Source organism: Pedobacter sp. A2324 (genome assembly GCF_059693705.1).
In genome coordinates this window covers 288357-346027 of record NZ_JCASSK010000006.1, presented here as the reverse complement: position 1 = coordinate 346027, position 57671 = coordinate 288357, and the positions used below count along the sequence as shown (strand labels likewise).

At 39.9% G+C, this 57671-nt stretch carries 45 protein-coding genes (2 of these 45 cut by a window edge); 25 read left to right on the top strand and 20 right to left on the bottom strand.

The window, feature by feature from the left end:
• Window positions 1-1056, top strand: partial view of a BaiN/RdsA family NAD(P)/FAD-dependent oxidoreductase gene (locus tag AC570I_RS18635; RefSeq protein ID WP_497406761.1) — the 3' portion only. It extends 135 nt beyond the left edge of the window; only the last 1056 of its 1191 coding nucleotides appear in the window; the start codon falls outside the window, past its left edge; its stop codon occupies window positions 1054-1056.
• A 31-nt stretch (window positions 1057-1087) separates the two neighbouring features.
• Here the strand turns inward: AC570I_RS18635 and AC570I_RS18630 are convergent, their stop codons facing one another.
• On the bottom strand, window positions 1088-1804 hold the full coding sequence (locus AC570I_RS18630) for a hypothetical protein (RefSeq protein WP_497406679.1): 717 nt from the start codon (window positions 1802-1804) through the stop codon (window positions 1088-1090).
• 155 nt (window positions 1805-1959) lie between these two features.
• On the opposite strand from AC570I_RS18630, the gene AC570I_RS18625 reads away from it, so the two are divergent.
• A complete protein-coding gene (locus tag AC570I_RS18625; protein WP_497406678.1) occupies window positions 1960-4164 on the top strand; it encodes a B12-binding domain-containing radical SAM protein in 2205 nt (734 codons plus the stop codon).
• Here the strand turns inward: AC570I_RS18625 and AC570I_RS18620 are convergent.
• Window positions 4150-5037, bottom strand: a complete 888-nt coding sequence (locus AC570I_RS18620; protein WP_497406677.1) for a hypothetical protein — start codon at window positions 5035-5037, stop codon at window positions 4150-4152. The genes AC570I_RS18625 and AC570I_RS18620 overlap by 15 nt on opposite strands.
• 359 nt (window positions 5038-5396) lie before the next feature.
• On the opposite strand from AC570I_RS18620, the gene mnmE reads away from it, so the two are divergent.
• A complete protein-coding gene (gene mnmE, locus AC570I_RS18615; protein WP_497406676.1) occupies window positions 5397-6755 on the top strand; it encodes a tRNA uridine-5-carboxymethylaminomethyl(34) synthesis GTPase MnmE in 1359 nt (452 codons plus the stop codon).
• 286 nt (window positions 6756-7041) lie between these two features.
• Here mnmE and AC570I_RS18610 read toward each other — a convergent pair whose 3' ends face one another.
• The 3 genes from AC570I_RS18610 to AC570I_RS18600 form a co-directional block, all read right to left on the bottom strand.
• Entirely contained in the window at window positions 7042-8115 is a 1074-nt protein-coding gene (locus AC570I_RS18610; RefSeq protein WP_497406675.1) for a sensor histidine kinase, read from the bottom strand.
• 131 nt (window positions 8116-8246) lie between these two features.
• Window positions 8247-8639, bottom strand: coding sequence for a LytR/AlgR family response regulator transcription factor (locus AC570I_RS18605; RefSeq protein WP_497406674.1), 393 nt, complete (start codon window positions 8637-8639; stop codon window positions 8247-8249).
• Window positions 8640-8895: 256 nt separating this feature from the next.
• Window positions 8896-9990: an AI-2E family transporter gene (locus tag AC570I_RS18600; protein WP_497406673.1), complete on the bottom strand. Its 1095-nt coding sequence runs from the start codon at window positions 9988-9990 to the stop codon at window positions 8896-8898.
• Window positions 9991-10160: 170 nt separating this feature from the next.
• Between AC570I_RS18600 and AC570I_RS18595 the strand changes: the two genes are divergently transcribed.
• The 3 genes from AC570I_RS18595 (at window position 10161) to AC570I_RS18585 (ending at window position 14926) form a co-directional block, all read left to right on the top strand.
• On the top strand, window positions 10161-11960 hold the full coding sequence (locus AC570I_RS18595) for a GAF domain-containing sensor histidine kinase (protein ID WP_497406672.1): 1800 nt from the start codon (window positions 10161-10163) through the stop codon (window positions 11958-11960).
• Between the two features lie 130 nt (window positions 11961-12090).
• Window positions 12091-14547 carry an MASE3 domain-containing protein gene (locus tag AC570I_RS18590; RefSeq protein ID WP_497406671.1) on the top strand — a complete coding sequence of 819 codons (2457 nt, stop codon included), beginning with the start codon at window positions 12091-12093 and terminating at the stop codon, window positions 14545-14547.
• A 136-nt stretch (window positions 14548-14683) separates the two neighbouring features.
• Window positions 14684-14926: a hypothetical protein gene (locus tag AC570I_RS18585; RefSeq protein ID WP_497406670.1), complete on the top strand. Its 243-nt coding sequence runs from the start codon at window positions 14684-14686 to the stop codon at window positions 14924-14926.
• A gap of 584 nt (window positions 14927-15510) precedes the next feature.
• Here AC570I_RS18585 and AC570I_RS18580 read toward each other — a convergent pair.
• The 3 genes from AC570I_RS18580 to AC570I_RS18570 form a co-directional block, all read right to left on the bottom strand.
• Window positions 15511-16338, bottom strand: coding sequence for a helix-turn-helix domain-containing protein (locus AC570I_RS18580; protein ID WP_497406669.1), 828 nt, complete (start codon window positions 16336-16338; stop codon window positions 15511-15513).
• The gene (locus tag AC570I_RS18575; RefSeq protein WP_497406668.1) at window positions 16339-17310 is read right to left on the bottom strand and encodes an aldo/keto reductase; all 972 of its coding nucleotides are present in this window, start codon (window positions 17308-17310) and stop codon (window positions 16339-16341) included.
• A 119-nt stretch (window positions 17311-17429) separates the two neighbouring features.
• Complete coding sequence (locus tag AC570I_RS18570; protein ID WP_497406667.1) at window positions 17430-18599, bottom strand: tetratricopeptide repeat protein; 1170 nt, start codon at window positions 18597-18599, stop codon at window positions 17430-17432.
• 168 nt (window positions 18600-18767) lie between these two features.
• On the opposite strand from AC570I_RS18570, the gene AC570I_RS18565 reads away from it, so the two are divergent.
• Window positions 18768-19655 (top strand): VOC family protein, encoded by an 888-nt coding sequence (locus AC570I_RS18565; RefSeq protein ID WP_497406666.1) that lies wholly within the window; start codon window positions 18768-18770, stop codon window positions 19653-19655.
• Window positions 19656-19818: 163 nt separating this feature from the next.
• Here AC570I_RS18565 and AC570I_RS18560 read toward each other — a convergent pair whose 3' ends face one another.
• From AC570I_RS18560 to AC570I_RS18530, 7 genes are all read right to left on the bottom strand, one after another.
• Window positions 19819-20934 carry a redoxin domain-containing protein gene (locus tag AC570I_RS18560; RefSeq protein WP_497406665.1) on the bottom strand — a complete coding sequence of 372 codons (1116 nt, stop codon included), beginning with the start codon at window positions 20932-20934 and terminating at the stop codon, window positions 19819-19821.
• A 39-nt stretch (window positions 20935-20973) separates the two neighbouring features.
• On the bottom strand, window positions 20974-22101 hold the full coding sequence (locus AC570I_RS18555; RefSeq protein WP_497406664.1) for a redoxin domain-containing protein: 1128 nt from the start codon (window positions 22099-22101) through the stop codon (window positions 20974-20976).
• Between the two features lie 44 nt (window positions 22102-22145).
• Complete coding sequence (locus AC570I_RS18550) at window positions 22146-23099, bottom strand: BT_3987 domain-containing protein (protein ID WP_497406663.1); 954 nt, start codon at window positions 23097-23099, stop codon at window positions 22146-22148.
• Between the two features lie 7 nt (window positions 23100-23106).
• Window positions 23107-24480, bottom strand: coding sequence for a RagB/SusD family nutrient uptake outer membrane protein (locus tag AC570I_RS18545; RefSeq protein WP_497406662.1), 1374 nt, complete (start codon window positions 24478-24480; stop codon window positions 23107-23109).
• Window positions 24481-24490: 10 nt separating this feature from the next.
• The gene (locus AC570I_RS18540; RefSeq protein ID WP_497406661.1) at window positions 24491-28090 is read right to left on the bottom strand and encodes a SusC/RagA family TonB-linked outer membrane protein; all 3600 of its coding nucleotides are present in this window, start codon (window positions 28088-28090) and stop codon (window positions 24491-24493) included.
• 306 nt (window positions 28091-28396) lie between these two features.
• Window positions 28397-29581 carry a FecR family protein gene (locus AC570I_RS18535; RefSeq protein WP_497406660.1) on the bottom strand — a complete coding sequence of 395 codons (1185 nt, stop codon included), beginning with the start codon at window positions 29579-29581 and terminating at the stop codon, window positions 28397-28399.
• 111 nt (window positions 29582-29692) lie between these two features.
• Entirely contained in the window at window positions 29693-30286 is a 594-nt protein-coding gene (locus tag AC570I_RS18530; protein WP_497406659.1) for an RNA polymerase sigma factor, read from the bottom strand.
• Window positions 30287-30575: 289 nt separating this feature from the next.
• Here AC570I_RS18530 and AC570I_RS18525 point away from each other — a divergent pair, with 289 nt between their 5' ends.
• The 4 genes from AC570I_RS18525 to AC570I_RS18510 all read left to right on the top strand — a co-directional run bounded on the left by AC570I_RS18525 (window position 30576) and on the right by AC570I_RS18510 (window position 37478).
• Window positions 30576-31394, top strand: a complete 819-nt coding sequence (locus AC570I_RS18525) for a hypothetical protein (protein ID WP_497406658.1) — start codon at window positions 30576-30578, stop codon at window positions 31392-31394.
• Between the two features lie 510 nt (window positions 31395-31904).
• Complete coding sequence (locus tag AC570I_RS18520) at window positions 31905-33218, top strand: hypothetical protein (protein ID WP_497406657.1); 1314 nt, start codon at window positions 31905-31907, stop codon at window positions 33216-33218.
• Between the two features lie 48 nt (window positions 33219-33266).
• Complete coding sequence (locus tag AC570I_RS18515; protein ID WP_497406656.1) at window positions 33267-35162, top strand: DUF262 domain-containing protein; 1896 nt, start codon at window positions 33267-33269, stop codon at window positions 35160-35162.
• A gap of 9 nt (window positions 35163-35171) precedes the next feature.
• Window positions 35172-37478: a GmrSD restriction endonuclease domain-containing protein gene (locus AC570I_RS18510; protein ID WP_497406655.1), complete on the top strand. Its 2307-nt coding sequence runs from the start codon at window positions 35172-35174 to the stop codon at window positions 37476-37478.
• 111 nt (window positions 37479-37589) lie between these two features.
• Here AC570I_RS18510 and AC570I_RS18505 read toward each other — a convergent pair whose 3' ends face one another.
• The gene (locus AC570I_RS18505) at window positions 37590-38279 is read right to left on the bottom strand and encodes a uracil-DNA glycosylase family protein (RefSeq protein ID WP_497406654.1); all 690 of its coding nucleotides are present in this window, start codon (window positions 38277-38279) and stop codon (window positions 37590-37592) included.
• Between the two features lie 123 nt (window positions 38280-38402).
• Window positions 38403-38624, bottom strand: a complete 222-nt coding sequence (locus tag AC570I_RS18500; RefSeq protein WP_497406653.1) for a hypothetical protein — start codon at window positions 38622-38624, stop codon at window positions 38403-38405.
• 298 nt (window positions 38625-38922) lie between these two features.
• On the opposite strand from AC570I_RS18500, the gene AC570I_RS18495 reads away from it, so the two are divergent.
• The 8 genes from AC570I_RS18495 to AC570I_RS18460 all read left to right on the top strand — a co-directional run bounded on the left by AC570I_RS18495 (window position 38923) and on the right by AC570I_RS18460 (window position 43098).
• A complete protein-coding gene (locus tag AC570I_RS18495) occupies window positions 38923-39678 on the top strand; it encodes a hypothetical protein (RefSeq protein ID WP_497406652.1) in 756 nt (251 codons plus the stop codon).
• Window positions 39678-40076 carry a DUF5675 family protein gene (locus tag AC570I_RS18490; RefSeq protein ID WP_497406651.1) on the top strand — a complete coding sequence of 133 codons (399 nt, stop codon included), beginning with the start codon at window positions 39678-39680 and terminating at the stop codon, window positions 40074-40076. The genes AC570I_RS18495 and AC570I_RS18490 overlap by 1 nt, the downstream gene beginning before the upstream one ends.
• A 98-nt stretch (window positions 40077-40174) precedes the next feature.
• Window positions 40175-40327: a hypothetical protein gene (locus AC570I_RS18485; RefSeq protein ID WP_497406650.1), complete on the top strand. Its 153-nt coding sequence runs from the start codon at window positions 40175-40177 to the stop codon at window positions 40325-40327.
• On the top strand, window positions 40320-40487 hold the full coding sequence (locus AC570I_RS18480; RefSeq protein WP_497406649.1) for a hypothetical protein: 168 nt from the start codon (window positions 40320-40322) through the stop codon (window positions 40485-40487). Before AC570I_RS18485 ends, AC570I_RS18480 begins: the two co-directional genes overlap by 8 nt.
• Window positions 40488-40849: 362 nt before the next feature.
• Window positions 40850-41635 (top strand): hypothetical protein, encoded by a 786-nt coding sequence (locus AC570I_RS18475; RefSeq protein ID WP_497406648.1) that lies wholly within the window; start codon window positions 40850-40852, stop codon window positions 41633-41635.
• A 197-nt stretch (window positions 41636-41832) separates the two neighbouring features.
• The gene (locus tag AC570I_RS18470) at window positions 41833-42372 is read left to right on the top strand and encodes a hypothetical protein (RefSeq protein ID WP_497406647.1); all 540 of its coding nucleotides are present in this window, start codon (window positions 41833-41835) and stop codon (window positions 42370-42372) included.
• Between the two features lie 24 nt (window positions 42373-42396).
• A complete protein-coding gene (locus AC570I_RS18465; protein ID WP_497406646.1) occupies window positions 42397-42585 on the top strand; it encodes a hypothetical protein in 189 nt (62 codons plus the stop codon).
• 63 nt (window positions 42586-42648) lie between these two features.
• Complete coding sequence (locus AC570I_RS18460; protein WP_497406645.1) at window positions 42649-43098, top strand: DUF3037 domain-containing protein; 450 nt, start codon at window positions 42649-42651, stop codon at window positions 43096-43098.
• Between the two features lie 128 nt (window positions 43099-43226).
• On the opposite strand, the gene AC570I_RS18455 is transcribed toward AC570I_RS18460, so the two are convergent.
• Entirely contained in the window at window positions 43227-43682 is a 456-nt protein-coding gene (locus AC570I_RS18455; protein WP_497406644.1) for a hypothetical protein, read from the bottom strand.
• Between the two features lie 12 nt (window positions 43683-43694).
• Window positions 43695-45389: a hypothetical protein gene (locus tag AC570I_RS18450; RefSeq protein WP_497406643.1), complete on the bottom strand. Its 1695-nt coding sequence runs from the start codon at window positions 45387-45389 to the stop codon at window positions 43695-43697.
• A gap of 483 nt (window positions 45390-45872) precedes the next feature.
• On the opposite strand from AC570I_RS18450, the gene AC570I_RS18445 reads away from it, so the two are divergent.
• The 3 genes from AC570I_RS18445 to AC570I_RS18435 all read left to right on the top strand — a co-directional run bounded on the left by AC570I_RS18445 (window position 45873) and on the right by AC570I_RS18435 (window position 47329).
• Window positions 45873-46259, top strand: a complete 387-nt coding sequence (locus tag AC570I_RS18445; RefSeq protein ID WP_497406642.1) for a hypothetical protein — start codon at window positions 45873-45875, stop codon at window positions 46257-46259.
• Window positions 46231-46980, top strand: a complete 750-nt coding sequence (locus AC570I_RS18440) for a hypothetical protein (protein ID WP_497406641.1) — start codon at window positions 46231-46233, stop codon at window positions 46978-46980. Before AC570I_RS18445 ends, AC570I_RS18440 begins: the two co-directional genes overlap by 29 nt.
• Before the next feature lie 217 nt (window positions 46981-47197).
• A complete protein-coding gene (locus AC570I_RS18435) occupies window positions 47198-47329 on the top strand; it encodes a hypothetical protein (protein WP_497406640.1) in 132 nt (43 codons plus the stop codon).
• Between the two features lie 61 nt (window positions 47330-47390).
• Here the strand turns inward: AC570I_RS18435 and AC570I_RS18430 are convergent, their stop codons facing one another.
• Complete coding sequence (locus AC570I_RS18430; protein WP_497406639.1) at window positions 47391-48167, bottom strand: hypothetical protein; 777 nt, start codon at window positions 48165-48167, stop codon at window positions 47391-47393.
• A 601-nt stretch (window positions 48168-48768) separates the two neighbouring features.
• Here AC570I_RS18430 and AC570I_RS18425 point away from each other — a divergent pair.
• The 3 genes from AC570I_RS18425 to AC570I_RS18415 form a co-directional block, all read left to right on the top strand.
• Entirely contained in the window at window positions 48769-51660 is a 2892-nt protein-coding gene (locus tag AC570I_RS18425) for a DEAD/DEAH box helicase (protein ID WP_497406638.1), read from the top strand.
• A gap of 300 nt (window positions 51661-51960) precedes the next feature.
• Window positions 51961-56910 carry a DEAD/DEAH box helicase gene (locus AC570I_RS18420; protein WP_497406637.1) on the top strand — a complete coding sequence of 1650 codons (4950 nt, stop codon included), beginning with the start codon at window positions 51961-51963 and terminating at the stop codon, window positions 56908-56910.
• Window positions 56907-57671, top strand: the 5' portion of a protein-coding gene (locus AC570I_RS18415) for a putative phage abortive infection protein (protein ID WP_497406636.1). The gene runs 504 nt beyond the window's last position; 765 of the gene's 1269 nt are visible here — the first part of the coding sequence; it begins with the start codon at window positions 56907-56909; the stop codon falls past the right edge of the window. Before AC570I_RS18420 ends, AC570I_RS18415 begins: the two co-directional genes overlap by 4 nt.

Sequence of the window (57671 nt, the reverse complement as noted above, 5' to 3'; positions counted from 1 at the left end):
GGCGGACGCTGTAACTACACCAACCAATATGCATCTGCTGAGCAATTCACCTCAGCTAATCCGCATTTCATCAAATCTGCCTTTACGCAATGGACAGTAGATGATACGATTGGTTTTTTCGAAACGTATGGTATTCAGGGAGCTGAAAAAACATTGGGACAACTATTTCCTGAAGGGAAAAATGCAAAGGATATTGTGCAGGTATTCACCACTATATGTGAAGATTTTGGTCAGGAAATCCGGTGCGATGCAGATGTAAAAGACATAGCGTTTATGGAGCAGGGCTTTCAGGTAACCTATGAACGAAAAGGAAAAAAAACAGTACTGACTGCCGAAAAGCTGGTAATTGCTACGGGCGGATTACCGATTCCGAAAATGGGTGCCACAGATTTTGCCCTGCGTTTTGCCCGTAAACACAGCTTAAAGATTGTAGAGACTGCACCGGCACTGGTGCCACTAACCATTACTGGAAAAGATGAGGATTGGTTTGCACAACTTTCGGGAAACTCGGTTTTCTGTGAAGTTAGTAATGAGGAAATTTCTTTCGAAGAAAACATTTTGTTCACCCACTGGGGTTTAAGCGGACCGGCAATCCTGCAGATTTCTTCTTTCTGGAGAAGGGGTGAAGCCATTAATATTAACCTGTTACCTCATCAGGATATTGTAGCCCTGTTAGATGAAGAGCGAAGAACCAACGGGAAAACACTTCTATCCAATTTGTTGAGCCGTTTCTATACCCGGAAGTTTACCGATGCGCTGGGCAAGTTTCTGCCCTTAAGTAAGCCTGTAGCCGCCCTAACAAAAACTGAAATCGATTTAATAGAAAATACCATTCACTATTTTAAAGTGAAGCCAGCAGGGGATAAGGGGTATGACAAGGCGGAAGTGATGCGCGGGGGAATCGACACAAATGAAGTGTCATCTAAAACACTCGAAAGCAAAAAGATTCCCAATTTATTTTTCGGAGGAGAATGCCTTGATGTTACCGGATGGTTAGGTGGGTATAACTTTCAATGGGCCTGGGCAAGTGGATTTGTGATTGCACAACATTTATAATTTAAATTTCACTCAATCCCAAGACAATATATCACAGATATACATCCGGCATAATTTCCCATGCCCAGGGTTTTTTGAAAGTTTTAAACGTTCGCAGTTGCGAAAAATACAGCACTTCACTGGTTTTTCTGTTGGCTACGTCTCTTCTATGGAGGTTGCCAACAGTTGTAAACAGCTCACGGGTTTTGAAATCGTAAACCCTTTCCGTCATGTCGCCAGTGTTCTGGTTAAAGTATAGGTTGATGGCACTGGTTAAAAACCAGTCATTATTTTCAAACTTAAAAGTATAACCCATTTCCCAGCGCCATTCTGCACCACCTTTAAAACGCAGATAAAGCTGTCCTTCTTTAATGTTCATTTGAGTGAGCGGATCACCTAATTTACCGCCTTCCTTTTCACGCAGGATAAAATCATTGTTTTGTGTAGCCAAACGGTAACTGTTCGACGAAGCAACTTTAAAAAAGATAGCTAAAATGCGAGGCTTCTGCGTTTCTTTGATTATATCCGAATTGTTATCGCCATAAGTCCGGTTCTCATCTATGGTTTTCGTTGATTCAAAAATTACAGCCAGATCATTTACTCCGTCGTTATTCAGATCGCCGTTGGCTGTTTCGATAATTGTCCAGTTGGAAGGAGTGAGCTGCTGAAGGGAGTTGCCCTCTTGCTTTATTTTCGGAAACAGAAAAGTTTTCTGTGCCGCACATACCTGCACAGTTAGCATCAGCAAAACGGAATAGCAAATCTTCATTCAGGGAAAAAGGTGTTGATGTCTGTTTAGAACGTTTCGAATTGGAATTTAGTTTGTATCGTTTTTAATTGGAGGTTATCATGGCATGAAGCTTACATACGGATGGTTAAATATGTCTTAAAATTCCCTTACTTTTGCATTAAAACCATTTCCCTTTGAAAACAGAAATCTTTGCCATTACGCCGCCCTTTACACAACTGAATACTCCCTATCCGGCAACGGCGTATATCAAAGGATTTCTGAACACCAAAAATATTTCCTGCACACAGGCTGATCTGGGCATCGAAGTGATTGTGGAGCTGTTTTCCAAACAAGGACTTACTGATTTATTTGAATATTCAATACAAAGTAATCAGCAAACTAAAAGTGCAAACGCTAAACGCATATTTGCCTTGCGGGAAGAATACCTTAAAACCATAGATGCTGTTATTTCATTTCTCCAGGGAAAAAACCCAACACTTGCACTGCAGATTTGTGGGGATGATTTCCTGCCCCAGGCATCACGTTTTGCCCAGCTTGAAGAATTGGACTGGGCTTTTGGTGCTATGGGCACCCAGGATAAAGCCAAGCACCTTGCAACACTATACCTCGAAGATATCTCCGACTATATTGTAGAATGCATTGATGATAATTTTGGATTCAGCCGCTATGCTGAACGCCTGGGCAGAAGTGCCAACTCTTTCGATGAGTTGTATCACGCGCTGCAGCAGGCGCCAACCTATATCGATCATATCCTCATTGGCATATTAAAGGCTAAAATCGAATATATCCAGCCAAAATTATTTCTCATTTCTGTGCCATTCCCCGGCAATCTGTATAGTGCTTTTCGCTGTGCACAATGGGTGAAAGCGAATTATCCTGACATTAAAGTTTCAATGGGCGGTGGCTTTCCCAATACTGAGCTCAGGTCTTTATCTGATAAACGGGTTTTTGAGTTCTTCGACTACATCACCCTCGACGATGGTGAATTGCCGCTCGACTTACTGATCAAGAACATTCAGGGAACCATACCTTCCGAAATGATGATGTATAAGCGGACTTTTTTACTGGAGAACGGGGAAGTGGTATACAAAAATGATTCGTTCAGGAAGGACTACAAGCAGGCTGATGTAGGGACCCCAGATTATTCTGATCTTTTGCTTGATAGCTATATATCGGTTATCGAAATTGTGAACCCTATGCACCGCATGTGGAGCGATGGCCGGTGGAATAAGCTTACCATGGCGCATGGATGTTACTGGGGTAAATGTACTTTTTGTGATATTTCTCTGGACTATATCAAAGTATATGAGCCAGTACAAGCCAAACAGATTGTCGACCGCATGGAAGACCTTTATGCTAAAACCGGACAGAACGGTTTTCACTTTGTGGATGAAGCGGCACCTCCGGCTTTAATGCGTGAAGTGGCCCTGGAAATTATCAGGAGGAAACTGGCCGTAACCTGGTGGACGAATATTCGTTTTGAAAAAAGTTTCACGGCAGATCTGTGTCTGCTTCTAAAAGCATCAGGCTGTATAGCGGTTTCCGGCGGACTGGAAGTGGCTTCTGATCGCTTGCTTAAACTCATTGATAAAGGCGTTACCGTTGAACAGGTTGCAAGGGTTACCCGAAATTTTACTGCAGCAGGTGTTATGGTGCATGCCTATCTGATGTATGGCTATCCTACGCAAACCATACAGGAAACAATAGATAGTTTAGAAATGGTGAGGCAGCTGTTTGAAGCCGGTATTTTACAGTCGGGCTTCTGGCATCAGTTTGCCATGACGGCTCACAGTCCCGTAGGTATGTATCCTGAAAGGTTTGGTGTAGTGAAAGAAACCGAGCAGATTGGAACTTTCGCTAACAATGATATTAACTATATCGATAAAACGGGTATCGACCATAATAAATTTAGCTTTGGACTGAAAAAATCCTTGTTCAACTTCATGCATGGAATTTGTTTCGATTATGAGTTGCAGGATTGGTTCGATTTTAAAATACCAAGAACTAAAATTCGTCGTGACTTTATTGAACGCGCATTAAATGATGAAAATCAGTTTAATACCAAGCCTACGGCAAAAGTAGTCTGGATAGGGGGACAACCCGATGCAGAATTTTTTACCAAATCCAAAAAAGGGAATACCTGGGAAATGGCATCATTAACTTTCCATGATAAACGTGAAAGTTTCACCATTCAGACCAGCAAAGAGGAGGGCGAGTGGCTGACCGCAATTCTTGATAAAATTCACATTTCTAAGGACAAAGTGTATACTTTCGCAGAAGTGAAAGCAGCCTTTGAAACTGAAATGGAAAACTTCGAATTATTCTGGTATGCTAAACCCATCAATACACTACGGGAATCAGGTTTACTGGTCCTTTAAGCTGGAAAGGTTGGCATTCACTGACTTCATCTGGCTCGCATGATCTTCATATAAATTTTCGAGTTTTTGAAACGACTTCCTAGCATAATCTCTGGTGAAATAGTGGTGTACTTTAGCATTGAAAGGTTCCATTACCAGAAACTGTGTCAGTATCAGTGCAATAAAAAATGGGTAATGTGCCAGAATGCTGTGCGATACATCCTGCGGTTTCAGTAGTGGAATACCCATTTTAAGCGTTAAAAGATCAATGATTAAAGGAATAACCAATATCGGTATTAAAGCTGCTGCACGTGTTTTAAAATGGAGGCTCTTCTCGTAATCTGAAATCTGCTCCAAGTCGTGGCGGCGCAGCGATTGCAGCTCAAGTAACTTTTCATCCTTGTCGTGCTCCAGCTTAGATAAGGTTTTACCATGCTTTACATCTATTGAACTCACGTAATCAGATAATTCTGTTTCGGCTTCGTTCAATTTCTCCTGTTCTGCAACTATTGATTCCTGTTCAGCAATCAGCTTATCCATCAGCATTAAATCTTCTGGAATGCCGTGACTTAGTTTTTGCTCAACAGAATTAATGCGGGCATCTATTTGCTTGAACTGTTTCCGAAGAGAGGTAAATCTATCCTGACAAATTTGCTTTTCTTTATCATAACCCTGTTTTAAGCGGTCGATATCATATTTATACCGCTTGCTGATTAGCGCTTCATCATTAAGTTCCAGTCGGGAGTATAAAGTTTTCAATTCCAGCAATAACAATGTTCCGGGCTTTGCGGGCGCTGAAAGTGTGTTGCGAAAGTTATCAATATCGGAATCTGTTAGCGGATATGAATGCATCTGTATCAAATAATTGCCTAAATTAATTAGAAAAACCTGCATTGAGTATGTTTTGCTTGATCTTAAATTCAACATTTAGCTATATGTGCTGTTTAAACGCGTAGAACGTGCTGATAATAAGTGCGATTAGTATCTTCATCAAATGTTCATAATGTGCAACTACCTTTACATCGTAAGGCTTGAGCACCTTACACCAACCCCAGTGGTTGAGAGCGGTTAATTTAGATAAGGGCAATCATTCAGACGATTGCCCTTTTTTCGTTGTGCTTAAATCCGATATCAGGGCCGGGATATTTTTTCTAAAGTCTGCTTAGGCGCATGCCCAATCGTTTGTGATAAAAAATTACTTTTGCTTCACGTTAAATCATCCGATAAGCTGTATTTTTGACGTTTTATATCGCATGAATAATCAAGATACCATTGTTGCATTGTCAACTCCGCAAGGATCGGGTGCTATAGGCGTCATCCGCTTGTCGGGACCGGACGCCATTACTTTAACCAACAGTGTTTTCGCAGGTAAAGACTTGTCGGTTCAGGCCAGTCACACTTTACACTTTGGTTTAGTTAAAGATGGTGAACATATTGTTGATGAAGTGGTTGCCGGATTGTTCGTTGCCCCGAAGTCATATACCAAAGAAAATGTAGTTGAGATTTCCTGTCATGGATCTAATTACATCATTCAGCAAATTATAAGTTTGTTAATCAGCAAAGGCGCCCGTGCAGCAAAACCCGGAGAATTCACTTTGAGGGCTTTTTTAAATGGTGCCTTTGATTTGAGTCAGGCTGAAGCGGTAGCTGATCTAATTGCTTCCAATTCAAAAGCATCGCACGATGTGGCTATGCAGCAAATGCGTGGTGGCTTTGCTAACGAGTTGAAAACCCTTCGGGAGCAGCTGATTCATTTTGCCTCCATGATTGAACTCGAACTTGATTTCGCAGAAGAGGACGTTGAGTTCGCAAACCGTGATCAATTGAAAAATTTAGTGATCAAAATTAATCATGTTTTACGCCGATTGATTTCTTCATTTGAAATGGGCAACGTCATCAAAAATGGTGTACCTATTGTAATTGCCGGAAAGCCCAACGTTGGTAAATCTACTTTGTTGAATGCTTTGTTGAACGAGGAGCGTGCAATCGTCTCAGATATAGCAGGTACAACGCGTGATACCATCGAAGATGAGCTGACTATCGGTGGGGTGGTGTTCCGCTTTATTGATACCGCCGGCATTCGGGATACAGCCGATATTATCGAAGCACTTGGCGTGGAGCGAACCCTTGAAAAGATGAAACAGGCTAAGCTGATTATCTTTATGACCGATGCGGCTCAAAGCGTTTCGGAAATTGAAGAGCAGGTAAAGGGATTGGAACAGCTTGGCATTCCGTATCTGGTAATTGTGAATAAAGCTGATCTCATTGCTGACGATCAACGCAAGGCTTACGGAGCACTAAATGCAGTATTTATCTCAGCTCGGGAAAAGCAAGGGATAGAAGAACTTAAAACAACCTTACTAGAGCAGGTTAATCTGCATCATATCAATACCAGCGAAACGCTGGTAACCAATATCCGCCACGTTGAAGCGCTTAAGCAAACCGAAAATGCACTTCAAAAAGTGTTGGAAAATGCAGATAATCCGGTAACTTCTGATTTCTTAGCAATGGATATTAAACAGGCCTTACATTACCTTGGGGAGATCACCGGAACCGTTACTACAGATGATTTACTGGAGAATATCTTTACAAAGTTTTGTATTGGGAAATAGGCCAATCAGCATTCCTAAATGATTTAGTTGCTATCCGACCTAGCCCTAGGTTTTGTTCGACCAGCCTGGGAGGTATCCAGTTAACTCGCTTGGGTTCTCCTCGCACATTCCTTGCACATTCCTTGCATATTGTTTGGGTAAAACCAAGGAAAACCCGAAGGAAACGTATTTAAACCCCCTTTTTTTTGTAAAAATCCCCTTAAACCCACCGGGAATAGGGTTTTTGACGTAAGGAAAATAAAGTAAAATGGGTTTCAAGAAAAATGGCTGAATGTTTCGAGATGTGTTATTCCGTGTGAGCAAGGGATATATAAAATGTCGTGCCTTTGCCTTCTTCAGATTCGAACCATATTTCTGCCTGGTGCCAGTCCAGAATGGTTTTAATGGTGGACATTCCCAGTCCCACTGAAGGCTCACCTTTTAATCCGCTTCTGCCGGCAGGGTTAAATTTTTTAAACAGGTCTGCATGGAATTGCTTCGGGATCCCAATGCCCGTATCACTTACGGAGATGGTTAATATCTGTTCATTCTCGGTAATCCGTATTGTGATTCGTCCACCATCAGGTGTAAATTTGAGTGAATTGGAAACCAGGTTATTGATGACCTGAATAAACTTACTTTCATCGACTTCTGCATAGATCTCATCACTTTCCACTTCAAAGGTAAAATCAATGTTCAACATCTGCTCACCACTTTTGTATTCTTCAAACAACTGGTTCATCCTGTCTACCAGGTTCACACGGCTCCTGACCATTTCTACGCCAATGCTTTCCAGAAATTCCTTTTTAATCAGGTCCTGAATCATAGCAATGCCTTTCTTTGAACTTCTGCTGATCAGGTTGAGCATTTTTTCGATCTGCAGATTCTTTTCGAGCTTTTTGTGTGAAATGAGCATGTCTGACATCATCTGGATTACGCCAAGCGGCCCTGCCAGGTCGTGGCTCAATATACTCAGAGCGGCGTTCTTTTTATTTGCAAACTCCTGAAGATAATCAATGTGCTTTTTCTCTACACTCCGATCTTCCAGGTAAGCTATGGTCACCGGAGTTCCATCAATATCATCAAATCTCAAATTCATCCGTAGGAAAAAGATCTGGTGTTCAAATACAAGCCTGAATTCAATGTAAGCCTGTTGCTCACCGGTTTTGTTCCTTTCATAGCTTTGCTTCACATAAGTGTAGTCGTCCTGATGGATAAGTGCACTGAATTCGTTTATCGCTTTGGCCTGTGCCATTTTATTAAAAAACTCTATAAAGCCTGGATTACGGTAAAGGATATTGCCATCGGCATGGTTAAAAACCACGCAAATTACGGGATCGTTTTTCTGCACCGCGGTAAGTATAGCTGATGTATTGCTCATATTCTGAATTAGGGATGTGACGAAAAATGAAGCGTTTTAACAGCGGGAGACGACGAAAGGAATGGCGGAATATACGATTAATTGAGACTTTATTTTAAAAAGTAAAGGCAATTGGATTAATAATAATGGTTCTAATGTGAGGGGAGCAAGCTTTCCCGGTTTCTTTTGAGCACCGCATTAACCGCTTCAATCAATCGGGAAATGCTAAAGGGTTTCACCAGGTAATGATCGCCACCTACATGAAACGCATCCAATGCAAACTCACTGTATGAAGTGTGAAAAATCAGGTATTTAAAGCAGGGGCGTATCATCCTGGCAAGGTCTATTCCAGACACTTCCATGCGAATGTCGAGAAACAGGAAGTCTATTTGGTCCCACCCCTGGCTGTCTCGTAATACTTCATTATGGTTCGAATAAGATCCTATTAACTTAAGCTTGGGAATGAGGGAAATATATGTGGACATGGATTCCAGAAAATCCGGATCATCATCAATAATGATACAGCTATACTGTTTTTTATTCATAAATGATAGTCTAATCGTTGTGAAAATAAGATCAAAACGGACATTCTATAAGGGATTAGTTGACTATTGTGGGAGGACCCGGCGGGAAAAGAGCCCTCATCAAAATTGGTTATCGCTTCAGCTTTGTATAATGATATTCTGATAACCACATGTGGCAACGCATTGTTTTGTAATCGGTAAGTATTCTAGCTCATACAGGAATATTCGTCAATGGGTAATTGATGTCAGATTTAACTACCGGTGTAGGTGGTTGACTTTAGCTTTTAGCTACTGGCACCCGTTTCCTTCGCAGGCGTTTGATTTGCCCCATGTGTTCTGTCGGTACAGTATCGCCCAACAGTTTTCCCCAGGGTTTGAGTCCGTCTATGCGGTCGAAAATAATTTTTAATACTGCGATGAACGGAATTGAAAGGAACATGCCAGGTACGCCCCATAAGGCTGCACCCAGTAAAACAATCACAATGGATATCAAAGCATTGATTTCTACCTTTGAGGATACAATTCTAGGCACCAGTATGTTATTGTCGATAAACTGAATGATCGCATAAGCAGCGATAATCAGCAGCTGAGTGGTAAACCCATCCTGTGTTAGCGTAACCATCAATACCGGCAGGGCAATGGCAACGATACCTCCAATGTAAGGCAGCAGATTAAGTATAGCTCCGATTACGCCAATCAGGATGGCATTTGGCACGCCCAACAGTAGCAAGGAAACCGAGTTCATCACTGCAACAATTCCTGTTTCAATCAGGAGACCTACAATGTAACTTTGTATTGCCGCTTTGGTTTCTGCGAGTATTTCGCCCACCTTGGCTTTATTTTCTTCCGAAAAGACTTCATAAAGAAAGTTGAGGATAAGCATTTTATAAAACATGATGAGGAAAGTGTATACCGGAATCAGAAATACCACGCTCAGTATACCGAGCACGCCACTTAAGGTTTGTCCGATCATTGCTTTTCCGCTGCTGGCTGCATCATTAAGCATTTGCACCTGTTTTTGGGTAGTAATTCCAAAAGTATGTTCCAGCCATTGCTGCAAGTTGTGCATGAGCTCCACCAGTTTTTGTTTCATGGCGTCGAGGTTATCGAAGAAATGGGCTATCTGGGAAGAGAGGAAATACATGAGGCCCATTAAAACCGCAAGGGCAATGAGCATAGAGATGGCAATAGCCAATGCACGCGGCATACGTCGTTCTAACCGTACCGATAAAGGATTTAACAGGATGGCGATGAGTGCGGAGAAGGCAAGTGGCACAAGTACGTCGCGTAAAACGCTCAAAATGTAAACCGATATCACCAGGCCTAACAGGATTACCGGAGCCTTGATGTAGAATGGATAATTTTTGTTCATGAGATCAATTGTGAAGTGGGAACAAGATTTAGCTGATAAAGTTCTCTTTTGGCCAAAAGAATCGCGGGAAATTAAATCATTCGGGTAAGTTACAACTTCTAGCTTTTATTTCGACTGATTCCAAACAAAGCTGAATTTATTCCGTTAGCAGTTATAGGAATCAGATATCAATGGAAAATACATTTGGGATTAATATAATCCCTGAAAACGATGAACAACGGATTAGTGCTTTGCGTAGATATCAAATTCTCGACACACCTTCAGAAGAGTCTTTTGATGATATTGCCAGGCTTGCAACCGAAATTTTTGGTGTACCCATTTCGCTGATCTCTCTGGTAGATCGGGAAGAAGTTTATTTTAAAGCAAATGTTGGAATGGGCAAAGCTAAACGCACATTGCGTGGTGTAAGTTTATGTTCGCTGGCTGTACTAAACCATGAAACCACAGTATTTACCGATCCTTTAAACGAACCTTGTTTACTTACGAACCCTAATGTGGTTGGCGATTTTGGGCTAAAGTTTTATGCCGGTGCGCCGATTACTACGCCTGATGGTTTCAGAATAGGTACGCTATGTATCATCGATCAGGTGGAGCGGAGTTTTGATGAACGGGATGATAAAATTTTGAAGCGCATGGCCAAGGTGGTAATGGCTGAAATTGAGCTGAGGCTATCTGCAATCAACGAAATCCAGAAACAACTGGAGATCAATGAAGAAATTGAGGTCATGAACGAGGAGCTTAACGCTTCCAATGAAGAACTGGTTAGAAGTAAGCGGGAAATTCAACTCCTTAATACTGAACTCACCAATATCAACGATACGCTACTTGAAACCAATCAGGAGCTTTCAGCCTCTGTAGCAGCTTTCAAGGCCAGTCAAAGAGAGCTGATATTGGCCAATGCAAAGCTTGCCGATAGTGAAGAGATGAAAGATCTGGCGATAGAGCAGGCACAGCTCGGACTCTGGTATATTGATGCCAATACCCGGGAGATGATATCATCACCAAGATTAAAAGACTTTTTTGGCTACCCACATTCTGCGAACATGACCTTCGAAGCTGCCATGGCGCAGGTAAGGGATGACTACCGGCAACTGGTACTGGATGAAGTCAATCTTGCCATTCAAAACCATCAGTCATATAATATTGAATATCCGATTATCAGCTTTATGGATAAACGTGTCAGGTGGGTTAAAGCCATGGGCAGGCTTAATCCTGAGGGAAAGGGCCGAAAGTCATATTTATCAGGTACTGTGATGGACATTACAGAGCAGAAGGAAGATGAGCAGCGTAAAAACGATTTCATCAGCATGGTTAGTCACGAATTGAAAACCCCACTAACTTCAATGGCCGGATACGTACAACTGCTGGAAAGGATGCTGACGGCGAGCAACAATACGGCAGGTGTTAAAATTTTGCAGCGGGCAGCAAACCAGACCCGTAAAATGAACCTGATGGTTGATGGTTTTCTAAACACTAAACGTGCGGAAACCGGAAAAATCCCCCTTGATTTAACCACGTTTGATATGGCCGAACTGATGAAAGAAGCAGAAGAGGAAAGCATCGCCATTATTTCCACCCACCGGGTGATATTTGCCCCTGTAGAGTACACAGCAGTACATGCTGACCGTGAAAAGCTGGGACAGGTAATTTCCAACCTGCTTACCAATGCAGTGAAATATTCGCCCATTGGTTCTACAATTAATGTTGCCTGTGTGCAAGATGGTTTGTTTGCACGGGTGACGATTAAAGATGAAGGTATGGGTGTGACACTTTTCGATCAGGAAAAGCTGTTCTCGCGTTTCCATAGAATTGAGCGTAAGGAAACGGAAAATATTAAAGGCTTCGGGATCGGCTTATACCTTTGCGCAGAGATTATCCGCCGTCACCATGGCGAAATTGGTGTTGAAAGTGATGGCATAAAAGGGTCGGTTTTTCATTTTACCCTGCCACTTAAGCATGGGTTGGGATAAATAATTATATTTGTCTTTAAATCCCATTCATTTGCCCGCTATCCGCTCATTTTTAAATCAATATTACCGCACAGTATTTGCGTTCATTTGCTTAGTGCTGGTATTTTTCTATAGCAAAGCTTACAGTTACATGCTTTTCCACACACTGGTAGAGCTTTTTTCTATCGTTGTGGCCTTTGCAGTATTTATTGTGGCCTGGAACTCGAGGCGCATGCAGGATAATAAGTACCTGCACGTTGTTGGACTCAGTTACCTGTTTATCGGCGCGCTGGATTTGTTGCATACCCTGACGTTTAAGGGCATGAATGTCATTCCTTCTGATGGTTATCAGGCCAACCAGTTCTGGATTGCCACCAGGGCTATAGAAGCGGGAATCTTTTTAATCGGTTTTCTAATGATTAACAGAAAGCGCAGAATTAACAGCGACCTGCTGTTTGTCATCTACTTCGTGATTACCTTTCTGATAGCTGCCAGTATATTGCTCTGGAAGATTTTTCCGGTTTGTTTTGTGGAAGGTCAGGGGCAAACTCCTTTCAAGATTTACAGTGAGTACGTTGTTATCCTGATTCTAATTGTTTCGCTGGTACTACTTGTTTTTAACCAAAAAAAGTTTGACCGCAGAACATTTCAACTGCTGGCAGGTTCCATTTTTTTCGCCATACTCAGTGAGTGCTGTTTTGCCACCTATACCACTAATCACGGAGTGCTTAACGAACTGGGGCATTACGGGAAGCTGGTTGCGTTTTTCCTGATTTACAGGGCCAATGTGGAGATGTCGTTTGTTAATCCGATGGAACAGTTGTTCCGCAATTTAAAAGCCAGCGAACTTGAATATAAAACCCTCGCAGAAAACCTGCCAGGCATTATTCTTCGTTTTGATGATCAGCTGAATTGCATCTATTCCAATCAGATTACTTCAGGAGATCCTGTTTTATTTGAGGGAACCGCTGGCGAAATTCACCGCAGAATTGATCCCATGCTAAAGGTTGCTTTAAGAATGGGGATCGCACAAAACGGAGAGCTCGACATTGTAGTAGGTGGAGCGGTACGCGTTTATGCCTATCAGATTATTCCTGAAGTATCCCCAAAGACATCGGAAACGAATTTGCTGGTGATATGCAGGGATATCACTGCAAGCAGAAGAGAGAAGGAATATCTTTCGTCGCTATTGGATACTATTCCGCACCAGGTATGGACGGCAAAAGCGGATGGCAGTATCGATTATGTAAATGATGTGGTGTGCCGGGATTTTGGAAATTCGAGAGCGGTGCTGCTCACTGACGGATGGCAACAATATGTTCACCCGGATGATCTGGCAGAGCTGGGGCAAAAGTGGCTTTTTTCTTTGCAAAGCGGCGAGGGCTTTATGACCCAGTTTCGTTTAAAAATGGCAGACGGCGCTTATTTGTGGCACCTTGGTCGTGCAATGCCCATTTTTGAGGAAGGAAAGTTGAGTTTGTGGATCGGTACAAACACCAATATCGATGCACAAAAGAAAGGGCAGGAGCTGCGCGACGAGTTTATTTCGGTTGCTTCGCACGAGCTTAAAACACCACTTACCAGTATAAAAGCTTTTAACCAGATGCTGGCCAGAACCAGCGATCTGGTGAAAATGCGATCGTATGTTCAAAAGGTAGATCAAAGTACCAACAAGCTCGAGCGGCTCATCAACGAAATGCTGGATGTAAGCCGTATTAACGCTGGTAAACTTCAGTTTAATCCATCAAGCTTCGATATTTCACAGTTATTGCTGGAGTGCTGCGAAACGATGCAGTTAAGTACGGGTAGTCATACGCTGGTTTTCGAATCTACTGGTCCGGTTATCATCAGTGGCGACCGCTTCCGTTTAGAGCAAGTGGTTAATAACTTGCTTAATAATGCCATTAAATACTCTCCAAAAGCCGATAAAGTACTCGTAAGCTGCAAAACTGATCAAGGTGGCGTAGTGGTATCAGTAACTGATTTTGGCATCGGTATAGAGAGTCGTGAACTGGAGCAGCTTTTTGACCGCTATTACCGTTCGGATAATGCGGCGGAGCGTTTTGGTGGATTGGGACTTGGTCTCTTCATTTCATCAGAGATTATTAAGGGACATGATGGAACTTTCTGGATTGATAGTGTTATCGGTGAAGGCAGTACCGTTTCGTTCAGGCTTCCCATGGAAGAGAAAGCATTACAGTCCAGCAATCCGGAAAGCGGACTTGAATATCATAACGAGCACATTAGCATCATCTGCAACCGGGATAAAGGTTGGCTGGACGTTAACTGGACGGGCTATCAAAATGTAGAAACTGTGCAGAACGGCGGAATTCAAATGCTGGGCATACTGAAAAAATCAGGCTTGAAAAAGGTGCTTAATGATAACCGGGAGGTATTAGGTAACTGGTCTGAAGCTTCAGACTGGGCCGCAAAAGTATGGTTTCCTCTAATGATCGAGGCTGGACTCAAGGATTTTGCATGGGTATTTTCGCCAAGTATTTTTGCCCAGCTTGCTGCGCAGAAAACCGTCGATCAATCTGATGACGCCGCAAACGTGAATTTCTTCCATGATATAGATGAGGCGGTTAGGTGGCTTGAAAGTCAATAGCTTTATCATCATTTAACGATATTTCGTAAAATTGTTGATGATATAGATCAATAAACTTGTTGAAAACGTTTGTGTATTTTGTTTGATGTGATACTTTTGACCCCACACTATACTAAACTAAATCATCCAAGTTATCATGCCAGTCTCTCATCACGGTAAGTTTATCCGGGTTCAAAATACCTATATCCGTATCAGTCAAATCATCACCGTCAAACCAAAGGAGCTTGTTCACTACGATCAGGACGACAGGATTCTAGGTAAGGACTTTCCTGAAATCCATATTGAAACGAGTAAGGAATCGCTGGCTTTTTTATTTAAGGAGTTTGAGGAGCGGGATAAGGCGCTGGGGGATGTTTTGGAGGTGTTGAAGGGGGAGTAGGATTCCTGCGGAGGCTCTTTTTCTTTTCCCTTGATGGAAAAGAAACAAAAGATCAAGGCCTGGCGCTGATGGCGGATAAATTCGTCAAAGCTTCAATGGCGGCTGCACAAGTGCCGATAGGTTTCGAGTTGATCGAATAATCGGCAAATGCGCGCAACCTTGGGTTGAATAAGACTCGAATGGAACTGCGCAAGCTTTAACGATTTATCCTTCCATCATCGCCTATGCCGGAAAGCAAGGAGGAGATAGCGATTTTCGATAGCAAGTGGGAGATAGCGATGTTTCAGACAGCAAGGACGAGATAGCGATGTTCAGATAGCAAGGAGGAGATAGCGATGCTCAGACAGCAAGGACGAGATAGCGATGTTCGAATAGCATTGATAATATACCGAGGTTTAAGTAGCATGGAGGAGATAGCATCAGACAGATGGGCTGGTGCAGGATAACACTTTCCGTATTGGGTCTGGTAAAAAGGATAAAAATGGACAGCAATTTCAAAGGTGAACAAGTTGGTGAGGCCTTTTGATATTAAGACGATTTCGGTATTTTAAGTTTTCTGCAGCAAATTATGCGTTTTGAGTTTATTAAGAATTAATTTGTCCGTCATTTACTTCCGTTGGTGCTACACCAAACTTTTTCTTAAAAGCGTGAGAGAAATGAGAAAGGCTCTCGAAACCCAGATCGAGATAAATGGCAGAGGGTTTCTGCCGCCTGGTTTCCATCAGGTGCCTGGCCTCGTTTAAACGCCTGTTCTGGAGCCATTGCCGGGGTGGTGCATTAAAAGCTTTCTGGAAATCGCGTTTAAAGCCAGCTAAACTTCTGCCGGTGAGTTGTGCGAATTTCTCTACGGGCACGTTAAACTGAAAGTTACTAAGCATGAATTTCTCCAGGTCTATTTTATGCGGTTCAGAAAAATCAAACAGGAAATTGCGCAGGGCAGGCATGGCCATCATTAGCAGTTTTACACCTTCTTTTACTTTGAGAATACCCATTTCGTCGGTCATGCTGGCGCCGGCACTGCGGGCATAAGGTACGATCGACTGAAAATAGCCCTGCAGGAATTCGTTGGTGGGGATCAAAATATTGGGCGGACCGATATACTTTTGATCGGCCTGAATTTTTTCTTCCAACACAATTTTCCTTAGCAGCTCGTCCTGCAGGGATATCACTATTGTTTCATAGTTGCCACCCGGGAGTGGCGTTTTAGTGAGTGTGCCCAGCTGGTTCTTGCCAATCAGCAGCATTCCTCCTTGGGTCATTGAAATTGTTTGTCCGGAGGTTTCCATGGTGAACTTCCCTGAAACCTGCAACACCAGTGTATGGTGATTCCAGAAACAGACTTTCTCTTTTCGCTCGGCGGAGAGGTATGAGTAGAAGATTACACCGGGAAGAATTTCAGCTGGACTGATCATTTAACGTTGTAAGTAAGTTCCACCAACAATGGCGTCTATTGCAAAAGTAGTATTTAAAGTGTTCATTTCTTCAGTAGTAAATGCAATATCCATTGCCGCCAGGTTTTCCGGCAGGCGTGATCTGCGGCTCATGCTTACCAGTGGCATTACCTGCTCACCCTGTTCTTTCACCCATGCAATGGCGAGTTGCGTTGGCGTGCATCCTTTGGCTTTCGCCAGGTGTTTCAATACTTCTACTTTTTCCAGGTTTAGCACTAAGTTGTCACCCTGAAAACGCGAGAAATGGTTCCTGTGGTCGTTCGCCTCAAGCGGGGCGGTAAGGTCGCCTGTTAACAAGCCTTCCGCTGTGTTGGCGAAAGCAATGATACCTAGTCCCAGTTCTTTGGCAACCGGAAGCAAATCGCGTTCAATCTGGCGATCGGCCAGCGAGTAACCGATTTCCAATGCACTGATCGGGTAAACGCTGTTTGCCTGGCGAAGCTGATCGGCATTGATTTCCGATACGCCGATGTGGCGCACTTTGCCTTCTTTAATCAAATCTGCTACTGTTCCGATGATGTCTTCTACTGGAACGCTGCCGTCCATGCGGCAGGGTTGGTATAGGTCGATGGTTTCGATGCCCAGGCGGGTAAGGGAGTAGTTGATGAAGTTTTTGATGGCCATAGGGCGCAAGTCGAGACCAAGCCACTGGCCGTTATGAAAGATGGCGCCGAACTTTACGCTGATGAATGCCTCATCGCGGCGGTTTTTAATGGCTTTGCCGATAAGCATTTCATTGTGACCAGCGCCATAGAAGTCGCCGGTGTTGAGGAAGTTGATGCCGCTATCTAACGCTTGGTGGATAGTGGCGATGGCTTCGTTTTCGTCGGGTGTTGGGCCTCCCCAGATGGAAGACATGCGCATGCAACCTAATCCGAGTCTAGATACGATTGGGCCGTTGTTGCCGAGTTGAATTGTTGTGGTGTTTTTCATAGTACAAAGATGGGCGGTTGGAGAAGCCGCAAGTTGCCTGAGCGGCTCAAATATTTTGAGTGTACGGCTCAGGGAGGGAAGGAGCGAATGAAGGAATCTGTTATGAATATCCTGAGGCTCTACTTAATGGCGCTTTTGGCCTGAAGGATATATTCATCAATCTGATAAGTAACGGGCGAAATAGATCTGGCCTTTTCAAATAATTCAAGTGCTTGTGTGCGATTGCCGGTATGCAGATAGTAGATGCCGAGGTTGCGGAGTGCGAAGGCATTTTCTGGCTCGAGACTGAAGGAGTGGTTTATATCTGCCAAACCGTTGTCGTGATCGCCAAGCATGATTTTTGACAGCCCCCGGTTGCTATAAGCATAAGCAAAGTCTGGGTAGTGGATTATCGCTTTATCGAATATGTCAATTGCTTGTTCGTATTGCGCCATATTGTTAAGCGTGAACGCATAGTTATTAAGGGCATATTTGTGCTCCGGACAGATTTTTATTGCCTGCAGATAATATTCAACTGCGGTATCGTTTTCGCCTGCAAAGGAATGGGCTAATCCTGCGTTGGCTAAATCATCGGCATCGAAAATAAATAGCTGCTGGTGTTCATCTGATACTTCCATCGCCAGTTGATATTGTCTGGACATCAGGTAAGCCGATGTTGCGAGTTTAAAATATTCAGGTTCCTTTATATCTTTCAAGACTTCCCGATGGAAAATTTCTGCCGCCTGCTTATAATCTTCCTCATAATATAATTGTACAGCATGGTTTACTATAGTTTCTATCTTTCGCAAGCGAATGAGTTTGAGGAGCTGACGTCCGTCGTTATTAAAGCGGCGTCCCTGTGTTGTAACCATTTGCCCTGATGAAGGAATTAAACTGTGCATCATGCTAAATATGGCTACTCCAAAGAAAATCACTGAAACCAATTTTATTGAGCCATGCAGGTTAAATAAGCTCGCGAGTATAAATGTGGCTCCTCCAAGAAATACCGGAAGAAGCGGACCCATTAAAATCTGAATGATTTGCTGCGAGATGGTAAGATTGTTTTTCTCCAAGGTGCACATACCCCCTCGCCAGTTAAAAAGGTTTTTTCTGAGGTAGATGGTCAAATTGTTATAAGAAAGCTTTGAGGATTCGGAAGTGTTTCCATAAGATCCGATATAAATTGTTGCACCAGCCTTTGTAAATATCATTCCCGGGATGGCATGACCTAATTCATGAATGATGATCACTAGCTTGAAAGATAGGTAAGAGATCAAATAGATCATCAGTAAGATCGCAGGGAAACTCATGAAGGTTAATTTTTATTAAAGATAATGGATTAAAGGCTAATAAGTTCAAGAAGGTAATTTTTCTTTAGCTACAGAAAAACGGAAGGTATGGACAAAGGAAATACCTGAGGACTACTTTTTTGTTAAGGTGATATTCGTTAATTTTATATACAAAAAAAATACAAGCCTATGTTACCGATCAAACCACACCTCTGGTTCGACAACAATGTTGTTGAAGCTGGAAATTTTTATACTGGCTTACTGCCAGACTCGGCTGTCATCTATTCGAGTGCTATTCCAATGCCGGATGGTAAATGTGATGTAGTGGAGTTTACGATTGCCGGGCAGTCTTTTTTAGGGATTAACGGTGGCCCGGGATTGAAGATTAATCCGTCTATTTCTTTCATGATGCATTTCGATGAGGCCTCCGCCGTTGATCAGGTGTGGGAGAAACTTATAGTGGGTGGCAAAATTATGATGCTGCTGGACGAATACCCGTTTAGTGCACGGTACGGTTGGGTGGAGGATCAGTTCGGAGTTTCGTGGCAACTGATGCTTAGGGCTGAAGGCTCCGCGGAAAGACAGGTCATTATGCCATCTATGATGTTTACAGGAGCGGTAGCTGGAAAGGCTGGCGAGGCTATCGATTTTTATTCGAAGATCTTTAAGGATGCCAGGCCGGGTTCGCTGGCGCCGAGGGCGGAAGATGCCGGACCGGACAAAGCGGGCAGTTTGATGTATGGTGATTTTTTTATTGGCGGGACCTGGATTGCAGCTATGGACAGTGCACATTCTCATGGCTTTGGGTTTAATGATGCACTTTCGTTTTTGATTACCTGCGATAGTCAGGAGGAGATTGATTATTACTGGTCGGCGCTTACGGCGGGCGGTACGCCCGGGCAATGTGGCAGGCTGAAAGATCAGTTTGGGGTATCCTGGCAGGTGGCTTCATCAGTAATGTTTGATGCGCTTAAGCATGGGAACGAAAAACAGATTGAAAGGGTGGTTGAGGCTTTCCGAAAGATGGACAAGGTTGAGGTAGGGGTTCTGGAAGAGGCTTATCGGGGAAGGGAATGATTGGATGAGAAAATAATTTAATGAGAGCATCACCTTGTGATCGAATTGGTGTTTAAAAATGAAAAACGGGAACCAATCCTGGCGGATGGTTCCCGTTTAATCTAAATTAACGCTCTCGGTATATTATACGCTGTGCTTCGGACTTTATTGTGCAAATGCCTATTTATTTGATATAAGCTGCAATGAGCTTATTTACGTTTTCGCCTCTCAGGTCTTTTGCGATTACTTTTCCCGACGGATCGAGCAGCACATTCTGGGGTATTGCTGTAATGCCAAACCTCACGGCTACTTCGGTTTTAAAGCCTTTCACATCACTTACCTGCGTCCACGGCATCTTATCTGCATCTACAGCGGCAAGCCAGTTTGCTTTCTTATCATCCAGCGATACGCCTACTATTTCGAAATTTTTGTCTTTTAGTTCGCTGTAGGCTTTAAGCAGGAATGGATTTTCAGCTCTGCAGGGTACGCACCAGCTTGCCCAAAAATCGACTAAGACATATTTTCCTTTCAAGGATGAAAGGGTGAAAGTATTTCCTTTGGCATCGGGGAGGGTGAAGTCGATTGTTTTGCCTACGGCAAATTGCCTTGCTTTATTGAATTTGTCGGTGATTTTTTGTCCGGTGAAACTGCTGAGCACTCTTTTGCTAAGTTTATCATAGATGGGCTCGAATTTTATCACGTCAATCACTGCCATTTTATTGCCCATTACAAGGTCTGCGGTTACGTATGAATCCGGGTTTGCTGCAATGAAATCGTCGAGAGTTTTCTCCATATTGGTAACCAAAGGCTTTGCGTCAACCGAGATTTGTTTCAATTCTATAGAATCTTTGGCAGCCTTTGCCTTATAGTATCGCTTGACGATTTTTTGATATTCGGCCTGCAAGGGGTCGATTTTTTGATGGTAGGCCAGATTTTCTGCCTGCGTTTTTGTGCCGGTAATGGATGCTGTAGCTACAGAATCCTCACCTACCAGGGTGGTATTTCCTTTTTCAAGGTAAAACTCTTTGAAATCGGCTGAAGTTCTTTTTCCTGCTGAGGGTCGTACTGCTTTCAGTTCCAGATAGGCTCTGTTGCCAAACGCTGTTGTTCCACTAATGGAAAACTTTCCACTTTTTAATACGGCACTATCTCTACTGCTTTTACCAGCTGCATTGATGTATGTGAGCAAGACCTGCTTATCACTGCCCGCGTTTGCTAGTGTGCCGGCAACCGTGAATTTGTCCTGTGCTTTCGTGGCGAATGCTGACAGCATCGACAATACGATAAATATCTTTTTCATTTGGATTATTTTATGTTGTTACTGAATAATTTGAGACTGTTATTTGATCAGGGCTTTTAGCTTTTCCGTCAAATCTTCTCCTCTCAGATTTTTGGCAATGATCACTCCTTTAGGATCTACCAGAAAATTTTGCGGCACAGAACTGATTCCGTACATAGTTGCTACATCATTTTTCCAGTACTTAAGATCGCTAACATGTATCCATGGCATTCCATCTGTTTTAATGGCGTTCAGCCATTGCTCTTTTCCGGCATCTAGTGATACGCTTACAATTTCAAACTTGTCTCCCTTTAGCGTGTTATAGGCCTTTACAACATTTGGATTTTCGGCGCGGCATGGCATGCACCAGCTGGCCCAGAAATCAACGAGTACATATTTTCCACGTAGCAAGGAAAGGGTGAATGGTTTTCCATTAATGTCGTTCTGTGTAAAGTCGGTTGCGGTAGCGCCTTGTTGTCTGCGTTTACCAATCTCAATTTTCTCCAATGTTTTCAATCCGAGTGGAGAGGCTTTTAATTCCGGAGAAAAGCGTGCGAAGAGCGGCTCTACCTCTTTAGGATCGAATTTGCTGTCGAGCACGTAAGTATAAAATGTATTCAAACCCGCAAAAGTATTGATGTGAGTTTCTGCGAAAGTCTTGTTGATGTTTTTGATTTGTGCCACGAAAATTGAAATGCTGTCGCCAGCTTTTTTACGTTCCTCGACAGTTTTTTGATATACACCAGCTTTATCTTTTTTACCATATAGATTTTGCAGACGAATGATTTCGGCTGTAATCGGTTTTATTTTTGTTTCCCTTTCTGTATTTTCCTTTTCAGCGAGGGAGCCGGTAATTTTGGCATCTTTGATTGATTCTTTTCCTACAAGAGAAATTCTGGAGTTTTCAATGAAAAAGCTTTGGTAATCGCTACGACTATTCTCTTGTTTGGATCCTGCGGATTTGAGTGCGATAATCACTGGTTGTGGTTCAGGTACAGTTCCGGTGAACATAAATGCGCCATCTTTCACCTCTACGGAATCAGTTTCTTTCCAGGCACCATCTTTATAAAATGCCAGATAGGCTTTTGCCGGGACTTTCATGACTGTTAGTTTTCCCGTTAATGTGTAGTTTTTCTGCGCTGCGGCCATGAGGGGTAACATCAGCAGCAAGGATAGTATTCTTTTCATATGATTATTTTTTCTTCAGGTTATGCTGTATTAGGCGTTAAATATTAAGGTACCAGGGAAATTCCTGCAATAAAAATTGCTTCGTATGCGGCAGTATATTTCACAGATGCGAGCGAAGTAAAGCGGACGTATCTTGCCGTCGTTTGTCCGATGTCTATGGTTTGCATATTGTTTACGATATTACCTGCGAATATTCCCTTATTTACCCAGGTTGTACCATTCATACTTGTCTCAATCTGGATAGAGGTGGGGTAGCCGCCATTCCTCGGATAGGCCAATGCAGTAGGCACATAATAGGTGAGTGCGGTAAAAGGCACATCCTTGTTTAAATTTATGGTCACATACTGAGGCATGGTTTGGGTAAGTGTGGTTGTCCAATAGGTGGTGGTATTATTGGCATCTAATAGGAACGTGGCGGCATTAGTGGCACTATTCTGCGAGGAGTAGGCCATAATTGTCCAGCCCGCTTTATTTACAAAAAAGGGTTTGCCTGTTTTGAATATATAGAAAATGGTGCGACCAGTTGCAGCGCCTTCCGTTTTTCCATCTACCGACCTGATCACCACGGGCAGTACGTAGGTGGTATACTCTGTTAATTTAGTTTGTGAGCCGATATTGAGCTGTGCCGGTTCTGAAGAAGTGCTATTGGCCGGCAAGGTTACCTGTGGCTTGAAAAAGATGTATGCACTTGTGGGTAATACCTGTGCGGCTGCATTGACATACCGGCTTCTGTATTCCGCTATTTTGGCGGTGTCAACTGCGAAGGTGATGTAATGAGTGCTTGCTGATGGTGTACCAGAAAGCGCCGCCTTTATTTCAATGACTGTTAGCTTATCTTCTAGGATCGACACATCACTTTCTACCACATCATTTCCGGCAGCCTTATCAAAAGAAATGCTTTGATCTGGTAGTGAAGGCATATCATCTTTTTTGGTACATGCTGATAAGCTGAGCATCAATGCAGCTATTGTGAGTAAATTAAATATATACTTTTTCATTTGTGATTTAATAAGGGTTCTGTTGCATTCCTGGATTAAAACTCATTACCTGATAAGGGATCTGGAGGGTGTATTTTTTACTGTGTGGGGGCAGAGTGGCAATTACAGCACCCTGTGCATTCAAGCGGTTTACTGTAGGCATTCGGTTTTCTTTATCCAGGCGGCGCATGTCAAACCAGCGTAGGCCATTGTAAGGGAGTTCGTGCGCACGTTCCAGTAGAACTTCTTTGATTACGTCTTCCTGATTAGCAGAATTATATTTTACGTAAGTTGCTGTGGCAATCCGGTTTTTTCTGATATCGTCGAGGTATTGAAGGGCACCGGAGAGGTCGTTTGCACGAGCAGCAGCTTCAGCCGCAATAAGCTTCATCTCCTGCACGGAAGTTCCAGAGTTTACATTGGCCAGTATCGGAGTAACCAGTGTTGGAACAAATAGCGTAGCCCCTCTGGTGTTGAAAGTATATCCATCAGTACTGCGATAAAGCATTTTTACCCTAAGGTCGTTAGTCGCGAATGAGCGCATATGTTCGAGCGTGGCTGTGATGTTGCCAACAAGATACCGACCATAAATTACATCTGGATGTGTGCTGGTCAGGTTCGTTAAAGGTAACGTGCCATTATAGTTAATCATGACCGCTTTGGTATTAGCCAGTGCCAGGTCGGCATTTATTTTCGCAGCGGTATAGTTGCGTGCATAAAAATATACCCTTGCCAGTAAGCTGTAACCTCCCGCCACGGAGCCTCTGAAACGATTGGCACTATTGTCGAGTGGGAGATCTGGAATTGCTGCATTGATATCGCTGAGAATGTGCTGATACAGTTCTTCCAGGGTACCGCGTGAAGGAACCGTTTGGGTAATGTCGTTTGAGGTGATAAAGGGAACGCCAGGATTGTTCGATGAAGTTACCGCATCATAAGGCTGACAATATTCATTCATTAAGTAGAAATATTCCAGTGCCCGCCCCAACAGCGCTTCCGCTTTCAGGCTTTTCTTTTGTGCCGTGCTTCCACCAGTTGCATTATCGATGCCCACCAGAACGGTGTTGAACAGGTTAATTTTGGCATAGTGATCTCCCCAGAATAAGGGAGCATCATTTACGTTTACCGAATACTGCTCTCCCCAAGTGTATACTAATTCTGCTGCTGAGGCCGGCGGATTGGTAATGGACAGTACATCCACATTGTCGTTTAAGTAGCTGATTGTACCCGAAGGAGGCGAAATTCCAATAGCTAAGGCATCATCATTCAGCCACTGGTCGTAGTGTGTAACAGTGGTTAAAAGTGTTTTTCCCTTTGGGGTAATGTCGAGGTATTTGTCGCAGCTGCTCAGTAGTAAGAGTACGCACGCCCAAATCATCAGCTTGTAATTCATATTTTTCATTTCCAAAGGATTAGAAGTTTGTAAATAAACCTAAAGTATAAGTAGGCGTTAAATAGCTTTTTGCATAACCACCAGTGGCCATGCTGAAGTTATAACGGTTAAATCCTACTGTGTAAATGTTCGATGCCTGTGCCTTTATTTCGAAGTTTCTGAATCCTGCCTGTTTAAAAAATTTAAACTTATCGAGGCTATAAGATACCGTCAGGTCTCCGAGGGTGATATAATCCCCGTGCACCATGTAGTTTTCATTGTAGTTATAGGCATTGTTGGAATTTGCACTGGAGAATGCAGCAAGTGCCATCACATCTGTATTCATTTCATCGCCAGGTGTTTTCCAATAACTTCCTGCACCTTCCAGCGGGCGGGTAGCACGAAGATCTGGACGAGGTACCCTTACTTTGAAGCCCCCGTAATAATTAATCATTGCGAAGAAGTAAAAACTACCCACATCGATCCGATTACTTAAGCCAGCATTGATTGTCGGGATTGATGAGCCCGCATAGTGACTTAAACCAGCGGTTTCACTATTTAAGGCTGCCGTTTGCGGAGAACCAATGGTATTATTGTTCGTTTGCACCAATGTTCCATCAGGAGCAGCAACAACCGGATAGCCCGTATTGTCGAGTCCTACTGTATTATATCCAAACATGGCGCCTACCGGATAGCCTTTTACATAGCCCAGTACATTTAGGGTTTGCGGATTATAGTCGCCTCTTCTATACACCTCCAAAACTTCACTGGTATTGCGTGCAACTACTATTCCTGTATTCCAGTTAAAGTTAGGTCTGGAAATCCAGTCGGCCCTGATGCCCAGTTCAATACCATTGTTTCTGATATTGGCCTGATTGATTAAGGTGGGGCTTAAACCCAAAGTTGGATCAATCAGCGCGTTACCGAGTAAATCTGTACTGTTCTTTCTGTAAAAATCGAGGTTGCCCTGGATATTTTTGAAGATGGTAAAATCCAGTCCGGCGTTTACATTCTGAGTTTGTTCCCAGCGCAGGCTGCTGTTTGCATAAGATACCAGTCTTAACGCAGGGCTCGCTGGCGAAGTATTGGTATTAAACCTGGCCTGCGCAATTACTTCAGGAAGCGAAAGTTTGGCAACGTTACCATTGAAACCATAAGATGCACGCAATTTCAGGAAGCTAATCCATTCTATGTTATCCATAAAGGGCTCCTTATTAATGTTCCATGCGGCACCAACCGACCACAGCGGTTTGTATTTGTATTTCGGATTAGTACCGAAGAGGTTAGACTGATCTATACGCATACTACCGGTTAAGGAATAGGTATTTTTGAAGGCGTACACCAGATTGGCGAAGCCTGATAAAAAGCGGTCTTCTGTGTATTGCTGGTTGAACAGTGCATCCATGTTGCTAAGCAGACCACTTCCCAGTCCATAAGTACCTCTTGTGGTTGTAGAGCCGGCGATGATCGATGCATAATCTACCCCTTGCTGCAATAAGGTTTCATCATTATAGCCAAAAGAGGAGCTAAGACTGCTTTTATTGGTGAGATTACGAATTTCTCCACCCATAATGGCATTAATGGTATGGTTGCCAAAGTTTTTATTGTAGTTTAATTGCATCCTACCTGTATAGCCAGTCGTACTGGCATTCTGCTCACGCAGATAACCACCTTTAGGGATGTTGAACTTCAATGTTCCATCGGTTTGACGCGCTGCATAATCATTGATGTATTGTTTTACGACCGAAGATTTTTCACTGGCTAAGTACCTGAAGTCCGAACGGGAAGTTTCATAAATCCCTCCAAATAGCAGATTAAAGCCTTTTCCCAAATCATAGTTGAAGTTGGCCGTTGTTCGGTTATTAACCGTGCGGGTTTTGTTGCTGATCTCGTTTGCATCGATCAGTGGATAAACGGCATCATCTTCAAGGCCCTGCGACATGATGAAAGTGTTGTAGGAGGGCGCGATGCCCGCTCCGATAATGGCTGTTGGTGTTCCGTTCACGTCAGCATATCTTTCATATGGCAGGTAGTCGGCTACACCAGGAACGGGTGCACCATTGAACCGCTGTTCCTGATAATCGGTTGTGAGTTCGAGTTTGAGTTTATTGGAAAGTTTGATGGTTGTCCTGCCGGTGAGGGAGAAGCGGTTGTTGTCGTTGAGGATCTGCGAACTGCGGTTTCCTGTATAATTAGAGGTAATGTAATACAATACGTTCTCACTTCCTCCCGAAACATTAAGTGTATGTGTCTGCGTGGTGGCTGGCCGAAGAAATAACCTGGAATAATCATTAATGTTATCATAATTGGCAAGTGCAGCGTAAGTACTTTCTGCCTGTGCAGGCGTAATCATTTGTGCTGCTGCCTGCGCCGCAATGTAGTAAGGGGCAGATCGCCTGATCGATCCTGCCGATGCTGACGACAATAAGCTCCATGATGAAGCATTAACAATGGCACTTTGCGTGGTACGGAGGTAATTGGTGACGATTGAGGATGCATCATCAGCCCATCTGTACCTGCTATAGTCTTCTTCCGGGGTAATTCCGAAGGTAGTATTGAATTTAAACTGTGCTTTTCCGATAACGGCCTGTTTGCGTTCGATTACGATTACTCCGTTGGATGCACGTACCCCATAAACTGTGGCTGCGGCAGCATCTTTGAGGATGGTAACCGTTTTGATCTCGTTGGGATCGATCATATCAAGCGTAAGCTCGGTTGGGTAACCATCTACCACAATCAAAGGGTTCTGATTTGCCGACATCGTGGAGATTCCGCGGATGTTGAACAATGGCCTGGAATTCGAGCCCGTACTTCCTGGTGTAGTACTTACGAAATTCACATTATTATTAATCATCAACCCTGGGAGGCGATTGACCAGCCCGTCGATGAAGTTCGTATTGATCCTAGACTCGTATTCTTTGCTGCTGATCTGAGCCACGGCACCGGTGCTTTGCTCCGGTTTAATGCGCTGGTAGCCGGTGTTCACTGTTATGGCGACTTCCTTCAGTTCACCTACATCAACATTTAAGCGTACAATGCCTACATTTTTTGCTGCAAGAACCTCTTTAATTTTATAGCCGGTATAACGGATCACCAGGACGGCATTTTCATTTACATTCTGTATGGTGAAATCGCCATCGGTGCCACTTCTTACAGCCAGGTTTGTTCCTTTTACCATGATGGTTGCCCCTGGCAGGGGTTTATTTGTCGCCGAATCGATAACCACGCCATTTACATCAATGGCCTGAAGCCAGTCGGACACTTTATCGAACACACTGGTGGGCCTTGCCCGTAATGTTACCGTATTGTTGTTGATTTGATAGGTAATGGGCTGGCTATTGAAAACTTGTGTGAGTACCGTTGCCAGCTCCGTATTTTTTACAGTAATGCTCACCGGTTTTGCAAGCGAAAGCAACTCATTGGGTACTATAAAGTTGTAGCCACTCTGTTTTCTCAATTCGGTAATTACTTCGACGAGAGAAGCGCTGGATTTATTGAGGGTAATTTTCTGTGCAAAGCCAGCGGCGCTCACCTGCATGAAAGTAGCAATTAGTATAACGGTGGTTAGTCGCATGATGAGTTTAATTTTCTGGATACAGCCCATAGGTATATCCGGTTTGAGGTTTAGTTTCTGGTACACGTTGTCTGGTTTCTGACCGCGTTTAGCAACAGGCAGTATATGCCTGATACATTGCTTTAACTGGCAATATTTGCTAAGTTTGTGTCTGGTTTATTGCAGATGAACGGAGGGTTCGAATCTTTGTTTATCTGCGGTTAGTTGATTGATTAAAATCGAGGCCAATTCATGCCATATCCCGGGTGCAACCGGGGTATGGTTTTCTCATTAACCTGGATAGGGTGTGGGTTGTTATTGTAATTTTGGCTGCATAGTGGTTGGTTTAGGTCGGTTGATTTGTTTATTTTTATTGTTGATTATTCGATGGTATTAAGGGGAAACGTAGACCTTTCTGCCTTTGATTTCGAAATGTACTTTACCTGTCGCTTCTAATGAAACCAGCACCTTAGAAATGTGGTCAAACCGGGAAACTGATCCCCAGAATGTTCCGCGGGGAATATCGCCTGTGTATACTACTTCGACATTGTACCAACGCTCCAGCATCCTCATGATTTCTTTAATGCTCAGTACATCAAATACGAAGTTGTTATTCTTCCAGGCTACAGCCAGATCGGTATCTACTGCGTTAACTTGTATATGCCCAGTGTTGTTTAGGGCCTGTTCTCCGGGTTCGAGGATATCAGCGTGCAAAGGTGAGGTTACGTTTACACTTCCTTCGAGCAGGGTTGTTTTCACCAGGGGTTCATTGCTATAACTATTAATATTAAAATGAGTTCCGAGTACCTCTACGCGCTGCCCCCGGCTATCCACTATAAATGGATGTTGCTTATCTTTCGCCACCTCAAAGTATCCTTCACCCGTTAGCGTAACCTGACGTTTCGATTGTTTGACAAAACTTGCCGGGTAGCGCAGTGATGACTCTGCATTCAGATATACCATTGTGCCATCCTGGAGCAATACCTTCGTTTGTTCGCCACGGGTGGTGGACAGTGTATTGAAACCTGTACCTGCTACTGAAGCATCACTCACCTGGTAAACGATCTGGCCTTTAGCATCCTTATATATTGTTATCCCGGTTTCAGTAGCGATATTGCCGGCAAGGGCATCGTTAATGAGGATTTTTTTTCCATTTGCGAGTGTGAGTGTGGCGCCTGTTTTGCCTGGTGCGACATCGTTCTGATAGGTGATGGTATCGGGATTTTCAACGGAATCTATCGTGCTGAAAAAGAATATGCCGAAACTGATGAGGGCCAACAGGGATGCCGCGATGGCTATTCCCGTTAACCATTTGTTTCTAAGGGGCATCTTTAGTACCTTGGGTTTGGTATTCAATGAATTCAGTATGCGTTTGTTTAATACATCCACGTCTGGCTCGGTCATGGTGTTGAATGCCAATTCGCTATCCATGATATTTTGTGCATCATTGGCTAATGCCGCATCCCATTCCTGCTGGTACGCCCCGTTTTCCAGACTGGTAATGATCTGGTCGATTTCGTCGTGGCTGCATTTTCCGTCCATATATTTTCGGAACAGCGCGATCTTTTCTGTATTCAAGTTTGAAGGTTTTATATGTAATACAACTGGGAGTGAGATAGCATCCAGTGCAAAGCAAAAAAAAATAAAATAATTTCGGGAAATGACGTCGTATGGCTTTGGGAACTGAATTTATTTGCACAGTGCGATGCAGGCCAGTAAGATACCCAAGGCGTTTTTGTTTTTTATGTAGGCGCGAACATGGGTAAGTGCCTTGTTCATGTGCTTGTTGACTGTACTTTCGGTAATTCCCAGTTCTTCAGCAGTTTGTTTATAGGTTAGTCCCTGAATGCGGCAACGCAAAAATACTTCCTTCGGCTGGCCTGTAAGTGTATTAAGCGCTTCCATCACGGTGCTATTGCTTTCATTGTACTCCACACTCAATTCGGTTGTGAATTCGGCGACAGGCGCATATTTTCTAATTTCAGAAATGATGGTGGTTTCGTGCTGTGCTCTTTTCAGCATGTTCAGCAATAATCTGCGCGCTATTGTAAACAGATATGGTTTAAACGGGCGGTTTGAATCTATTTCATTACGGCTTTCCCAAATTTTAATGAAGGTGTCGTGCACAATATCTTCTGTTAATTGGGGTGACTGTGCTGTTCTTTGAATAAAATACTTAAGTTTCTGGATATTTTGATAGTACAAAGCACTTAAAGCATTTTGATCGGCCTGTTTTAGCAGGTCGAGCAGTTCTTTTTCTGTGCGTTCACTATAATCGTTCATTGGAGTGAACGAATTTAATAAAAAAATGCGCGAATGTTAGAAATGAATGAGTGTTTTAGCAAATCGCTATCTTTTAGCAAGAAATTGAGTAAATACGGTATAGAGTACCATTAAGTATACTTAGAGTTAACAGTATGCATAGAATAAGAAATAGGAGGACTTGAGGAGGACTGGATGATGAGTGGTGTAAGACTTGGGGAGTACTGAATGACAGTGTTTTGCCGTGTTGGAGTAAATTAGTAAATTTACAATATCATCCCTTTTTTGATTACGCTAATTTACAAAATTTATGGCAATATTAAATGGGGCAATCCGATTATCGGGAAAACTTGGTGATCTTGTATTTTACCGCAGGGGTAAAAAAACTGTAGCACGACGTAAGGTTGTGAATTACAAACTATCTAAAAACACTAAAAAAAGCGGCAAGGACTTTGGTAATGCCTGTAAAAATGCCTGTTATATCCGAACAGCTTTCGATCCACTGGTGAAATATTTCGGTGATGGTACTTTACCGAATCGACTTAATGGCAAAGTTTGCGAGGTTTTTCGCAGCATATCACAAGAGCACTTAGGTAAGAAGCAACTCCGCATGGGAAATATCAGCATGCTGGAGGGTTTTCAGTTTAATCCCGAAGCGTCGCTAAGCGATTTATTATTTGAAATCCCAGCAGTGCATATTGATTCTACTGATCGACATTTACATATGAAGATTTCACTCATGTATACGGAACGATTGATCAAATCTGTACCTAAAGCCACGCATGCATTGTTAAAGGTTATGACATTCAATTTTGAACTTGACGGAGATTTATATGAAATTGAAAACCTGCAAGAACTTCGTATCGCTGTGAATCAAAGGGAATTCAAGGGTGCTAAAATCCGTATTCATTTAGAACAGAAAGGGGAACGTGCGATAATTGTTGCTATGGGAATTAGCTATATCGAGCATGACGCTCGTAATTTTAACAAAAGGAATTTTGCTTGTGGTATTACGAATGCTATACATCTTCAGGATGGTGTCGAGAAGAAATGGATCTGCCGGGAAGGTGAGAAATTGCCGGAACTACCTAGGGAACAAACGCTACAGCAGTGGGAGGTAGAGGAGTGAGGTCTGTTTCAGTGCTTTATTAAGTCTTTCAATGATTGCGAGATACCCAAAAGTAATTTCGCGTTTTGAGACTTAAGGAGTTTTTGGGAAACTGACGCTCTTAAAATTCCCCTTAAAGTATCATATTACCAATAGCCTAAAAATAGGTTGAACTTGTAAATAATTCTTACAAGTTGGTCCGATATGGCGAGCTGTCACTGATCTGTACCATCATCTACTGGAAAAACCATTAATGCAGAAATGACAGGATGATGTTTTGTTCAGTAGGTTATTTGTAAAGCCCTGAGCATCATGCTGGTTTGAAAATATTGTTTGATTTTTCGCAAATTTGGTTCATTTTTTTGATTACAGGTGAACAGTTATTGAATAATTGTTATAATTTTCGGGGGAATTTAGCGCTCATCTCACAAGTCATGGCAAAGCATAATTTCCGCTATTCCCCATTGGTTCAGATTTGAGTGGATTATTGCAAAATACCTCTTTATTGAATCAAATTTAAGATTTAGCGTAATGAATTCACACTTAAATGTTTTCAAAAGTTACACCAGAGAAAACAGAACCCACCAATTCGAAAACGACCTGACGAGGGCATTTGCGATCTGTATGCAGGAAGATGCATTGTTTTTTCATGAAGTTTTAAAGAATATTTTTAGTCAGGATAGTTATTTCGACCAACTTTTTAGTGATCTGGATAATAACAATAGTTTAAATATTGCTATACAGGTACCAGCAGGCACAATATCTGGCTTTGAAAAGATTATTGCTGTATCCCTTTCAGATTTTGAGATGTCTGCTGGGCATTTTTGGTCTCAGAACAACCACCTGTTCTATGACCCTATTTGTGATATCGTATTACAAATCAACCAAATTGTTGTGGTTATTGAAGCCAAACGAGACTCAAGTGATTGCACATCGCAACTATATAATCAAGCATACAATATCCTCGCAAAAAACAATATCGAGGTTGGTAAGATAAAGGAATATGTTATTCCGGTAGATCTTAACTGGAAAAAGTTGATGAACTTCACATCAAAAGTTTATGCTTTTGAAAAAACTGTTAAAAACATTAATCGTTTTCTAGCAGACTTTATTCAGCTCGTAAAGGGACACAATCCACAGTGGTTACCAGAAGCGCCAATCCACACCCTGCAGCCACAAAATAATATTGGAATATATAGAAGGATTGAGTCTGCAATAAATTCATTAGATTTTGAAAAACGACTAAATAAACTGGACTACTCCGATCGGCTAGGGGTTGTGTTGAATAGACCGTGGGCACAAGAAGTCTTGCTGAATATAAACCATAATGGCGATATGACCGTTGCCGTTTATATTGGTAACACCAAAGCACAGGGTCATTATATTTTTAATAAAAATCTCAAAATTGCGGAAAAAGTCGAAATAGCAGGTGAGAGCTATTTATTGAAAAAAAAATATCATATCAAATTTACGAGTTTTCAAAAATATTTCACAGGGCTTTCATTTCGAGATGATGTTTTGGAAACTGACGGCTTATATTCAAAGGATAATTTTTTAAACTACACAGGTCGGAACTTTAGAAGTAAAGGCGATTGGGACAAGTTAAGTATTCTTTTCGATAAGCATTTTAAGTCCGACTACAACTGGAGGAAAGAACTTAATTGGAATGGAAAAATTATAAATACTGGAAGGAATCAATTTGATTTATCATTTGGCTATGAGCTAGTCATCAATATACCTTTTAAGGTTTTAAAGGATATTGATCCTTATCAAGATGATTTAACCGGTTTGAAAAATCTTATCCTTTCCGCTTATCACGCCATTGCGAATGAAGTCATTCATTAAAACTTCAAATAATCAGCTAATCAATTTAGAAATCATAAATCGAAATTAATGTCGGTAACCGAAACGGCGCATGATGACGCCAATACAAAAGAAAATATATTAACACCCCTTCCTGTAGGCGAGCTCATTAAACAGAAGGATGGTCATCCCGCTTACCATTTTTATATCCCTTCTTATCAAAGGGGATATCGTTGGGATGACGATCAAGTATATGACTTATTAGAGGATTTGAAGGAATTTATCGAATCGGAAGGTGGTTCTAAATATTGTTTGCAGCCTGTTGTTGTAAAGGAGATGAAGCCGAATGTTTTTGAAGTTCTAGATGGGCAGCAGCGACTTACAACCATTTATATTTTACTTAAATGCTTAAAGACCCATCTTCCAAGAATAACAACTTTTATTATTAGTTATCAGACACGACCGAATAGTGCATTGTTTCTTGATAAACTTACTTCACTAGATTATACACAAGATTGCATAGATGATAGTAATCCGGATTACTATTTTATTAGCAAAGCTTATTCAACGATTGGAAGGTGGCTTGATCAAGAATATGAGAAGAATCAAGATATTGCAGCCAATATGTATTCTGCCCTGGTTAAAAGAATAGAATTCATTTGGTATCAAATTATCGAACAGACAGATGCAATCGAGATATTTACCAGGATCAACATAGGTAAAATTCCTTTAACTAACGCAGAGCTTGTCAAGGCTGTTTTTCTAAGTAAAGACAATCTTGCGGCTGGCTTAAAAGATGCAGACGGGAAATGGTTAAATGGACTTCAGTATAAAATTGCCACTGAGTGGGATGCTATACAGGCAAAATTACTAAAGGAAAAATTCTGGGGATTCATCTTCAACGGGAGTAAAGATTATGAAACCCGGATAGACTATATTCTGGAGCTTAAGTATGCAATTAAGGAGGAGGCAAACTTATATGCTTCATTCAGAAGATTTTACGATGAGATCAAGAAATATAAGCAAGATAAAACTTACCTGACTGCACTAGCGGAGCAAAATACAACCCTTATTGAAAATGAGTGGTTTAAGGTCAAGTTTATTGTTGAAATACTAGAGGACTGGTATGATGACCAATACTATTTTCATCACATTGGATTTTTAATTAGTCAGGGTACGCCTATTTTAGATCTTATTAATGAATACCTTAACCTAGATAAAGATAATTTTGCTTTTGAAATTGAGAAGCGCATCAACGCGATTTTTGATGGGTATTCGATCATTCAGCTTCAATACGATTTACACCCAAGAATGATTAACAAGGTATTGCTCCTCTATAATATCTTAAGTACCTATAACCTGCACGATGTTAACCATAAGTTTCCGTTTGAATTATATAAGAGTGGAAGCTGGAGTTTAGAACATATTTATGCCCAGAACTCCGAAGTACTTCGTAACGATCAATATGAATCGTGGTTAAATGACAACCTTAGGTCCTTAAAGAGTTTGATGGATCCGGATAGTCTGTCAATAACTACAGCTATGGAAAAAGGGCTAAAAGATATAGAAGACTTAAAGAGAGATCCATCACGGTTCCAGGGCCTGTTTAATCAAGTGGCTTATTACTACCAAAATACTTTAGAAAAAATTGAAAACAAATCTTACAAGGGGGACGAAGAACTAGATGGTGAAATTGAGCCAGAAGATGACAGCTATCTCAATGAAGTACATAGTATTGTTAACTTGACGTTACTTGATTCCAGCTCGAATTCAGCACTCAGTAATTCTTTATTTGATGTTAAACGTATGCTTGTCATCAATAGGGATAAATCAGGTAAATATCTTCCTATCGAGACTAAGAGAATATTCTTAAAGTACCATACGGAGTTGCCCAGTCATTTATTTTACTGGACGAAAGAAGACAAGAAAAGTTATCTAGCAGATCTTGAAAAAGTACTGTCGAAAAAGTATATCAATTTAAATTAACGGAATCAAATGAATACGTCCATCTGGCACATTTTAACAAATAGTATTGAAAATTATTCGATAGCTAAGGGTATTGAAATTCCTATGATTCAGCGGGATTATGCGCAAGGGCGTGAGAATGCAAAATCTCTAGAAATACGAGTGCAATTTCTGAATAGTATAAAGGAAAGACTAACTAAATATAATTCTGGTATAAATGATAAACTTGAATTAGATTTTGTTTACGGTTATCTTGATAATGAGAGGTTTATACCTCTCGATGGTCAGCAAAGACTTACAACGCTATTTCTTGTTTATTGGTATGCTATTCTTACACGGGATAAGGTTACGGAATATCTAAAACCGTTGAATAGATTTAAGTACGAAACGCGACAGTCTACTGTAGATTTCATCAGCAATTTAGTAAATAGATATTCTTCAACAGATTTTGATAAGGCCAAAGCCTGCGGTACTGTTTTAAGTGAATCAATTAGCGGGAAAAACTGGTATTTCAATAAATGGAAATATGATAGTACAGTTCAATCTATGCTTACGATGATAGATAGTATTGATGAAATATTCGGTGATTTTGAATTTCCAATGGATGCTTTGATACATCAAGAAAAGAATCCTTTAATATCTTTTAACTTCCTGCACATAGAATCATTGGGATTGTCTGATGATTTGTACATTAAGATGAATGCCCGAGGAAAGCCGTTAACTAGTTTCGAAAACTTAAAAGCAGAACTAGGCAAGCTTATTGAAGATTCTACTTTCAACACCAAGTACAGTTTTCCATATGTTTATACAGAGGGAACAAAGTTGTTGAATGTTGAGAAATATTTCGTCACTAAGATAGATACAACCTGGACCGATTACTTCTGGAATCTGAGGGATAAAGCGGACAACAAATTTGATCACCGGCTGTTGAATTCATTATCCTTTATTGCCCTTAATCATATTGCGAAGACAGATAATAATGACTTTGATGAGGTTTTGAAAAACTTTTCGCAGGAGATCTATTTGCCGTCTTTTTATCAATTTAAGAATCTTGGTTTTTTCAATGAAGAAACCATTATGGATTATATCAGATTTTTAGACTTCTTAACGACCAGTGATGAAATTTTAAGGCAATATTTGACTGAGGAACGTTTCTTTGATAAAGAAGAACTTTTTAGTAACTATGTTTTCACTTCCAGTTTCAAGGCTAACTACAGCGAGCGGGTTCGTTTCTATGCTATCGTAAAGTTTGTTTCACTTACAGATGAACATCAGAACAGATTTCAGGAGTTAATGCGGCTTGACAGGCTGATTTACAACTTAACAATTACGGCAAATACCTTCAATGAATCTGACGATTATATCAAAAGCTTAAAAGCTCTCGATTCTATTTTTGCGAATTATACGTCAGATCTACATCAAACCTTTTTGGACACTGACATAGCAGGGTTCGACTTACAGCAGGTGAGGGAGGAGAAGTTGAAAATTGTATTGCTAGGAAGTGGCGCGCATTGGGAGCAATTGCTGTTCGAGATGGAAAACCATGGTTACCTTAAGGGGCAATTGAATTTTCTTTTATCTTTTTCCGGGCTGCAGGATGACTTTGATTTCGAAACTCTGACATTTAAATCGGCTGATTTAAATCATCATTTTGTTGCCTTAAAATCATTTTATGCAAAATTTCTATTGTATTTCGATTCAAATGGTTTGATTGATTTTCCCAAACAAGCATTTCGAACTGCTTTATTGTCTATAGGAGACTATATGATACAATCGAAGAACTGGTGTTTTGTAGTCAATCAAGATCGGGACGCAAGTTGGAAAAGATACTTTAGAGAAGCATTTTCAAAAGGCAAAAACTTTGAGTCGGCAGTTTCCTTTTTGAAAATTCTATTTGATGAAACCGATATACAACTTTCTGCGGTGAAGAACCTCCATGCCATCAGGCAACGGCACCCGATAATGAAAGATGATTGGCGGATACATTTCCTCAAAAACCCTGATTTGATTGGTTTTAGAAATAGCTATTATATTAAATGGGATAATGAGCATGATATTCATCTTCTCAATGGAAAGATATTCAGTAGTAAGGCAATTGAGCTGTATACCTATTTAGTGCACCTTAAGTTAGAGCAGGAGGGGATCGCGAGTGTTATTGGTTATTTTGATGCAATCAATAGAAGCGGGCTAGTATCAATCGGAGGTAAACGGGGATCGAAATTACTTTATAATTCCTTGGATGAAAATTCTTTCACCCTGATACAGCATGGTAAAGCGCAACTTACATTTAACAAAATATCGTCTGTAGTAAATTACATTAAGGATAGTTATTTATAATATTCATTGTAATTTCTAATACTATTTACATCAGATTGCTTCACGCCTCGCCGTAACCATAATAGTTGGAGCGAGGCGCGAAACTTTTAAGTCTTCAAATTTTTTAAAAAATCATTGTTGTACGGGATAGTCAATAAGTGCGAATTGTGGCGATAGAAATGGAAATTGATTTGCACCATTCTGATTATGCCATCGGTGAATAAGGTTGTTGGCTTTAGGTGTACCTTTACCTAATCCGTTACCTGAGGGTGTGTGAAGCCGGAAAGTTGGTATAGTTACTTCAGCGCAGGTATTTTCTATTGCGCGCATTTGGGCTTCGAATGTATTTGGTGCTAATTGCTGCTGTAGCGGTTTGCCGAGTTTTGTAAAATATACGGCTTCAATACTATTATTCATAATATAATTCTGGATAATTGGGGTATTCCATTCGAAATCTTCGAATAATTCAATCTGATCGTCGAGTACCGTTCTTATCCTTGCTACATGTTCTTCGTCTTCAATGTCTGTATCATTTATACTAACTAGCAGATCCGTTAAGCCAATTTTATTTCTTTTCAAAAAGTCTAATTGTCCGTCTACATCATGATGGGGAATAGGGTTTTCTCTGGCAAACCTCGGCAAGACTTTCCATAGATAGTTTCTTGTTCTACCATAAAAATATTCTGCTCCATTATTAGGATGCCAGAGCGTTTCAGGATTAAATGTTCCAATAATGAGGGTTTTCACTTCCCATTCTGGCAATAGGCCGGCATCACCACTAAGATGGTGGTGATGTCCAAAGAATTTGTGTGTACAAGGCATAAGAGCGTTTGATTTGATGGGCTTTTACTTAAGTATAATAAATTAGTTTATATTAAACAAGATAAAAGTTAAAAAAATTGTTAGGTTTTAAACAAAACCCGGAGATGATAACGGGTTTTGTTTTTACTGTCCTGCTGGTATTTGAGCAAGGGTAACTCTGCCGCACATTTTGCGAATGAGTTCGAGGTCGATGCCTGAATGATTGGCATATTCTTCGAATGTAATGTACTGGCTTTTACTTTTCTTTAGTACAAACCTCAGATTACGGATTTCGCGTTGTGCCTGAGCCATGCTCTTGCCAGTCAGGATAGTCACATCTTTCGGATAAATACAAACTCTTTCCATTTTTTAGTTTTTTAGAACCGCAACAGAGTTGGAGGTGTCCTAGCGCTTTGGTTTTTTCATTGGTGAAAGCGCTACCTTCCCAAGCAGTAGTTTAAGAACGATGTTAATTAATTTCTAATTTGCTGAAAATTAATTAAATATACAAGTTTCAGAAACGGACAAATACTGCAAAACATTCAGTTTATTTCCAATTTAGACAAATCTTCCATTTCGGCACAAATGCTGCAGGAAGGCTGAATTGCGAACAGACCAGTTTTTATTTCTTGCAATTTTGATCTCAATGTAAGACATAATAGTTATGGCAGAACAGAGAGGTATTATCAAATTAAAAGGGAAAATCGGGGATTTGACCTTTTACAAGACAAAAGATGGTTACGCAGCGAGAGAATCGAAAGGCATGGAAGGTGATCGAATTGCTACCGAAGAGGCCTTCAGACGTACCAGAGAAAACATGGCTGAGTTCGGACGCGCCATTAAGGCAAGTAAATTCTTTCGAAGAACATTCCTTACCCTGGTAAAACAGTTTGGCGACCGGCATGTCGCTAACCGTTTAATGGGTGCTTTTTCGAAAGTAATTAAAGCGGATTCGATCAATGAGCGTGGTAAGCGCATGGTACTGGATGCAGAAACGGAATTGCTGAAGGATTTTGAATTCAATGAGAATGCACCATTGATGACGTTGGCCAACATGAAAATTGAAACTAGTATCGATCGCGCGACCGGTACTTGTACCATCACTTTTCCGGGTTACAGTGCGAAGGATACCATTTCCCAACCCAGCGGATCGACACATTATCGTTTCACCGGCGCTGCAGCGGCATTGAATTTTGAGAGTGAAACAGGAGTGGTTAGCGTTACCGAGGGTGAGTATTTACTTACATCTGCTCTTGATGTGTTACCAAATACTGTTGAAATTCCGATTGCGCCCGGTAGTACTGATCCAATTTTCCTCATCCTGGCGATTTCCATTTACCAGCATGTGAACGGCACTTACTATCCATTAAATAGTTCGGCCTATAATGGTATGTCGATCGTTTTAGTTGCCGGAACGTAATGGAACTGATTTTAAGCCGCACTTACTTTAAGGGCGGCACCAACGGGAAGATTTCTTATCAGGGTAAAGTGATTTGCGAAAGCATTGAGTTACCCTGGCGGAACAATAAACGGAATATCAGCTGTATACCTGAAGGCCGGTATTTGCTGATTAAGCGAATGCATACCAAACATGGCTTGCAGCTGGCGCTGAGTATTGTGCCGAACCGCGAAGGTATCCTCATCCATCCGGCAAACTTCGCACTGCGTGAGCTTCAGGGCTGTATCGCCCCGGTAAGTAAATGTACTGGTGAAGGTGAAGGGAATTATAGCCGGGTTGCATTGGAACGCTTACAAGGGTTGGTGTATCCGGCGCTCGAAGCAGGGGAGAAGGTTTGGTTGGTTATCCGTTCCGTATAACCGCCATGCCTTATCGGACCACTAGTGTTTAATTGAATTTTTAAGAAATTAATACAGATGAAAATGTAGTTCAGCCTTCGGGGAAAGGCTGGCTACGGGTGTTGAAGAAGTATGTGGGCATTGCCGGAAGTGCTGCGGGCGTGCTGCTCGCAGCTCCACTGAAGCTGCCTGTTAAAGTGCTGAAGATTGCACATTATGTTGCCATTATTGCTGGCCTTGTAAAGGCTACTGATCAGGATCGGGATGAATAATTCAGAAACTAAACTTGGGGTGGTTAGTGGTATTTCATTAAGTATACTCGGGCAGATACACAATGACGTGTTACAGACAACAATGCTTGCTGCTTTAGGGGCAATCGTAAGCTATTTTGTAAGCAAGGGGCTGCAGTATATCGATAAGCACAGAAAATAGCGATTTTTATTCTCTTTGAATGAACGGGTGTACAGAAGATGTACACCCGTATTTTTTATTGGTTATCGGTATTTTTCTCTAAAGCGTTCTGGAATAATGGGATGTACCTAATAGGGGATTAATTAGAACGACAAGTTATAAAACTTACTGGAATATTACAAATTTTGACGATGGTGTTTTCCTGGCTGAGCTCATCTGCTATTTATTTAATATGTAAACTATATTCCACAGTTATACTTTAGCCAACTAAATATTAGGAACAAGTTGCAACATTGAAATATGAAAACCTTTTTGCTGGTCTTGATGAACAAGTTTTATAAATCTGTGTTAGGTTTATAACGTTTTCAAAATTGCCGCCATCCATGGATATTAAAACCTTCTCAAGAAATATCGAAAAGCCGCTCCTTTGGGGTTACGCAGGATTTTGGGTAACCATCTATCTTTGCTCACGGTGTTTCCTGGTAATGTATAGCGACAGGGGGATGTTTCAGTTCTGGCCATGGGTAGCGCTTGGATTAGCGCCCTTTACTCTTTATGCTGCGCTACGAATGGTATTTACCCAAGCTGCAAAATGGTACGGTGCGATTGGCTACTTTTTCATCTTCACTTTACTGAGTGTTTTTGCTACAGGCTACATGATTGTAAATGGAGATATTCTGGCTAGCGCAGCATTTAGCTCATCGCATGTAAAGGTTGCAACCCTGGTTGACGTGCAGAAGGTATTTCATCGCAAAACCGGCTTTGATCACACCGATGTTCGCGTAAAGGTTGATGGCAGGTTTGTGACTATGGAGGCCCGTCCTTATGCATTCTTCTATCTCAAAGACAGAAAGCAGGTTAAACTTAATATAGGCAGATCGGGACTGGGAAATGATTACGTGACCAGTATTGAAGTAAGTGCAGGTGATCAGCTTAAGGCCAGATGGATTCATTTTAAAGACATGATTTATCGCATGCGATGGTTTTTTGGGGTTATCGTGGTGGTTGTTGGCGGTACTATTCTATTTGCAAAGTATTTTCCGGAAAAGCAGTTGCAGAAACGAAAGCCGGTGGCTTTCTGGAAAATCATGGCGCTTACGATGGGAATATTGATGGGCCTGGGTTTGTTATTTTATGCAGGGTTATGGATTTGGGTTTGGTTAAGGTAACATCTATATCGCGGGAGCATCAACAACTATACAATAATTATACTTCAAACAATAGAAATAAAATTTTCCGAATTAATTTTTTATCATTATTTTAGTGTTACTCAAACCCCTATTGAGTTTTTTCACATCCCAGAAATGTATTGCTAGTTCACATCTGCTCAAATTGGTAGGTATTGTTTCATTTTAAATCATCTGGGATGACTAATTATCTATTTGTTACCTTATTTATTGTTACGGGAGCTACTATGCTTCTCGTGGTTTACCTGATTCGCCTGATTAAAAGTGGCAGAATAAGAACTGAAGTTGCTTTTTTTGAGCATGTATTGCCTCGCCTGTACGCTGATGTGGATTGGAACGCAGATTTTTTAGATGGTATAGCATATGTGAAATGCCAAATATGTTTAAAAAATGCTAGTGTGCAACCTGCATTGGGCGTTGTATTAAGCTGGTACGGAGCACAATCCTGGGGATTGAACTGGACTACTGTCCCTTTGATTGACCCCAGTGTGGCATTTGGGGATGTTGCTGAAGGAGAAAATATCAATATTACACTGACATGTGAAGTACCTAGTTATTACGCTGATGAAACTGAAACCTACAGTGCTTTTGTTAACCTGGTTATTAACTATGAACAAAAAGACGGTAGAAAGTGCGAGCAGATATTGACAGCCATTCAATGTATGGATAAGGATTTTGACCATGCAGGCTATGTAAATCGTTATGACTTCGATAGGTAATGTCCAACCAAGCATTAAGCAAACATGTCTAAACGAAGATATTTTACCCGCCCTGAAGTCGGTTCATTTATGTATTTTATCGAAAAAGCTGAGCAACATTTCGCAGCGTCATATGGTGTTCCGGTGGACTCAATCGCCTTGATCGTAAAGCGAACTACCATTTATGTGCTTGTTTCCGGTAAGTTGGTATGTAATATAAACCCTAAAGGCTAATACATTTAATCATCAAGCGAGAAGCTGAACGACCAAATTCTGATCATCTTAATCCATAACGTTATGAATCATTATTCTTATTGCTACACTTTGCTACAATACCGTCATACATCAGATTTAGATGAATTAATCAATATCGGCCTACTCGTACATTCTGCTCCTATGAAGGTATTTGTATTTATTAGGCCGAATGATCTAAAACGGTTGGAATTAATTTATCCAGATGTGGAAATTGGAATGATCAACCGCTACTACCAATATTTTCAAACACGGGTTCAAGGACTTGCCAAAGAGCGAAAAGACTGGTGGAACAGCCCCGCTTCGTTTCAGGAATTTATCGATAGCGAATTCCTGATGCCACATTCGACAAAACTACAATTTGGAAGGGTTAAGATTTCGATGCGTAATTTTAACGATTTTAGGCATTTGAAATTACACTTGTATCGTTCTTATTTTATGTATTATGATCGTGTTGCAGACTTAAAGTTTGAGAATGGCTTCAGATGGCCTTAATGAGGGGAAACTTAGTTGTAATTGTTGGGTACAATTATAAAAGCTGGAAGTAATATAAGCAGGTGTACAGAAGATGTACACCTGCGTTATGTGCTTAACTATTTGTAATCATTTAATTAAACCTTTATTTAGTATTTGTCTTTTACAAGCACTCCATCCTTTGTAGATAAACGCTCTATGGCAAACTTAACCTTATTTGTTCTAAATTTGTTGCCGGGTAAAACTTCTGTGATGTATAAGTCATAAGCTTCAGTAATCGACTGTTGTTGCTTTGCCGCAATATCCATCAATTCTTTGAAACTCAAATAAGGATGATCAGGTTTTTTTGATAGCACGTCAGCTTTCGGCTGGCCTTTTTTTTCTATGTATGAAAAGCGTACATAGTTTTTGAACGGTGAAATGCATTTGCAGAAGAACGTAAAGTGGTGTTCAAAAAAACTTATGGTTTCTATTTTAACTGTTTGATTAGGCTTCGATATATTTATGGTGTCGGCTAAGTAGTAGATCTTTTTGTTTGCATCCTGTGCAGATACGTTAAATGCGACGGAAATTAGAAGGGTTAGCAAAATTATTATGTTTTTCATAGCTATCATGGATTATGGACAAGTTGTCGGTAGTTTCTTATTGGCGGGAACATTAACAAGATTATCCAAATTAAACGTATTTAATTCAGAATCAGTAATTCCATATTTTGTTTTTATGTTGTCGAAAGATTTATTTAACATTCCTTTGTAAATGTCATAGATATTAATGCCTCCTATAACAGGGTTGGCGGGAGCGGCACCCGGATTGTTTAATCCGTAGAGTGCAGCCATTTGATATTCTTTATCGGTATACGCTGTTCCATTAACTTCCTTTAATATGCCCCAAAAGTTATCAAAGTATTCTTCAAGGAAAATCGAATGGTCATTGAAATTACCACCTTGTACAGAACTATTAGCTACACTTTCAAAATTTACGATGTTTATTGCCCAGGTATCATATCTTGTGGTGTCGACTGGAAAACCATATTGGCCTGCTTTTATATAGTAGTTGGCATAAGCATGACCGGTCTCGTGTATAGCAGCAGCTTGTAACAAAAGCTGTGAGGCATTACTTATCGCTGAACTATTGAAACGAATAGTGGAACTCGTTCCCGCATAATCACTTGTTGTTCCCAAACTATAGTTGGTTGTGCTTCCTCCATAATCCTGTGCGGAAAAGTCATACGTTAAATTCGGCAACCCTTGCATTTCCAAAGTCCCTCCGTTTGGAAGTTGTATTTTACGGAAAGGTTGAACTAGCTTTCCATATGTTTGATTAGCCTCTAGTTTAGTTAAAACCTCCTTTACCATACATGGATAATGTTTCAGCAGAGAGTCTTGCTTTACTTCTATATTAGGAGGATTCGTACCGGTATCTCCGTCACCGCCACCTCCACCTGACCCACCTCCATCGCCGGGGTCCGTTGGAGGATCCGGAAACCACACATCTTCACAAATCACTGCTTCGTCAGAATCAACTAATGAATAGGTGTCGCCACATGATGAAGGTGGCCAGCTACACGTAGGGCTAAAAACTATGTTGACACTTCCGCCGCACCAGCTTGGGCTTAACGATGAAAAGGTACAATTCCTCACCTCTGTATGGCATTGTTGTTCCCAATATGATACGGATCCCCCAATCGATTGAATCTTTTTGATTGCAAGAGTTCCCTTTTTCTTATATGAAGCACTCAGGCTTCCATTTGCATAATCAAGTAAATAGTTTGGGCCACCCTGCAAGCTGGTCAGTAGCAAGTTACCTGTGAATGCTTTTAAACTAAATTCTTTGGTCTCCTTTCCAATTTTCTCATTTGGGTCAACATTTGGATCGTAATAAAATGCTTTGTAGAATTCTGTTTCATTTTTGACCATCAAATAATTTTTCCCGTGTATTTGTTTTGCACTTTCAATCTTTCCATTTATCAGAACTTTTGGCGTGAGTGTGTAAAAAACATAAGAAACGCTGTCGTTTACCACCTGAATTTTAGGTTTTTCCCAATCAGGAATCCATTGCAGTTTTTCACTTTGATCGGTCTTAATTTTTTCCTGTAAATCTTGCTGAATAAACCTTTCTTTTATTGCAGCTAGTCGTTGTTGCAAATCTGGAGCATTTGCGGATAGCGTTTTTGAAAGACTGTTTTCTTTTTCCAAGACATCTTTAGCACAGCGTGCGCTAAGTATCGCAACAATCAAAAGAAGACAAAATCGCGTCGTACCACGGATTTTGCTCGTCGACGAAGTGACGAAAAATGTTCTTTGTTTTTTCATAGAAAAGTAGGTATTGTTAATGGTATTTGTATGATTAAAGATACTAAGGTTTTTTTTCTAATTCAAATAGGTTGTATTAAATTTCTGTTAAAATAATCGTTATGATCATTAGGTGGAATTAGCACTGAATGAACGCAAGGTTATTAAAGAAATAATTTATATTAATTTTCAGCATCCTTTTCGCGATGCGAAGCCCAATTTCGGTACATGTTGCCGGGTTCTAAAAGATATATTTGGTTAATTTATAAAAGGAAATTATTAACCATTTAATATTGTGATTTTTCGTATTTTGCTTTAACAGTTTCAATATAATGCAATTCATTTTTGCCCATGGGAAAACGCTCTTCATTATCAAAAACAAAGCTTTTAGGTTTAATTGTTACTGTGGCCCTGCCGATATGGATAGGCATAGGCGAAGGGCCTATTGGCGACGCTTATTAGCATTTTAACGAAAAGTTTCTGCACGGATCGCCCTACGTGGCCTTGGGAATTTGGGTATTGATATCTATTGTGTTCTGGCTACTAGTAGACTGGAGAGAAAAGTTGGTTCAAAACGAAGAAATAAATCTTGATGAGAAACAAGAAACAATTGTTAAAGGGTTTCAAAATGTTTATCAAGGTCGATTAAATCAAAAAATGGCGGCTGATGTTACATTTGAAATTAATTTAACCCTAGAGTTTGCTGATCATGCATCGCCGAAAAGAATACGTGAACGCTTTATGGTAGATGGGTTATCGGGCTTGAATCCTCATTCATTTGATCAGCTCTTAGATGTTTACAGAAAGGAGATTAGGCGCTTGGCCATTATTGGAAAATGCTGGGTCTGGAAAATCTGTGTTGATGCTGAAATTTGCTATCAATTTATGTGAGCTTGCATTGGAAGAGAGAAAAGGTGGCATACCGATAGTTCTGGATTTATCCACGTTTGAGCTACATGGATTTGATATGAGTTTGGAAACAATGAATATAGCATTTCATCAATGGTTGAAGCAATCAGTACAGGATAGATGTATCGATATTGGCGTGCCTGCTTCCTGGGGTATAGAATTATTAAATGAAAATAAATTTATGCTCATCCTGGATGGTTATGATGAATTACCGAAGAATGATTATAGTCACCTTCGCGATATCAAATATTTCGATCTATTCTACAACTACATTGACGAGGTTCACCACAAAACAGGTTCCAACCGTCCTGATTTCTTAATTACATCACGTATCTCTGAATTTAGAAAAGCTGAGTTGGGAGCTGATTCTTCACCTGTTAAAGCTGTAATTGAGATTAAACCTATAGATGATGTGAATGAAGAGTTGGTTAAGCTAATTAAACATGATGCAAAAGGTACCGCATACCAACTTAAAAATGCTCTTGATACAAATCCGCAAATTTATAGTATCATACAAACTGCATTTGATCTACATATAGCCCTCCGTTTAGCAAGAGGCATGTACAATTTTGCCAGCTTAAATAGCTCAGAGAGCTTGTTAGATGCCTACATAAATGTACGCCTTCAAAAAACAGCACCTAAATTAAAGAGGGAAATTAGCATTGATACCCTGCAATGGTTTGCAATATATGCTGAAAATTGACGAATGGTTTTTATCGTTTTCGACATATCCTGATTAGTAATTGGTTTCTAAAACACGGCTCTATTGCACATATTAGACCCGAAGAGACTGATGATTTATATGATAGTGAAGATTAACTGATGAACTGATTTTTAATTTTTGCGTACCGTTTTACGGTTTACCGTAAACAATATTTGAACATGCTTTTTAGCTTTAACCTTATTTAATTTTATATTTTATGGAAGCTATTAAGCCAGGGCCGAAGCCTAAAACAGATGATGGTAAAGATGATCGCAGAAGGCGGGTATTACCGGAAACCAAACCTAAACACCCGGATTTGAAACCGCATATTCATAAACCGAAGGATTAGTATAAAATGAATTTTACCCAAAATTTGTTGTACATATTTTCCAACAAATTTTGGGTAAAATTTACTTACCTAAGCTTCCGACCATTTTGTAAATCGTTACAGTAGGTAATCTTGTCTCATCGTCGGATAACTCAAGCTTATAATTTTTTTCATTGTTTTCGGTATGTGCATATTCCAACTTACGGATAACAGTTTTTTTAAAACCGCGTTCGCGGAGAAAGTTTAGCAGATCAATCGCCGTATTATAAACTTCAGGATCAGTTTCGACTATGATCGGTATGGATTGATTTCCCTCATGATAAACAGCGATTAACTTAGCAAGTTCATCTGCAATAGACTCCTTTTCCTGAGAAGTTATTTGTTTCTGTTTAATTTGTGTATCTGCATAACTTATCGGTATATTTTCATCTTCTTCATTGTCGGTACTAATATGAGGTTTGTAGTGTGGTTTTCGTTTGTTTTTATTGCGCTCTATAGATTGGACAGCAATTTGTCCAATTGTATCTGCTGAAGGTTGGTTTTTGAAAATATGGCCTAAATGCTCCTGTAATTCAGTCATTACGTCTTTTTCCTTATCCTTATTTCTTTTCGCCTCCTGCTCAAGGTCACGCTGTTGTTCTTTTTCTGCCTCTTTTTGTTCTTTTCTTTCCCTAATTTGGTTGTCTCTCCACATTGAGAAACCTTGAAGGGTAAGTGTGATTAGTAAAATTACGATAAATATTTTTCTGATTATATTTCGATTATTTAGATTCTGAACTGCATTAGAATCTACTATTTTATCCCATAGGCTCAACACTGTAATAAGCATGGCTGTTATTATCGTTGCGTATATCATCATTTGAATTTTAAAAGTTAAATACTGTTTGTTCAAAATATCTAAAATGCAACTGGGAAGTATGGCGGATGTGGTGGATTAACGTACCTAGTTTGAGGTTGACGATTGTTAACGACAAATTTGCTTACCGCGTAGCGGTACTGATCAGAAAAGTTGCGAAGGTTGCTTTTCATTGCCTGATTGTTGTATATGTCAGGCAATTACAGCGTTGCCTTATCCGCTTACATTTTCTAAATTTTTCAAATCATTTAATTCTATGATTAACAAAAATAAAAAGGGCTTTATTGATTTCTCAAATTAAAGCCCTCCTTTTCACATATCAATAAAATATTACCGATAGCGGAGGGTTTTTGTTCTTGTTTTCACAATGGATGGTATAGTACTCAAACACCCATAACCCTAAGATAAAGATTATTGTTGAGAAACGAAGCTAAACAATAGATTATTTTTTTTATAATTTTACTAATACATTGTTAAACTTAAATGTCATAAATATATTATCATCTTACAATTATGGTTTACCGTAAATGATTTTTGTTTGTGGAGTTATATTTACAAATTAGGTCAACAGAAATTTTATCTATATTAATTGAATTAATGCTCAATGTCGTATTTTACAGAACACTATACAAAACTGGCGTACCCTATCTCTGAAGGTGGTGTTAAGGGGTTTCGCAATGCACAGATTGGTGCATTACATGCAATTTCCAGCCATTTTACTTTGCACGATAAGGAGCCGGCAATCGTAGTCATGCCAACCGGAACAGGTAAAACAGGCGTTTTAATGGCTTCAGCTTTTGCTTTACGGGCGAAACGAGTTCTTGTAATTACCCCAAGTAAACTGGTTAGAGAGCAAATAGCCAACGGGTTTGCCTCATTGGATTTACTTATTAGTAATTTTGTCTTGCCCGAAACATTATCAAAGCCAAAGGTAAAGGAGCTGAAAAATAAAATTGACACCCAGGAAAAGTGGGAAGAACTTGAGCAATACGATGTTGTTGTAGCTACGACTTTTGGATTGCCAGTGCATTTATGGAGTGTGAATCCGTCAAAAGAATTATTTGATTTATTGTTGATTGACGAAGCACATCACAGCCCGGCTCAAACCTGGAATAGCCTCATTCAACACTTTAAGCCTGCAAAAAAAGTTATGTTTACAGCTACGCCTTTCAGAAGAGATAAAAAGGAAATTAAGGGGAAATTTATTTATAATTATCCGATTTCGAAGGCATTTCACGATGGCATTTTCGGTTCGGTTGATTTTATTCCGGCTATTCCATATCTGGAAGATTCGAACGATTTAACTTTGGCCAAGTTAGCCGAAAAAACTTTCGCTATTGATAAGGCTAAAGGATTAAAGCATAATATCTTGGTTAGGACAAATACCAAGGTGCATGCTAAAAAATTGTTAGAGCTTTATAATAATTATACTAACCTTAAATTGAAACAGGTTGACAGCACACAATCTGAAAAGCAAGTCAGTGATGCCATAGCCAATATGGCAAGTGGTACATTGGACGGTATTATTTGTGTGAATATGTTGGGGGAAGGATTTGACTTTCCCAATTTAAAAATCGGTGTTATTCACGAACCACACCAGTCTTTAGCTATTACGCTTCAATTTATAGGGAGGTTTGCCAGAACTAACACCGACAATATCGGAACAGCAAAATTTATTGCTATACCTAATGAGATTAATTTTTTGAAGTTAGAGCTTTATGCCGAAGGTGCAATTTGGAAAGACATTATTCATGAAATAAGTGAAAGAACCATTGAAAATGAAATAGAGGTTCGTGAAACTTTTGAGGCATTTGAGGATATGCCAGTTGATTTTGAGGATGATCGAGATGTCTCACTTTATTCTTTAAAGCCAGGTTTCCATGTAAAGATATATGATGTAAGCAAATCAATTGATATTAAACAACAACTTACCATACCTGATAATAACGTTGATAAATATTTTGTTAGTACTGAACTTAATGTTGCTGTGTTTCTGACTAAAGAGGTTAAGAAACCGAGATGGCTGACAACTGACGAACTGGTTAATGTTAATTTTAACCTTTTTATTATTTTTTATGATGAAGAGAACAATTTGTTGTTTATCAACTCAACAAGAAAAACGGTTGACACTTACAAACAAATAGCTTCCCAATATTTAGGCGAAAATCCAAGGCAGCTATCAACGGAGTTTGTACATCGGGTTATATCAGGCTTGAGTAGTCCAGAGGTGTTCAATTTAGGACTTAGAAACAAAAATGCAGTCAATAACGCAGAGTCTTATCTAATGAAAACCGGGTCACACGTTCAAAACGCGCTTAAATCAAATGAATTAAATTTATATGAGGGTGGTCATATGTTTTTACGCGGGCAAGAAAATAATGAATTTAAAACCATCGGGTACAGTAGCTCTAGCAAGGTATGGAGTAATTACTCTGGAATAATTACCCAATTTCTAGTATGGTGCAAGGTACTTTCAGTAAAAATAAATAGTACTGATGAAATACGCACATACACAGATATTGATAGGATCAGCTTTAGGAAGGTCGTGGATAAAATTCCATTGAGTCCTATATTTGCGGTTTGGCCTTCAAAATTTTATAAAGATAATTTACAGTACCATTATGAATTAGATACAACAATCTTAGATGGTAGTGTTATAGATCTTGACATCATAATTTATAGTGGAACGGCAAAGGAAATCCAATTTGCAATTGGAAATGAAATTTTTGTTCAAGAAATGACGTTTGATCTTGATCAATTTTTTGTAAGTCGAGGGGATAGCACGCTTTGGGTGGTTGATCCAGAAACAGGTAATATGGTTGAAATTGCTGATTACCTCAATGAATACCCATTATTATTTTACTTCCAAGACTTCACCTCTTTAAGACTCAACGAAATTATTTCAAAGATGACTCGAGAGTATACTTTGATTAACTCTGACAAACTTGAAACAATAGATTGGTCAGATACCGATATCAAAGCTGAATTTGAAGGTAATTCAGCAGGCAAAAAACACATACATGAAAAGCTAAGCGAGGTTTTACAAGCAAGAACCCCATCAATACTCATTTACGACCATGGCTCGGGTGAAACAGCCGATTATATTTTAATTAAGGAAGAGCAAGACACTATTGAAGTTGAATTGTATCACTGTAAAGGAGCTGGTGGTGCAGCAACTGGAAATAGGGTAGGTGATTTTTACGAAGTGTGTGGGCAATCAGTAAAATCTAGTATATATACCAATGTGAATGCTTTGAAAAGGAAACTGAAATGGAGGCTTAAGAATGTTGCCACTTCCAAATTTATTTTAGGTGATGAGGCTATTTTGAATAATTTATATTCTAAAAATAAAATGTTTAAGTTCAAAATTTTTGCTGTGCAACCTGGATTATCTAAAGTCAAGATAGATGATAAAATAAATGAACTTCTTTCGGCCACAGAAGGTTTTATTGAGCAAGGGGATCAACTTAAGTTTAGGGTTTTGTGTTCAGCCTAGATACCATGAACTTTGTAAATTTTGGAATTTTTCTTAATCGATTTAGATCTTTATTTAAAAAGATCGCTTGAAATTCTGTATTAATTATTCGCTGGTATATCGAATATTAATGATGCATATATTCGAAACCTAATTCAATTATACAATCTTGAAAGTTTAGTTTAAATACAATAAACCGTTAACTTTGGTGCATGGCATCCTAATAAATTGAAATCAATCTTACAAAATAAATGTGGACCTTAATAATCCATTCATTTACTTTACTTTGTTAATTTTAGCCTCGTTTTATAATAAAATTTTATGCCCAATACATCTAACTTCAAAAATGTCTTAGAAAAATATCGTCAAATATCCTTCTCACAAAAGGATAAGGGCGGACGTTTTGAGCGCTTAATGAAGGCTTATTTATTAACAGATCCTAGATACGCTAGTCTTTTGAAGAAGGTATGGTTGTGGAATGAGTTTCCTTCGAAAATGGATTTAGGAGGAAATGATACGGGAATTGACTTAGTCGCATTAACAATTAATGGTGAACACTGGGCTATCCAGTGTAAATGTTTTCACGAGGATACTACTATTGATAAAAAAGCTGTAGATACATTTATGTCTACTTCTGGAAGGTCTTTTAAAGATGTTAATACTTTAAAAACGACAAATTTTACCCAGCGTCTTTGGATTTCTACCACTAACAAGTGGACAGATAACGCGACACAATCTTTAAAAAATCAGAATCCACCTGTTTCCAGAATAAATATCCACGATTTAGTAAATGCACCTGTCGATTGGGAAAAGTTAGATGATAATATAACAGGTGAATTAGCACGAACTAAGAAGTATCCACTGAAAGATCATCAAAAAGCGGCTCTTGAAAATACCCACGAATATTTTAAAGCAAACGATAGAGGGAAATTAATTATGGCCTGTGGTACAGGTAAAACATTTACCTCGTTACGTATTGCCGAAAATGAAACAGGGGGTAAGGGCTTGATATTGTTTCTGGTGCCTTCTATTGCTTTGTTAGGCCAAACACTAAATGAATGGAGTGCACAAGCGCATGAAAAAATAAATTCCATTTGTATCTGTTCCGACCCTGAAATCACTAAGAAAACTAAAAAAGCTGAAGATATTGATACAACTTCAATTATCGATTTGGCTTTGCCGGCATCCACTAATGTACCAAGCATTATTCATCAGTTTGAACGATTAAATTCTCAGGCAAATGAAGGTATGACTGTTGTTTTCTCTACTTACCAATCTATAGAAGTTATTTCTAAAGCACAACAACAAGTTGGAAAACGTTTTCCGGAATTTGCAGCATTTGACTTAATTATTTGCGATGAAGCCCACCGTACTACAGGAACAAAATTAGCAGGTGAGGATGAAAGTTCTTTTACGCGTGTACATGATAATGATTTTATAAAGGCAAAAAAACGCCTTTATATGACGGCTACACCACGTTTGTATGACAATGAAACCAAAGGTAAAGCAGCGAAGGCTGAAGCCTTACTTTGGTCTATGGATGATACGGAGGTTTATGGAGAAGAAATGTATCGTATTGGATTTGGAGAAGCAGTTGGAAAGAAACTATTGACTGATTATAAAGTACTTATTTTAACTTTAAGTGAGAATGATGTGCCGCCAACCATTCAACAAATGATCGCTAATGGACAAAGTGAGATTGGAATGGCTGATATGCCCAAGCTAATTGGTTGTATCAATGCATTATCGAAACAGGTTCTGGGTGATGAAGGATTAATTAAAGCTACAGACCCACACCCAATGAAGCGCGCAGTTGCTTTTTGTTCTAACATACAAAATTCCAAAGATAATACTTCGGCCTTAAATGATATATCAGAAACCTATATAGACCAGTTACCACTAGATAAAAAAGAAGAAACTGTTTCGGTTGCTTCTAAACATATTGATGGTACGATGAGTGCAACCGAACGAGAGTCTTTACTTACCTGGTTAAAAGAAGATATTGAGGATGGTGAAAGTAGGATATTAACCAATGTACGTTGTTTAAGTGAAGGGGTTGATGTTCCTTTTCTAGATGCGGTAATGTTCTTGTCTGCCCGTAATAGCCAGATTGACGTGGTACAATCTGTTGGGCGTGTAATGCGTTTGGCAGAGGGTAAAAAATATGGTTATATTATTATACCTGTTGTAGTACCGACTTCTATCAGTGCCGAAGATGCATTGGATGATAACGAACGCTTCAAAGTAGTGTGGACAGTATTAAATGCCTTACGTGCACACGATGATCGTTTTAATGCTACGGTCAATAAAATAGACCTTAATAAAAACAAACCTTCAAATATTTTAGTAGGAGGTAGTCCTTTTGAATTTGGTGATGATGGTACGCCTATAGAAAAAGGGAGTTACGATGGCGGTACGGTCGATGACATTGCTAAACAGTTACGGATACAATTCGAAGAATTACAAGCGGCTGTATTTGCCCGAATGGTACTTAAAGTTGGTAACCGCAGGTATTGGGAAGATTGGGCGAAATCAGTAGGTGAAATTGCTTCCCGACAGAAAAAGCGCATTATTGAACTCATTACTAATTCTACCAAACATGAAAAAGAATTTGAAGGATTTTTGAAAGGGCTTCGTAAAAACATTAACCCGTCGGTAGAGAAAGAGCAGGCTATTGATATGTTATCGCAACATATTATTACTAAACCAGTATTTGAAGCATTGTTTGAAGGTTATTCTTTTGTTCAAAGTAATCCGATGAGCCAATCGATGCAAAAGATGCTCGATTTATTAGAGGAAGAGACCATTGAAGAAGATGTTAAGACATTAGAGAGTTTTTACGAATCAGTGAAAATGCGAGCTTCGGGCATTGACAATGCCGAAGGAAAGCAGAAAATTATCTTAGAGTTGTACGATAAATTTTTTAAAACAGCTTTCCCAAAAATGGTGGAACAATTAGGTATTGTTTATACACCTACCGAAGTTGTGGATTTTATTATTCATTCGGTATCTAATGTATTGCAAAAAGAATTTAATCGAAATATTTCTGATGAGAATGTACACATTTTAGATCCATTTACAGGTACAGGTACCTTTATTACCCGATTGCTGCAAAGTGGTGTGATACGTCCTGAAGATTTGGAACGCAAGTACAAAAAGGAAATACACGCCAACGAAATTGTTTTACTAGCTTATTACATTGCGAGTATCAACATAGAAAATGTATTTCACGATTTAACTCCTGACCTCAATGATGGCATTGGCAAAGAGATCTATCATCCTTTTGATGGTATCTGTTTGACAGATACTTTTCAGTTAGGCGAAACCAAAGATGGCGAACAGCTTTTTGATGAGATGTTCCCGCAAAATAGCAAAAGGGTACAAGATCAACAAAAAACACCTGTCCGAGTTATTATAGGAAACCCGCCTTATTCTATTGGACAAAAATCGGCTAATGATAATGCGCAGAACCAAAACTATCCAAAATTAGACAAACGGATTGCTGATACGTATGCTAAATTATCGAATGCAGGACTGAATAAGTCTTTATATGATGCTTATATAAAAGCTTTTCGTTGGAGTACAGACCGATTAGACGCAAACAACGGTGGCATTATTTCTTTTGTGAGTAATGGGTCTTGGTTGGACGGAAATAGTACTGATGGTTTTAGAAAATCATTAGAAAAAGAATTCTCTTCTATTTACGTATTTAATTTAAGAGGAAATCAACGTACAAGTGGAGAATTGAGCAGAAAGGAAGGTGGAAAAATTTTTGGAAGTGGCTCAAGAACACCTATTTCCATTACCTTATTGGTGAAAAATCCTGATTCTAAAAAAGAAAAGGCGGACATACATTACCACGATATAGGTGATTATCTAGACACCAAACAAAAGTTAAAAATAATTAAAGATCTTAAAACTTTTGAAAATGCTGATTTACAGTTAAAAACTTTGCAGCCCAATCAACATGGCGATTGGATAAGTATGCGTAATGATGGTTTTGATAATTACATTCCTATAGCACCAGAGAAGAAATTTGATTTGAAAACGCAAAGTTTTTTTAATTTAAATGTGATTGGAATTTCTACAAATCGTGATGCTTGGGTTTATAATTTTTCAAAAGAAAAAGTTGCTGAAAATATGCAAAAAATGATTTCATTTTACAATCAACAAAGTGACGCTTTTACAGAAGCCAAAAAGAAAAATCCAATAGTAGAAGTTGAAGATTTTGTCAATAGTGACGCAACAAAAATTAGTTGGACGAGAGCATTAAGAAACGATGCCAAAAAGAACATTAAGCATTCATATAACGTATCTTATTTCAAAAAAGGGATTTACCGACCTTTCGTAAATCAGAATTTATATTTTGACAAAAACTTCATTGAAAGTCCTGGATTAAATTCAAAATTATTTCCAATTGAAAAATTAGAAAACATAACTATAAATGTTACAGGAATTGGTGCAAGCAAAGATTTTTCAGTTTTTATTACAAATCAATTTACTGGAATTGATACTATTGAAAAAAATCAAGTTTTTCCCCTCTATTATTATGAAGAAAACAAGTCTGCGCAGAAAGGTTTATTTGATACGGGTAGTGAAAGCAAATGTATCCGAAGGGATGCGATAAGTGATTTTATCTACGAACGTGCCAAAAAACAATACGGTAAAAGCGTAACCAGAGAAGATATCTTTTATTACGTATATGGCTTTTTACACAGTAAGGAATACATAAGAATCTTTGTAAATGATTTAAAGAAGATGTTGCCACGTTTACCATTGGTGGAAAGTGTTCCTGATTTTTGGACATTTAGCAGAGCAGGCCGTGCCTTAGCAGATTTACATTTAAATTATGAAAGTGTGGAACCATATAACGGGCTGGTCACATTTGTCAAGCCTTTAAATATTATAAAAACGCTTAAAAAAGGGCATAAAGATGAGCTAGAATATTTGAATTATAGAGTAGATAAAATGCGTTTTCTTAAAAAGGGGGAAAAAAATACCATTATTTACAACAGCCAAATTATCATAGAAAATATTCCAGAAAAAGCTTATGAATATATTGTAAACGGTAAAAGTGCCATCGAGTGGATTATGGAGCGTTATCAAATTAATACCTATAAAGATAGTGGTATAACTAATGATCCCAACGAATGGGCTAAAGAACATAAGCAACCTCGTTATATCTTGAATTTGCTATTGAGCGTTATTAACGTAAGTGTACAAACGGTAAATATTGTTAATGACTTGCCTAAGATAGAGTTTAAGCGATGAAAATTAGTAAGAAAAACCTCAAGCAATCAATGAATGCGATATTTGGTTTATCTGTTTGGATTACTTTAGGATTTGTTGTAGCAATATTTATAAATTTTTGTAAACCGATTAACGCAACAACTTGGGCCTACGTTGGACAGCTAGGAGATTTTTTTGGCGGGATAGTAGGCACTTTGGTTGCAATCATTGGATTTATATTAATTTATTTAAGTTTTAAATCTCAAACAAAATCGCAAGAAGAACAAGAAAAGCAATTCATCAAATCTCAAATTGAAAGTAGGTTTTTTGAATTGGTGAAATTGCATAAAGAAAATTTAAATGATATTGCTTATTCTCCCGATGTTGACACAAATCTAGTTGGACGAAAAGCTGTAGACTTTATTTATGGCCAGATTAAGGAATGCTATGAAGAAATTCAACCGTTTTTTGATCTTAAAACGCCTGAAGATATATATAACCTAGAACATCTAGATAAAATCAGATGTTATAGTCTTCTCAGGCCAAATCTTTGCTTGCTCAATCTAGCGAGATTGGACATTGTCTATTCAATTGTGTTCTATGGTATGTCTCACGTTGACCATCAAACATTAAATAGGTTGATGATTAAGTATAATGAAAAATTTTTAAAATTAATTTTTCGTTTTATACGATTAAAACCAAGCTCTAAAGATTTATTAACTAAATGGGATATTATAAACAGCACTGAATTATCTGAAGAGGATTTTGAAGCAGCATTTGAACTACTAGATAAATATAATAGT

Bases quoted from the DNA above. Each gene is read 5' to 3' on its own strand.
- AC570I_RS18630 (WP_497406679.1), bottom strand. From the start codon at position 1,804: ATGAAGATTTGCTATTCCGTTTTGCTGATGCTAACTGTGCAGGTATGT.
- AC570I_RS18620 (WP_497406677.1), bottom strand. From the start codon at position 5,037: ATGCAGGTTTTTCTAATTAATTTAGGCAATTATTTGATACAGATGCAT.
- mnmE (WP_497406676.1), top strand. From the start codon at position 5,397: ATGAATAATCAAGATACCATTGTTGCATTGTCAACTCCGCAAGGATCG.
- AC570I_RS18610 (WP_497406675.1), bottom strand. From the start codon at position 8,115: ATGAGCAATACATCAGCTATACTTACCGCGGTGCAGAAAAACGATCCC.
- AC570I_RS18605 (WP_497406674.1), bottom strand. From the start codon at position 8,639: ATGAATAAAAAACAGTATAGCTGTATCATTATTGATGATGATCCGGAT.
- AC570I_RS18600 (WP_497406673.1), bottom strand. From the start codon at position 9,990: ATGAACAAAAATTATCCATTCTACATCAAGGCTCCGGTAATCCTGTTA.
- AC570I_RS18595 (WP_497406672.1), top strand. From the start codon at position 10,161: ATGGAAAATACATTTGGGATTAATATAATCCCTGAAAACGATGAACAA.
- AC570I_RS18590 (WP_497406671.1), top strand. From the start codon at position 12,091: ATGCTTTTCCACACACTGGTAGAGCTTTTTTCTATCGTTGTGGCCTTT.
- AC570I_RS18585 (WP_497406670.1), top strand. From the start codon at position 14,684: ATGCCAGTCTCTCATCACGGTAAGTTTATCCGGGTTCAAAATACCTAT.
- AC570I_RS18580 (WP_497406669.1), bottom strand. From the start codon at position 16,338: ATGATCAGTCCAGCTGAAATTCTTCCCGGTGTAATCTTCTACTCATAC.
- AC570I_RS18575 (WP_497406668.1), bottom strand. From the start codon at position 17,310: ATGAAAAACACCACAACAATTCAACTCGGCAACAACGGCCCAATCGTA.
- AC570I_RS18570 (WP_497406667.1), bottom strand. From the start codon at position 18,599: ATGAGTTTCCCTGCGATCTTACTGATGATCTATTTGATCTCTTACCTA.
- AC570I_RS18565 (WP_497406666.1), top strand. From the start codon at position 18,768: ATGTTACCGATCAAACCACACCTCTGGTTCGACAACAATGTTGTTGAA.
- AC570I_RS18560 (WP_497406665.1), bottom strand. From the start codon at position 20,934: ATGAAAAAGATATTTATCGTATTGTCGATGCTGTCAGCATTCGCCACG.
- AC570I_RS18555 (WP_497406664.1), bottom strand. From the start codon at position 22,101: ATGAAAAGAATACTATCCTTGCTGCTGATGTTACCCCTCATGGCCGCA.
- AC570I_RS18550 (WP_497406663.1), bottom strand. From the start codon at position 23,099: ATGAAAAAGTATATATTTAATTTACTCACAATAGCTGCATTGATGCTC.
- AC570I_RS18545 (WP_497406662.1), bottom strand. From the start codon at position 24,480: ATGAAAAATATGAATTACAAGCTGATGATTTGGGCGTGCGTACTCTTA.
- AC570I_RS18530 (WP_497406659.1), bottom strand. From the start codon at position 30,286: ATGAACGATTATAGTGAACGCACAGAAAAAGAACTGCTCGACCTGCTA.
- AC570I_RS18525 (WP_497406658.1), top strand. From the start codon at position 30,576: ATGGCAATATTAAATGGGGCAATCCGATTATCGGGAAAACTTGGTGAT.
- AC570I_RS18520 (WP_497406657.1), top strand. From the start codon at position 31,905: ATGAATTCACACTTAAATGTTTTCAAAAGTTACACCAGAGAAAACAGA.
- AC570I_RS18515 (WP_497406656.1), top strand. From the start codon at position 33,267: ATGTCGGTAACCGAAACGGCGCATGATGACGCCAATACAAAAGAAAAT.
- AC570I_RS18510 (WP_497406655.1), top strand. From the start codon at position 35,172: ATGAATACGTCCATCTGGCACATTTTAACAAATAGTATTGAAAATTAT.
- AC570I_RS18505 (WP_497406654.1), bottom strand. From the start codon at position 38,279: ATGCCTTGTACACACAAATTCTTTGGACATCACCACCATCTTAGTGGT.
- AC570I_RS18500 (WP_497406653.1), bottom strand. From the start codon at position 38,624: ATGGAAAGAGTTTGTATTTATCCGAAAGATGTGACTATCCTGACTGGC.
- AC570I_RS18495 (WP_497406652.1), top strand. From the start codon at position 38,923: ATGGCAGAACAGAGAGGTATTATCAAATTAAAAGGGAAAATCGGGGAT.
- AC570I_RS18490 (WP_497406651.1), top strand. From the start codon at position 39,678: ATGGAACTGATTTTAAGCCGCACTTACTTTAAGGGCGGCACCAACGGG.
- AC570I_RS18480 (WP_497406649.1), top strand. From the start codon at position 40,320: ATGAATAATTCAGAAACTAAACTTGGGGTGGTTAGTGGTATTTCATTA.
- AC570I_RS18475 (WP_497406648.1), top strand. From the start codon at position 40,850: ATGGATATTAAAACCTTCTCAAGAAATATCGAAAAGCCGCTCCTTTGG.
- AC570I_RS18470 (WP_497406647.1), top strand. From the start codon at position 41,833: ATGACTAATTATCTATTTGTTACCTTATTTATTGTTACGGGAGCTACT.
- AC570I_RS18465 (WP_497406646.1), top strand. From the start codon at position 42,397: ATGTCTAAACGAAGATATTTTACCCGCCCTGAAGTCGGTTCATTTATG.
- AC570I_RS18460 (WP_497406645.1), top strand. From the start codon at position 42,649: ATGAATCATTATTCTTATTGCTACACTTTGCTACAATACCGTCATACA.
- AC570I_RS18455 (WP_497406644.1), bottom strand. From the start codon at position 43,682: ATGAAAAACATAATAATTTTGCTAACCCTTCTAATTTCCGTCGCATTT.
- AC570I_RS18450 (WP_497406643.1), bottom strand. From the start codon at position 45,389: ATGAAAAAACAAAGAACATTTTTCGTCACTTCGTCGACGAGCAAAATC.
- AC570I_RS18440 (WP_497406641.1), top strand. From the start codon at position 46,231: ATGCTGAAATTTGCTATCAATTTATGTGAGCTTGCATTGGAAGAGAGA.
- AC570I_RS18435 (WP_497406640.1), top strand. From the start codon at position 47,198: ATGGAAGCTATTAAGCCAGGGCCGAAGCCTAAAACAGATGATGGTAAA.
- AC570I_RS18430 (WP_497406639.1), bottom strand. From the start codon at position 48,167: ATGATGATATACGCAACGATAATAACAGCCATGCTTATTACAGTGTTG.
- AC570I_RS18425 (WP_497406638.1), top strand. From the start codon at position 48,769: ATGTCGTATTTTACAGAACACTATACAAAACTGGCGTACCCTATCTCT.
- AC570I_RS18420 (WP_497406637.1), top strand. From the start codon at position 51,961: ATGCCCAATACATCTAACTTCAAAAATGTCTTAGAAAAATATCGTCAA.